This is a genomic window from Ruegeria sp. CDSA221 (assembly GCF_059611825.1).
Window position 1 is genome coordinate 343,835 of sequence record NZ_JBXWPK010000001.1, and the last position, 57,671, is coordinate 401,505.

The window sequence follows — 57,671 nt, forward strand, 5'->3', positions numbered from 1 at the left end:
GACAAGCGGAGCAACCGTCGTGGCAAAAGTCAGGGCCGGAGTGATAACTTCGCTGCCCTTTGGCAAGTCCAGAATCTCGACCGCGAGGTAGTTCGCCGATGACCCCGAGTTCACCATGATGCCGTGGCGTTTGGAAAACAAAGCAGCCACTTTTTCCTGCATCTCGCGCACTTTGGGGCCCATCTGGGTGGACGTTTTCAGAACTTCGACAACCGCGTCGATCTCTTCCTGGCCATGCACGGTTTGACCGTAATTCACTCGCATTATTCTTTTCTCCTCAATAACCCGCTATTGCGCGGCGACCGGAGCCCGGTCGAAATCCCGTGAAGACATCAGGTCACTGTAGAACCCGATCTGATTGTTTGTGATCCCACCCATCTCCGAACCGGCGGCATGGGCCTTGTACCAGTCTACTGTCAGGCGAACGGCTTCGGGCAATGTCAGTTGCGGACGCCAACCCAATCCCGTTTGCGCCTTAGTGCTGTCCAGTCGAAGAATACCTGCCTCATGCGGCGCGGCAGATGTCTGTTCAGCAGACGCCATCGAAAACTGTGGAGCTCCATCGCCCCAGGCATCCTGCATCAAGGTTGCCAACTGCCGGACATCCACCGTCCCCGACACATCAGGGCCAAAATTCCAGGCGCCAGCAAAGCTTTGCCCATCCCGATACATTCGCGCGGCCAAGGCCAGATAGCCCGACAGCGGTTCAAGAACATGCTGCCAGGGGCGCACGCTGAGCGGGCTGCGGATAACCACCGGTTCGCCCGCCTCGGATGCGCGGATCACGTCGGGGATAAGCCGATCTTCGCCCCAGTCGCCCCCTCCGAACACATTCCCGGCCCGGACTGTTGCAAGTTGCGGCCCATCCGCTGATGAAAAGAAGGAATGACCATAAGATTGCGCCACAAGCTCGGTACAGCCCTTCGAGGCGCTATATGGGTCCCTGCCGCCCATCGGATCGTTTTCACGATAACCCCAGGTCCATTCCTTGTTGTCGTAACATTTGTCACTGGTGACAACGACCACCGCCTTCAGTGAGCGCATCCCCAAAGCGGCATCCAGAACATGGGCCGTTCCAGATACATTGGTCGCAAAGGTTTCGGCAGGATCCCTATAGGACCGGCGCACCAAAGGCTGTGCAGCCATGTGGAACACGATTTCAGTGTCCACCCCTGACAGTGTATCCAGCACCGCCTGACGATTGCGGATATCCGCAATCCGACTGTCGGTCAGCCCGTCAACAGAACAGGCATCAAAGAATGAATGCCCCTGTTCGGGAGGCAATGACAAGCCTGTCACCTCTGCCCCCAGACGCCTCAGCCATGCACAAATCCACCCGCCCTTGAATCCGGTATGCCCGGTCACAAGAACACGGCGGCCGGCAAAAACGCCATCAAACTGAGAATTGACCTGCCCGCTCACGGTTCACCTCATATCGCCAGAGCTGGGTAGCTCTTGCCCGAACCTTCGTTGAAATTAAGCCAGGGCGGCGTTTCACCTTCGCACAGACCGTCCAGGGTATTCCTGTCGCGCAGGGTATCCATCGGGTGCCAAAACCCATCATGGCGATAGGCCATCAACTCGCCGTCGCGGGCCATCTGGGTCAGCGGGGTCTGTTCCAGCGGCTCATTGTCATCAACCATATAGTCCAAGACGCCCGGCTCGAAGACGAAGAAGCCGCCATTGATCCAGGTTTCGCGATTGCGGACCTTTTCGGTGAAGGCGTCAACCCTGTCGCCCTTGAGCTCGATGTTACCAAACCGCGCCGGGGGCTGAACCGCAGTTACGGTCGCCAGTTTGCCGTGTGATTTGTGGAAATCAATCAGTGCATTGATGTCGATATTTCCCACGCCGTCCGAATAGGTGCACATGAACGGCTCATCAGGAGTCAGCCAATCCTTGAGCCGACGGATACGACCACTGGTCATGGTATGCGCACCGGTGTCGACCACTGACACATTCCACCCGCCCGGAGCAGAAGGGACCAGTTGCAATTCCCCAGTGTCCAACGATACCGATATATTGTTGGCGATCAGGTGATAATTGGCAAAGAACTGCTTCAGCAGCAATGCTTTGTACCCGGCAGCCACAACAAAATCACGATGTCCGAAATGGCTGTAGATATCCATCACGCGTGCGATGATCGGACGCCCGCCCACTTCAACCATGGGCTTGGGAATGGAAACCGTTTCTTCGGCCAGACGCGAGCCTAGTCCACCAGCCAGAAGTACCGTTTTCATTGTCTATCCTTCCTTTATTCGATCAATAGAATTGATGGTCATGTGAATGGGCCCGCCCAGGAAAAATATAGGCAGGTTGAGTCGCGCAGGCACTGGTCATTGTTCAGCCCCTGCAGCTTTCAAGTATACCACACCTTGGCCGTAGCGGTTGTTCAGACCTGATAATTCGACTGGGCGGTAGTTGTTTGCCCGCGCATAGCTCAACAATGGGGCTTCCAGAACGGAATCGTATCCAAGCAGGAAAGCCGAAGGCGGGTTATCTGCAAACAGAGCCGGTAAGTCTTCGGCGCCTGCCATCACGTATTTGCCGGCAAGTTCCGGATCCGTGAAGGGTGCAATTCGGTAAGCGAATGGCCCGGTTGCAAATTCTGGATAAACGCTCAGGCCCGCCTCAAGCGGATAGATCGGCAGCAAAGTCGCGACCGGACCATCAGGCAGTGCACTGCCTGCCACCGCATCCCGCAGGACAGCGCCGGAACCGGCAAAACGGGCCGAGGTGAACTTCGAAGGCTCTGTCAGCGAGACCAGGCCCATCCCGATACGCGGGAGTCCCAGGATGACCATCAAGACAATACCTGCCGCAAGCACAGGCACTGCCTCGTGCCGCCGTGGCGGGTCAAGCCGACGGAACAGAACCGCGAGCAGCAGAGGCAGACAGACCAGAGGCTGGATATAATATTGCGGAAAACCGGGCGTTGGGACAAAAGCCATCGAGGCAGTCAAGATAATGATCGCCAGAACAACACCACCATGCCGCAGTTGCGAGGGCTGCATTTCGTCGACACGCGCACCACCACGCAGGATAATCCAAAGCACGGACAGAATGGCCATAACCATCACCAGGCCCACTCCGGCCACCCATGCCGAATGGGCCAGCATCAACTTGCCCGACAATCTCAGGGCCAGCCCCGGTTCTGTTGCGGCGTTGGCCTCCCAATAGGCGACATGTGGTCCGGTGTGAAACCCCAAGACATGCGCCAGAAAGACGCCCGGATCAGCGAGCAGGAAGGCAAACAGGGGCAAGGCCCCGATCAGCCCTCCGATCAGCAGCGGCAGGACCACGGCTTTCAGTCGTCGTGCCATCGAAACATCCGCAGGCAACAAGAATGCGGCAAGAGCAATCGGCGGAATAAACAGTACCGCACTGACCTTCATCCCCGCCGCAATAGACAATGCGACGCCCGATAGGACCAGCGTCAAAAATCGCGGCGCGGGCTTTGACGTCTCGATCAAAAACAGGCCAAGCCCGATGACCGCAAATGGCAGTGGCAACAGATTGTTGGTTGCGGCCATACCGGCACCGGTCAGAAACAGCTCGCATGTCACAATGCCGATAATTGAAAAGACTGCGAGAACCGGTGATCCCGACAAGCGCAGCGTTACCCAGCCAGTTGCCGCGATCAATCCAAGCCAGGCCAGAAACAGGCCGATCCGAGCGGACCCCAACAGGCCGAACTCATCGAACAGAATGCCGGACCCAAGGTAATACCACGCCGAATAAGGGACGTGATTGTAGAAGAAGTCCGAATAAAGCTCCCACTCTCCGAGCAAACGCGCCGGAGGGACGAACATCAGCTCATCCCGGCGCAGATCATAGGTCATCAGGCGGCCGAACAAACCGGCAATCAGCAACACAAGCCCCAGACCAGCGGTCACGATCCCAAGCATAGCACCCATGCGCGTACTTGACGGGGTGGTGCCCTTAAAGCTTGATATTCTCGCATCGCTCATCTCAGCCCCTCCGATCCATCGCCTGACCCCGGCCAAGCGCACGCGAAATCATGAGGTAAGACAATATGACAACGGGCCCCAATGCGACCGCCTGTGCCAGATAGGGATCAAGCCCAACCTGCATCAAACCGCGCAAAAGCAGCGCATTCACAAAATACAGCACGACATAAGACATCGCATATAGCGGGAAACGGCGGTATCCCTGCACGCCAAAGACAAACCGGGCGTGGATACAAAAATTCCAGATCACACCCAAAATAAACTGAAGCAGAAGCGCAAGCTGTGGATGCATGCCCGCAAAAATCAAAAGGGCAAACACGCTGTAGCCAAACGCAGTGTTGATCAGGCCGGCCCAGAGAAACCGTACCACCTGCGCACGTTCTTCTGACGGCGCAAAAGCCGAGCGTATATTAAGCCTCGCCATCAAATGTTGGCCCTTTCGGCGGAAATATTAAACACAGAAACCAAATTCGGCAAAATAGCCGACACCAGAAAAAACAATGCTAAATCAGCTGCCAGCGGGCAGCAGTTCCGGGTTTTCTCCTTCAGACTGACTGACCGCATTTGCTGCGTTTGTGCCAGCGCTTTTGAAAATGGGCTTGGATGAAAATTCCGAGATTGGAACCGGACGCAGGCCATTTGCACCATACCCAGGCACGAGCTCTTTCAGCAGGCGCTTGGCTGCCAGTTCGTCACCTTCTGCCGCAGCCTGTTCCAGTTTCCGGATCATGGCGCGCAGGCGGGCAACAGGAATGCCCTCGGGCCGTGCGGACCCGACGCCCGGAATGCCACATTCGTGGCGCTTCTCAGACGCATCAAACAATTCCTCAAACAGCTTTTCGCCTGGACGAATACCAATGAATTCGATGTCGATATCCTCATAAGGCTTTAGCCCGGCGAGGCGGATCATCCGTTCGGCCAAATCCACGATCTTGACCGGCCGACCCATATCCAGAACGAAAATCTCTCCGTGGCTGCTTTCCATTTTCAACCCGCTGGCGGCCGCAACCAGAGTCAGTTGCACGGCCTCACGGATGGTCATGAAGTACCGCTCCATCCGGGGATCAGTCACGGTCAGCGGACCACCGTTCGAGATTTGACGTTGAAACAGCGGGATCAGCGAGCCCGACGACCCCAGAACATTGCCAAACCGTACCGAGAAGAACCGGGTTTCTTCCTCGGTTCCGTTGGTTACACGGTCCTGCGCCTGAACGTAGAACTCAGCAACGCGCTTGGTTGCACCCATCACATTGGTGGTGTTTACAGCCTTGTCGGTGGAAACCTGCACCATCGCGATAGCACCATAGTTCCGGGCCGCATCCGCGACGTTACGGGTTCCGATCACATTGGTCAAAACGCCCTCGCAGGGATTCATCTCAACCATCGGAACATGCTTCAGGGCTGCGGCATTGAATACCAGCTCGGGGCGATGACGTTCAAAGATGTCATTCACACGCGACGCATTGCGAATGCTTGCGATATACATCCGCCGGGGAACATCTGGAAAGTTCTGCGACAAATCCATGTCGATGGAATAGGCGTTGAACTCGCAATGGTCGATCATCACCAGTTCCGCCGGATCGAAAGAGGCTATCTGACGTGCCAGTTCGCTACCGATCGAACCACCGGCACCGGTCACCAATACGCGGCGCCCACGGAACATCTCGCGCAACATCGAGCGTTCGACAGCTTTTTGTGGCCGCTCGAGAATTTCTTCCGGGTTGATAATACAACCGTTGGCCGCATCCTGGCCTTCTTCCCCAAGACCCGGCACGCGTGAGACAGCGATACCGTTGGATTCACACCAGCTGGTCAGCTTGCGGATGCCGTCACTTTCAAAATGCGTGATCGGTTCGGTCAGGAACAAGCGTCTGGGCAAATGATCCCAGGCTTTAAGCCGCTCGACCACGCGATCGGCATCCAGAAGAGATCCGATAATCTGAACATCGTGGAAATACAGCCCCATGGTATTGCGCGCATCGTCAATAATGCCCACCGGCTGATACTTGGAATGCGTATTCCGCAAAGACCTGACAAACAGATCACAACTTGCACCCGTGCCAACCAAAAGCACCGGAACCTTGTCCTGATGTTCGGCCATCAACCGCGCATTCTGGCGATTCAGCTCACGGCTACGGGCAACTACACGCAGGGCACTGAGCAGAAGGATCATCAAGCCAAGCTGAATAATGAAGGCCGCGAAGGGTACAGCCTTGGTCACTTCGAAAACTGCACTGGCAGCCATGAGGCACAGGACCAACATTGTCGATCCCCGCAGGATCAGACGAATGTCTCGCAATGACGTCGAGCGTGTGTGGCGCCGGTACATGCCCGCAAGCGGGAAAACCGCTAGTCCAATCAGGCTGGACAAGAGCATCAGCGGGAACATGGCTGGCGCCATCTGTTGCGCTACCGTTCCACCATTCGCAAGATTGATTGCCACTACGGCTGAGAAAGACGAAGCAACAATGTCTCCAAAGACTAATCGATGATTGGCACGCAACTCACTAACAATCTGCGTTTGCCAGCAATGAAAACCCGAAACCATTTACCTCACCCCTTTATCTCATCACCGGCTCAATTCCGGTCGAGAATTACTCGTACATCGTTACCCAACAGGGTCCTGCAGCATCAAAACATTGCCACAGCTCCCAACTGATCACTCACAGACCGCTTTCAGCTGTCCTATATAAACCAAAGGCTCGCGATCAGATGATCAACCGAAAGCCTTGTACCCGTATCTTTGTTTTGCCCCCTTCACTTGAGCTTGTCTCAATCGCCCAAGTTGAACACACTCACTTCACTCGTTAATAATAATAATTCGCGCAAGTAACAAAATTGTTCCTCTGGTTCGCCGGTTAGCGCAATTTCTTCAATCTCCTTCAACGCTAACATACGTTTCCGCGCCCTCAAAAGTAATTTCTTCACACTTCATTAACGAATTGCAGCGTTTTCTGAAGTACTCTTTGACTGATATTTTGCTGAGGGTTGCAGAATTTCCTCCCTGTTTCGGCTGACTTGAGCGCCGATTGACCTAGCGTAAACAAGAGAAATGCTAATCTCACGGGGAAAATTACAGTCATTTTCTCAATCCGATGAAATCTTCGGGGGCCGCTGTCCGGGTCTCAATATTGCCCAATCGATCCACAATAAGCCCCTATCGGGGCATTGTGAACCAAGACGCAACAAAGATGACAACTCCTTTCGGCCAATCCTCTAATGAGTCGCAGGCCGGTTTTCCTGACAAAGGCTTTGTGAACTTGGCGCATGCTTGGAAAAATTTCCGCATAGTCAGGGTGCCGGTCAGCTCTGCCGCTTGAATCGAGAATCGATTTGGGATCAACTCAGCCCAGACTTCGTATCAGTGCGCCGGAACTTGGATCCGGCCAACAGGATGATCCGGAGAGATGTTGGTTCTTGGTTTGATATTCGTAGTTTTCAGCTACAGTTCTTGGGTTTGAATATGAACAGATTTCTCGAAATACTGTGTTGCCTGATCGCGGGCACGATCGCGCTGCCCTTTTTTCTGGCGGGTTGTGTGATTGTGCTGTTTTCGGTCGGGCGACCTTTGTTTTTTGGCCAACGGCGGGCAGGCTGCAACGGGCGCGTCTTTCGCATCTGGAAGCTGAGAACAATGTCCGACACACGCGATCAAAGCGGGGCTTTGCTGCCAGATTCGGAACGTCAGACAAAAACCACCAAGCTTCTGCGCCGCGTAAGGCTGGATGAGATGCCCCAGCTTGTGATCATCTTGCGCGGAGATATGGCCCTTGTTGGCCCCCGTCCCCTGCTTCCCGAAACCATCGAAGAGTTTGGAGACAATGGGCGGGTGCGCTGCACGGTTCGGCCCGGTCTGACAGGGTGGGCTCAGGTCAGCGGCAATACCGCGCTTTCAAATGACGAGAAGCTAAAGCTGGATCTATGGTATGTCGCGCACCGGTCACTGTCGCTTGATCTGAAGATATTGTTCGAAACCATTATGGTAGCCTTGGCCGGAGAGCATAAACGCCCTGACCGAATTCAGGCCGCAGACAACTGGCTGGACAGCCGAAAGGAGACACCTGCATGAAGACGGTATTTGTGGGGGCGGTCGAAGGATCGCATGTCGCCTTATCCGCCATATGTGCCCGAGGGTTTGTACCGGATTTGGTGGTGACACTACCGCCGGACTTGTCCCACCGGCACTCTGATTTTGCAGATCTCAAACCCACTGCAGATCGGTATGATATTCCTGTCCACTATACGGCCAAAAGTGACTCGGCCGGAACAATCAAAACCATTCAAGCCGTAAAACCTGATCTGATACTGGTCATCGGGTGGTCTCAGATATGCGGGCCGGAATTTCGAGCCCAGGCAAAGATCGGATGCGTCGGGTTTCACCCATCCGCCCTGCCCCGTCTGCGCGGACGCGGTGTGATCCCCTGGACTGTCATATTGGGCGAAACCGATGTAGGCGCGTCATTGTTCTGGCTTGGCGAAGGGGCCGATGACGGCCCGATTGCGGCGCAAGCTCGATATGCGGTCGATCCCGACACGGTAACAGCGCGCGAGCTGTATGACCGGGCGCTTCAGGCCCTGACGCAGCTGCTGCCTCAGCTTCTGACGCAAATCTCTGAAGGCGATATCCCGGCGGCTCCGCAGCCAGAAACCGGGATCAGCCTTTGCGCGCGGCGGCGGCCCGAGGACGGGCTGATCGACTGGACCAGACCCGCGGCAGAGATTAACCGGTTGATACGCGCAGCCGGACCGCCCTATCCCGGCGCTTTCACCTACACTGCCTCCGGTGAGAAGTTGGTCCTGCTGGGTGTACAGAACACCGCCCTGCAGGGCTACTATATCGGCCTGCCTGGTCAGATACAGGCCATCGAAGGAAACCGGTTTACGGTCGCCTGTGGGGATGGGAAATGTCTAGACATCACAAGCTGGACCGGCGCCGATGCGCCGCCCGAACTGCACTCAAAGCTCAGGAATTCCGAATGACAACGCTGACACCTTTTGACGGACAGGACGGACCGGTACTTGTGGTTGCTCCGCACCCGGATGATGAAGTCCTTGGGGCTGGCGGCACCATCGCACGACTGGCAGATGCAGGTCGCGCAGTCCATATTGCGATTGTCACAACGGGTCGGTCGCCCCGGTTCAGCACGGAACAGATCGCCAATGTACAGGCCGAAGCCAGGGCCGCACATGAGCATCTTGGTGTGACGCATACGCATTGGTTGGATTTCCCTGCCGCTGAACTGGCTGAGCACCCCCATGGTGACCTGAACGCAGGTCTGGGAACACTGATCCGCGATCTCGACCCAAGTGTCATCCTGGCGCCGCATCCCGGCGACATCCATCTGGACCACCAGTTGAGTTTCCTTTCGACTTTGGTGGCAAGCCGACCTTATCAGAACAAATACCCGACGACGATCGCGGCCTATGAGACGCTGTCCGAGACAAATTGGAACGCGCCATATCTGACGCCGCCATTCGTGCCGAACATGTTTGTGGACATTTCGGATACATTGGAGCGTAAACTAGAAGCCTTCCAGTTATTTGCAAGCCAGGTCAAACAGCCCCCGCACGAGCGTTCGGTTCAGAGCTTGAAAGCGTTGGCAACTTTGCGTGGCGCGACGGTTCACCGGGCCGCGGCTGAGGGCTTTGTCTTGGTCAGGTCGGTTATCTGACTGACCTGATCGCAAAATCGCCAAGCTGTGATCAGCGCATCCACGCTTCGGACCATAGTTGGAACATAAAGACCGTCCACAGCTGAGCACCCCAGTTGCGTTTGCCTGATTGGTGCTCGGCCCAGCATTTTTCCAACGCTGCCTTGTCCACAAAACCCTCAAGCCCGTTCCCATCCAGAAGAATGCTGGAAACACGGGACTTTAGGGGCCCGCGCAGCCAAGCGTTGAGTGGGATACCGAACCCGCGCTTTGGCCGGTCGTACAGCGATTGCGGAACCCGCTTTTTCAAAAGCTCCCGCAACGCCACCTTGCCAACCTTCCCGTCGCACCGAAGCGAAGCCGAGGAACGCCAAGCGGCCGTTACAACGCGATAGTCCAACAATGGGGCGCGCATCTCAAGCCCGACCGACATCGACGTGCGGTCAGCTTTCACCAGAATATCATCCGGCAGATAATAAAGTGAATCCAACAACATCATGCTGTCCAACCGGCTCAATCCTGCGGGCAAATCATGCGTTCCGATCTCATTGCCCAGCGGGATGCCGGACTTTCCAAGCATACCGGAGGACCAGATCGAAAACTGGGCCTGATAGCGGCACTGGAACTCTCGCCCCTGCAGAACCGGCGCCAGCTTGGCCAGACGATCCGCGCTCAGATCGTCACGCATGCTGCTTGGGGCGAATGGCTTGAGGACAGGCACCAGAGCGCTCAGCACCGATTGCGGCGTCTGCGACAGCGCCTGAATCGCCAGGTCAGGCATCTTGCCCTTCAGGCGTTCAAAAGCCTGCATCCGAACATAGCGAGCATAGCCACCAAACGACTCGTCACCGCCGTCGCCGGACATGACGACCTTAAGCTGCTGGCGCGCCAGTTGCGAAACCAGCAGGGTTGGTAGTTGCGACGGGTCGGCGAAAGGTTCGTCAAACACCTGCGGCAAGCCTTCGATGGCTTGAAACGCCATTTCCGGCGTCGCCGTCACCTCGTGGTAATCCGTCCCAAGATACTCGGCGATGGCTTTTGCATGGTCGGCTTCGTTGGTGTCTTCGTCCTCAAAGCGTACGGTAAAGCTGGGAACCTTCCTGCTGGATTGCTCTTGCATCATTGCAGTTATCAGCGACGAGTCGACGCCTCCGGACAGAAATGTCCCAACCGGCACATCCGCAACCATCCGTTCGCCCACCGCGCGCAGCAGTTCGGATTCGATTTCAGCTATGGCCGTTTCATCGTCAGGATAGGGGTTTGCGCGCGCCTCGGTGACTACGGCCTCGATATCCCAAAACCGCTCGATCCCTTGCAGAAGCGCATCCAACGAGGCCGGTGGGGTGTCAAGTTTGATCTCGACCATAGAGCCCGCAGGTAGTTTCAGGACATTCGGGTAAATCGTGCGCGGGGCCGGGATGTATCCCAGCCGCAGAAACGAACCCAAGGCGGCGCGATCCACCTCCGGCGCCCCGAAATCAGGATGTGCGCGCAGTGACTTCAATTCGGACCCAAACAGAACGGTTTTCCCGGCCAGGCCCAGATAGAGAGGTTTTTTGCCAATCCGGTCGCGCGCCAATGTCACGCTCTGGGTTTTCCGGTCAAACACGGCAATGGCAAACATCCCGTGGACGCGGTCCAGTGTCTTGCGGATACCCCAAAGCTGCATCGCCGCCAGCAAAACTTCGGTATCGGACGTACCCCTGAAGCTTATGCCCAGATCCTGCAATTCCTGACGCAATTCCAGATAGCCATAGATCTCACCATTGAACACAATGGTGAACCGGCCATCGGCGGAATCCATCGGCTGTACCCCGGTTTCCGAAAGATCAATAATGGCCAGACGCAGATGCCCCAGGGCCACGCCCTGATCTGGGTCCACAAACAACCCGGTTCCATCCGGGCCACGGTGTTCAATCGATTGACACATCTTGCCAAGGACGGATGAGGCCTGAGACCGATCAACGGTGCCAAAGTTGATAAATCCGGTGATGCCACACATCGCTCAGATCCCCTTCTGTTCTGGCTGAGAGGCAATCTTATCGGGATCAAGACTGCCGCTCTCCAAAATGTCCCGATACTGTGCGGCAACGCGGTCAAGCTGGTAAGTGCTGGCCACAATCGCCCGGGCTTTTTCTCTTTTTTCCAGATACTCTGGGGCCGACCAATTTGCGGCATGGACCAAAGCGTCTGCCAGCAATTCCGCGTTGCGGGGCGGTACGATCAATCCGCAGTCGCGAATGATCACCGCCGCATCACCCACATCCGTCGACACAACGGGGTGGCCATAGCTCATCGCTTCGACAATGACATTCGGAAACCCTTCGGTTCGGGATGAAAGCACCAGCGCATCAATCCGTTTGTAGAATGCAGCCATATCATGCAGGTCGCCGCACAGCTCTACATTGTCCGCAGTCAGGTTATTGCGCGCCAGCAATGATTGTACTTCGGAGTTTTCAGGCGACATATTCTCTCCGGCCGCGATGATGCGCAGATCGGGGACTGACCGCAGCGCCAGGGACAGAGCCTGGAAAAGGGTTTCGTGATCCTTCTGTGGATGAAACCGCGCCGCAATCCCGAAAACCCTGGGCGGGTCGCTCCGCACCACAGAGGCTTGAGGCATGATCAGACCGTTCGGAATGACGCAAGACCGCGCAGCAGCAAACCCGTTCTTCGCGTGCTGATCCAATGCGCGTTGCGAATTATAGATGATCCCCGCGCACCTGCCCGACAAACGCCGACACAGGTCCACCGCAATCCGTGTGCTGCGCGTGAATGAGCTGGTATCGTCCAAAGCCTGCCGCACCGTCCAGTAAATTGGCACCTTTCGACCTGATATCCAGCTGGCAATCAGCCCGATGACCATCGCATGGTACATCCAGCACAGAACTGCCTGCGGTTTATACTGACGGATAAGACGCGATATCTGCAATATCGCGCGGGGCATGGACGACAGTGATCTGGCATTCAATCCGATCAGAACGGCGTTTGGATTTGCACATTGGCTTTTGATCCTGTCCGAAACCTCCGTCAGCGACACCACCAATACCCGATCCCCGGATTTGGCAACCAGCCGCGCCAGCATCGCCTGGGCCCCGCCCTGACCGGAAAAATCGGTGATGACATGCATGATCATCGGTTCAACACCCGAAACTGACAAACCGGGCCGGAACCTTTAGACACACGACCTGGATGCGGCGGTGTGAACTGCCTATGCACGCGCCCGATCTCCGATTTCGCGCACAAGTTCGGCCAGGCCGGCGACGTCTTGATGCGACCAGGTCGGATCGACCAGAAATGCCAGGCTGGTTTCTCCAAGCTCTTTCGCCACCGGCAAGGGATCACCCGGGCCGATGCCAAGGCGGGCGAACATCTCTTCTCTGTATATCTCGGAACAACTGCCCGAGAACGCAGGGAAACCCGCCTCTGAAATCTCGGCGATGATGCGATCGCGGCTCCAATCCGAGGCCAGAGCCTCGGGCCTCACAAACGCATAGAACCGGTAATAGGCATGTGTCAGTTCGGCAGGCGGCACGGGAACCCGAAACGCAGCGCAACCGGAAAGAGCCTGCGCCAGAATCTCGGCGTTTTTGGCTCTATGGGCGCGCCACCCGTCCAGTTTCGCCAGCTGAATGCGCCCGATGGCGGCGGACAGCCCGGTCATCCGCAGATTGGTGCCCGGCTGACCACTATGCAGCCATCGAAACCCCGGAGGGTGGCTTTTGTTGAACACCTGATCATAGCTTTTGCCGTGATCCTTATAGCTCCAGACCCTGGACCACAGTTCATCATCATCGGTGATCAGCATGCCGCCTTCACCGCCGGTTGTGATGATTTTATCCTGACAGAAAGAATACGAGCCGCAGGTGCCAAAGGTTCCCACGTGCTGGTCACCGATCATGGCACCATGCGCCTGCGCACAGTCCTCGATCACCCAGAGGTCCCGACTGCGCGCCAGATCCATGAGACCCGCCATATCCGATGGCCACCCGGCCAGATGGACTGCGATAATCCCCACGGTTCTGTCGGTCAGAACCGGTGCAATCGTTTCTGCGGTGATATTCTGGCTCTCGCGATCCACATCTGCAAATACCGGCTTGCCACCGGCCAGAAGGATCGAACTGGCAGACGCGATAAAGCTACGCGGTGTGACGATAACCTCGTCTCCGGGTCGGATGTTCAACGCCAGCAGCGCGGCGTCCAGAGTGACCGTGCCATTTGCCATGGCGATCGCATGCTGCGCGCCGGTATAGGCGCTGTATTCACGTTCGAACTCTTTGACATCGGGGCCGGTCCAGGCATTCACGCAACCGGATCTTAGCACTGCGCTGACAGCATCAATTTCATCTTCTTCGAAGAATGGCCATTTGGGCATCAGCTGTTTCCCTTCAGATAAGCGGCCAGAGGATAGCCGAGGGAAGATGGGCCAAGCCTCTTATTGCTCAAATTTAGACAGCAGGATTTCCGGATCATTTCTTTACCTCACGCCAAACCATCCGAGGAGGTCAGGCAAACTCAACAATTAACAAATTTTTGGCGGCCAGCGCCTGAATTGGAAACAAACTCCGCAGTTTCGGAAATATCTTTTTGTGCCGCGGCAGGCGAAACCTGACCTGAATCGATTGCTTATGCAAGGTTCCAGGTCACTTAACAGCGTGATTTTTCAACAATCAGGCCGCAGACAGTCAGAGGTGAAAAATAGGCAACAATCGGCTTTGGTGACAGCCCCGTTGACAGCTTCGGCGACATGGATCAGCATCGCCTCAACCTTGGTTTTTAAAGTTTGAAATGTTTCTTTGATGAGTGATATTCCCAACACCGCTTCCGGTGCCCAAGTCGTACCTGCCGAACGTAGTTCGACAACTGGCGGACGTCCAAAAGTTCTATTTGTCGGCAATCTTACGACCTCACTGACCAATTTTCGCTATGATCTGTTGAAAGAGCTTGCTGAACGCGCAGACGTACTTGCTTGCGCACCGGAAAATGATGCGACGACCGAAACAGCCCTTGCCGAGATTGGCGTAACATTTCGGCAAATCCCCATGGCGCGCGCGGGGTTAAATCCATTTCAGGATCTGTCCACCCTGTTCACGCTGATCGGGATCTGCCGGGAAATACGGCCCGATATCGTCTTTGCCTATACGATGAAGCCGATCATCTTCAGCGGCCTTGCGGCGCGGTTGACCGGCGTTCGGCGGCGGTTCGCGATGTGTACCGGGTTAGGTTATGTATTTGCGGATGCCGAACTGACCCTGCGCCGAAAAGTGCTAAGAGCGGTGGCGACAGGCCTTTACCGGATCGGATTGAAAGGTGCCGACGAGGTGCTGGTTTACAACTCGGTCGACGCCGAAGAGTTTCGCAGCAGACGGTTGATGGCGAAAAAGGCCGCGCTGTCGATTGTGCCCGGTTCTGGCGTCAACCTCGCCAGATACGCAAAATCCAACCCGCCCACAGATCCGCCTGTTTTCCTGATGATCGCGCGCCTGCTGCGTGACAAGGGCGTGTTCGAATATGCCGAGGCCGCCCGGCAACTTAGGGAACAATTCCCTGATGTTCGTTGTCAGCTTTTGGGTCCGCTGGATGACAATCCGGACTCGGTCAATGCACAGCAGCTCGAAGAATGGGGTCAGCAGGGGCATATCGAGTATCTGGGCGAAACCAACGATGTTCGGCCATTTCTCAAGGAATGTTCGGTCTTCGTATTGCCCACCGTCTATCGTGAGGGCATCCCCCGCGCCATTCTTGAGGCGATGTCGACAGGGCGCGCCGTCATTACGACCGATGCCCCGGGATGCGCCGATGCGGTCAGCGACGGGGAAAACGGGTTTATCGTCCCCAAACGCAATCCAGAGGGGCTGGCGGATGCGATGAGAAAATTCGTTGAAGACCGCAGCCTGATCGAATCCATGGGTCAGGCCGCGCGGGCGCGTGCCGAGCAAGAGTTCGACGTCGCCCGGATCAACACGATCCTGCTGCGGAAAATGGGGCTGATCGACAGCGATACCACCCTGCCCTCGACTGCCACCGACTGATCCGCGCCCATTCTAAGCTGACGTCTAATCCGAGAAACTGCGCCACCCGCGGCTGAGACCCGGATCAATCGCATCAAGCTCGGCGACGTCAGGCCTATAGAAATCGGCCATTTTATGCGCCAATACATCCGGCAATTCAGGATACTCCACCTGCCGCGCCACCGCTTTGCGAATGGCCTTTAACGGCCCCGTATGCCGGATCGGGTCAAGCAACGGTCGAAGCGGCGCCAGAACCCGCCTCAGAGGCAAGGGCACGATTGGCGTATTTTTGTTTTTGACCCGCTCTTCTAGTGGCGGCTCCACGACACCGGAAAAACCGATGTGTTCGGCGACACGGCGTAAGGTTTCTACCGGTTGTGAGATCGTGTTTTCGTAGGCCAGCAACAGAATTTGATCTGTCGGGAACAGATCGTAGAAACGGCGCAGGTGATAGGCATATCTACCATTGTGCAGGAACCTTTCATCACCGGCCTTGTCAGGGTCCAGATACCGATGAATGTCGTCCCCGACAGTGCCCCGGCGATACAACATGCAGTAGTCGGAATAGGCCCTTCGAACCGGATCGCGCATCTGCAGGATCAACCTGACATCGGGATGATCCTGGGCGATCCTTTTGGCGGCCTCTGGATGTGTCAGGTAGGTATTGCACTTTTCACCCACGATGCTCTGGCCCGCATATCCCTCGTATTGATCGCGATACCAGACCGCCCCCCGGTCATAATGATCCGAGAAATAGTGCAGCTCGGGATCCGGCATGAAAATCTGCGGCGTCGCCGTCAAAGAATTCTGCAACCAGGTGGTCGCACATTTCGCAGCACCGAATATCAGGAAATCTATCTTTCGCTCGTTCGCCAGACCCATATTATCCTCTAATCCCTACGATCCGCATCGGGATCACGATACCAATTCGCGGTACACGTCGGACACTTCGGCCACGTGTTTATCCAACCCAAAATTATCCTGCACATATTGGTAGGCCGCTAGTGTAACCTGCTGCCTCAGCTCCTGGTCCTCGATCAGAGAAACGACCGGCTCAACAAAGGCTTCGGGGTCTTCTGGATCCACCAGAAAACCGGTTTTGCCATGATCGATTGCCTCGACATTGCCGCCGTGCCGTGTGGCCACAACAGGCAGTCCAAGGTGCATTGCCTCGATCAAAGTACGTCCAAATGGCTCGTTCAAGGCCGGCACAAGGGTGGCATCCATGGCGACCATGCACTTTTCAACATCCTGCCGAAACCCCATCATATGAATCTGCGCGCCCATCCCCTGTTCTCGGGCCACGTCCATGGAGCCTGTGTCCAACCCGTCATCGGGATTGAGTACTTTGCCAAATAGCAGGCCATGTACCGGCCTGTCCCCAATCTGTTTCTGAATGGCCACAAGGCTTTGGACAAAATGAACCGGCCGTTTTCGCGGTTCCAGATGGCCAAAATATCCTAGAAGAACTGCATTTTCCGGCGCACCGATTTCGTTCAGGATCATCCGACGCGCCGCGTCTGGATCCGGGCGCTGAATGCTCAGGTCGAAGGGGCTGCGGATGACCTGAAACTTTTTGTCAACCGAGCGTATCGGGCGCGAGGGTTTCGAAAAATACGACACGCTTAGGATGCGGTTCGAAAACACCGGCGCGACATAGTTAACGCCTACCGCGCGCGGATCCTGCCTGTGGTGCCAGATATGCTTGATCCCCAACCGTCTGGCCGGAAACACCCAATTCACATGCAATCGGCCCTCATTTGTGTGGACGATATCTGGCTTTTTGTCCCGCAAAAACCGGACGAGCTGGCCGTAGGTCCGGGTCCAGTATTCCGGAAAGCCAACATCTGCATCCGTTTTGTTGTTTGGAGGGCCCATAAGCCTGGGGCCCTGCAAAACATCGACATTCAGACCCAGCGATTGAGCATACTGCCCAACCGACCCAGCTTCGTTGTGGCAAAGGACCAATGGTTCAAACTGATCCCGGTCCAGACAGGACGCAAGTTTGAGCGCGGAAACATGACTGCCGCCCAGATCTGCCCAACCTGCAAAGGGAAATAAAACGCGTATCTTTTTCATTCTGGCCTGCCGCCTTTTTGGCTCAGCGCCGGACATCAGAACCGCGCGCTGAACCATAAATCATTGAACTAAAATCTATTGTGTTTGCGTGACGAAGGTTCGAGAAACCGAAAGCGTATCCCCAGGGGACAAGACAGTGTCACCCGAAATCGCCGTTGCGGCTCCTCCGGCCGCGCGGGTGACCGAGTATTCGATCACGATCTCTTCGACCGCATCAACCTCTTCAACAACGCCAAGCGCTGCCAGCTCGGCCTGCAGGATTTTCGCGGTGCCCAGCCGGGTCTGCAAATCCTCGAGTTCGATCTGCACCAGATTCAGCCGCACCAGCGCATTCGAGCGCGCGGTATCAAGCAACTCCAGCTCATCGCGTTGCGCGCGGTTCAGCTGTTGCCGGGCCAAGCCCAAAGCGATCTCGATATCCACACTTTTGCTTTCCAGATCGTTCAGCGAGTTGGACAGAGATGACACGCGCGAACTGACCGTAAGACCCTTTTTCTGTAGTGCCAGAGCATCATCCAGATCTTTGCGCGTGATCCCGATCTGATTTGCGCGCAATTCCAGCTGCCGTTCGAGGCTATCGATCTGATCTTTGAGGGTTTCCTGTAATTGGATGATGCGTTCACCCTGCCCTTCCCGGGCCTGTTGATCCGCTTGCAGAATCTCCCCCTGCAGACCTTGCGGGGGTTCAATTTTGGCATCACCGCCGTCCGGGGACAGTGTTGACAGATCAGCCAGCAGTCGGCGTTGTTCGGCTTGCAGAGCTTCGATCTGTTCATTGTACAGCTGAACCTCACCCTGAACCCGCAGCCCGGTAAAGTTCGTTCCTACGTCATTTTGCAACGGCAACCGGTATTCCCCGCCCGCAAGCGCCATCGCCTGCTGCGCAGTCAGTTGGGGCCGATAGGGGTACGAGCCTGGAATCTGGACATCCCCCAGAATGTATACGGGCAGATGGCCGATGACTTCGATCGCCAGATGAGGCGGTTCTGCCATCCCCACGCGAGTGCGCATCTGAGTTTCCAGCAGCAGTACCAATTCTTCGGTCGTTCGCCCTTCAGCATGAACCTGACCGGCCAGAGGCACCATCAGCATTCCTCCCGAAGAAAGCGCATATTCACCGGAAACGCCTTGCCAGTTCACAAAAGACGCAACCACCGGATCCCAACGCATCGCACGCAAATTGATCTTGTCCTGCGGTGCCAGAACATATTCCTCGGCCTGAAGCGCACCGATAAAACAAGCCGAAGCCGCAATCACAGAAAGCATCAGTTTTTGCAATAATTTCACGACATTCTCCTAAGTGTATTCGTTGGTCCAAACACCGGCAGGCGCGACACGCTAAGCGCAATGGCTAGGACAAAGGGTACGTTCCAGAACCGGGCATAAAAGGTCGTCGCTCCGGCAAGCAGCACGACATACATCAGCATGGCAACGATGGTCAGTGCCCCGACCGATGGCGAGCGGCCGACAGAAATGGCCATCCAGGCCAAGTATATGCTGGCCAAAATAAAGCCGACCATACCGAGCAGAGAAATCAAGCCACCTTCGGACAGAGTCAGCAAATAGGCCGAATGAACCACGATTCCCTGTTCGCTGGCCAGGCTGTACTGGTTTGCACCCAGCCCGATCAACAAAGTGCCACGGGATACCTCGAAAGCCTCTTGCAGCAGGAATAACCGGTCAGAGAACGTGCCCGCCTGGCTAATGTCACCCGCAAGAACGGCATTCAGCACTCGTTCGCGAAAGACCTCGGGCAAGAAAAGCTCACCAAAGTTCAGGACCACCAAAACCGCAATCAACGTGCCGACGATCAGGGTCACAACATGACGCGGGGACCCGCTGCTGAGGATAATGGCGACAGTCCCCACTATGGTCACGATCAGACCAGAATTCGAACCGGTCAGAATGACTCCGTAAAACAGGATTGGCAGCCCGATCAGCCCCCAGATGCGGCTGCTTTGCTTCTGCAGGATCAGGCTAAGCAGGAAAACGATGGCCATCGCCAGCATAAGCGCGCATTCATTTGCCCGCTCGACCAGCGAAAGCATGCGACCATTGGCGGATACAAACCGGTGTAGCGGGTCTTCCATGAAGTTGATTGCATAGATGCCAAACAGCACAACAATGCCCATACCAATAATAAATGCCTTCATCAGAAGGACGATCTGATCAAAGCTTCGATTGCCGATCAGGACTGGCAGCACGATCAACGAAAAGAAGTACTGAACAAACACTGTCAGCAGCTCGGTCGGATCTCCGTTGATTAACGAACCTATGGTCAGGCCCCCTGTGAAAAACAGGAACGAACTGTACCAGAACCCGCTTGCTGGCCCGAATATCTTAACCGGCAGCTGGCCGGTTGCCAGCATGACAAACCCAGCCAGCACAAAGAAGAAATCCGAAAGGGTGAAATAGACGAAATCCACTCTGAGATAGTTCATCGGCGCCAGGGCTACAGCCGCCATCAGGAAATAGAGAGCTGCCATGTCTACGCTTGGCAAATAGCCGAATCCATTGGTCGGCTTGCCAAAGGAAACTGATTGGGCCGATGCAGGTCTCATGGGCGCACCTGCTCCTTTCCGTGTAATGCAGGGTTCAGCAATGTACGCCGCAAGTGTAACACACACAGCCCTAGCCAGACGGAATTACACAGCACATGCGCCACAGCGGCACCGACCACACCCAAAACAGAAACCATCGGTGCGATGAGGATCAGAAACAAAATGGTGTTCAACAAACCGATCCGAACCAAGGCCCGGTCTTGCCCCAGGCTCAGCAGTGCAGGGTTCAGCAGTATCCCACCAAGATAAATACCTACCGCGATTGCCTGCACGCGCACGACCGGTACTGCGGGGGCATAATCCACGCCAAAAATCGCAGTAACGATCGGTTCCAGCATCAAGATCACTGGAATCAAGACAAGGGCAATTACCCCCCAGAACCCGGCGCTGAGACCCGTTAGCATTTTTTGCAAACGGTCAAATTCATTTCGGGCGGCAAACCGGGTGAACTCCGGATAGATCGCCTGGCTTAGCGGTCGTCCAAGACGCAGTGCAGCTTCGCCGCACCGTTTCGCAATATGGTAATATCCCACCATCGTCGGTGAAATCAGAACACCCAATATGATCACGTCCAGGCGCTGCGTGGTCTGACGCAAGATGACAGAGAGATTGCTGTTCCAAACAAAGCGCAGAAACCCGGAATTTTCACCCAGAGTTTGCTTTATTCCAAGCATCGGACGGCCATAGCCATTCCGCGACATTTCTCGCAGCCCCGCGGCAAAGGCCAGAACGCCGTCTAAAAGGCTGACAGCAACAAATATCGCGACAAAGCCAGGCAGCCCAAACCCCAGTTGCCAGGCAATCACCCCCAGCACCATCCGCACAGACGCTGCGAAAATATCCAGTTTGGCCAACAGATCGAACCGGTCGAAGGACCGCAACAAAGCCAACCCGGTTGGCCTCAGCGAAACCAGAATTCCCAGCGATGCGACCGGCAGCACCCATGCAAGATCCTGATCCAGCCCCAGCCATCCGGCGATGATCGGTGCGAATGCGATCGCAGCGCCGGCGGCCAATACGCCCCCAACCGCGTCAATCAGGACCGACAGCCCGACAAGTCGGCGAAATCGTTCGCGGTCTTCTTCCTCCAGCGCAGTGCTTCCATATCTAATCACCGCCTGCCAGGGCTCAAGATGAAGGAACCGGGAAACGATCCGCGCATAGGCCTCGCCTATTGCCATTACCCCCAAGCCTGCAGCCCCAAGTGCGCGAGCGGCCACCGGCAGAAACACAAGGCCTAGCAAAGCGACTGCTATCTGAGAGGAAAAGATCCATTTCAGATTGCGCAGTAAACGCCGAAGCACAGCAGTCGGGATTGAGGTTGCGCCGGGCTGAGAGGTCATGTCTGATCCACCCGCCCGCCGCACAAACGACCGGCCAATTCCACCCCTTGGCGGCTGCCGGTCATTGGACCACGCCGCAAAAGCGTCGCGGGCGCTGTGCCCTCATATTCGCAAATAAAAACCAATACCCAATCACCAATCTAACAAATCCTACAAGGGTCTGCGAACCGTAATCAGCTGCTTTTCCCAGGCTCATCCGAGTAATGATATGTATAGGCACCATACCCATATTGCCTTTGCTTCCGCATGTTCACACCATTCATGATCGTACCGGAAATCTTGATATTGCTCATCCGCAGCTTTTCGATTGCATCCTTGAGAATTTTTTCGGTGGTCTGCCCCCAGCGCACCACCAGGAACGTACCATCGACAAGCGGCCCAAGTCGGATCGTGTCATCAATGACCAATGTCGGCGGCGTATCGACCAACACAAGATCGTACTGATTGCGCAACATGCGCCCGTATTCGCCAAGCTGCTGCATCAACTGTTTGCGGGATATTTTCGGACGCAGGTTCAGACTGATCGACGAAACCCCCGGTACCCTTTCACCATCGACATAAATCTGGCTGGGTTGCACGGCACCGCTCAGCGCGTCCTCGATCTCGACCGGGGCCGCCCCGGTCAGACCCAGTGTTTTTGAGGCACGGCAACGGTGGTTGTCCATATCCAACAATAGAACGCGCATCCCATCTGTACCCGCCACTAGGGCCAGCGAAACCGCAACCACGGTCTTGCCTTCTCCAGGAACACCAGAGGTAACCATGACGATGCTGCCGTCATCATTTGTGTTAAACCACATGGTCAAAACACTGCGCAGCGCCTCGACATAAGGCGAGCGGCCCTGATCACGGATAAAGCGCAACAACTCCTGCTGACCATCCGTGTCCGAATCCATCACCGTATCCGGCAGGAAACCCAGATTGGTCAGATCGGTTTGCTGTTCGATCTGGTTTTCGTTGACGATCCGCGTGTTGCTGCCCTCCATCAACAGGGCGATCACAAATGCCAGAGAGAACCCGACAATCGCGCTGACTGCGACGGCGACTTTGGTATTCGGCCAGAATGCCGAAGTCGGCGCATGAGCAACCGAAACCTGCTGAACCGCCTGGCCAAGAAACTGTTGCTGGGTTTCGAAGTCATTCAGCTTTTCAATCGTCGTCTGATACCGGATCCGAAGAAGCTCTAGCGCGCGTTCCATCCGCAGCAATGCAATTTCCGAACCGGTCCGGCTGCGCAATGCCTGTTCAACAACGGCAATCTGGTCAGCAATTTTGTTGACCTCTTCGCTGCTGGCTCCGTTGATCTCATGCACATCTTTTTGCGAGTTGAGCCGCGCAAGTTCCGACCGAAGCCTGCCCGGCACGGATTCATCCGCCAGATTTTCTTCAAGAATAAAGGCCGCCATCTGAAGTTCGTCACGGGTCAGTTCGTCACCCAGCTCATTTACGCGGTCCTTAAGAAAAGAAATGGAAGATGAAAGACCCTGCTGCCGCCGCTGCTGCAGGCGAAGGATAAAGGTTTCTGCAACTGTATTGGCAATATCGGCTGCCAGCTGCGGGTCTTCGGCTGTTGAGATGATCTCAATCGCAAGGCTCTCTCCTTGCCGAAGTACGTTATATGTCGACAGTGTATTGTCGATTACACGATTGCGGATAACGGATGTGGATTGCGGATTTGCGGGGTTTTGTGCCCCGGCAAAAGCCTCATTCTCGAACAGGTCCAGCGCTAGGGCGACCTCTGCCGCAAACTCCCGTGACCGCAGGATGTCGATCTCGGTTTCAATCAAAGTGCGGGTCAGCTCGTAGGATTCAAGTTCGACACTGTCGGCGCGGACGCGCATATCCAGAGATGTGAGAACGATTTCGGCGCGGGATTTGTACCTTGGGTCCAGTTGATTGACGACCATAAACGTGCCGACGATCACAGCTGCAGTCACACCAAGGATCAACTTCAGATGACGGTAAATCATCCGCCATATGCCATCCAGACGCTGCTGGCCAAATTGGTTTGCGATATGGTTTTGATCCATTCTCTATCGTCCCTTGTAGCGACCAAGATCACCGTCGCCTGAAATACAAATCTTTGATGCTGCGCCCATGTTCGAACGAATTCTTATCCTAATGATTGGACAGCTTGGCCATTTTTCCGAGTTTTCTTGTCGTTATTTACTCAATGTTTCCACACAAGAGACAATAGGCCGGAATCCCTGCTGTTGCAGAAGCTATAAGGCGGCGTCTTTCAAAGTTTTGCAGACCTGATTCATACGACAAAGTACTTAACCTCCAAAAGTGCGGCGACACCGCAAGCGCGCCAATATTACTAGTTGAACCTGTAAAACGTGTTTCCTGCGACAAAACCGTCCAGCTTTGCCGATCTTGCATAGTGATGCAGATCACTGGTTTTGTTTATGAACCCCGCTCCGCGAAAGTTCAGTGACGTATTGCACAATACACCCGTGCCCGAAGCCGACTTGAATGCGTTCAGCAGGTCGTAAAAGAAAGCATTCTGATCCCGGCGGACTGTTTGGACCCTTGCTGTCCCGTCTACATGCGTGATCGCGGCCAGGTTCTGATTGGTCACCTTCTGCAGATGCAACATATAAGGCGCGGAGTTTTCCCACTCAAAATGCTGGCTGACATCTTCCTCAAGGCAGGATGGGGCCACGGGGCTTGTATCCGGCCGGTTTTTAGCCCTGTTCAGGCGCACGCGGGTTTCGGCCCAGAACGGGGCCGCCAGAATCGAGCGGTTGCCCAATGCGCGCGGACCGATTTCACAGTTCCCTCTGGCCCAACCGATGAGCTCACCGGACATCAACGCGTCCGCGACATCGTTCAGACGCAGCTCGCTGACCCGCATGCCGCTGCTGTCGATTTTATCATCCACAAAGGACTGACCGGAATAAACCGTCCAATCCAGCTTTGCCTGGCCCGTATAGTGGCGCATGGCATCAACCGCAGTTCCTATGGCGCAGCCGGAATCACTGCTGCAAGGTGGTACAAATACATCTCGGAACAAGCCGCAATTCTGCCACTTGGTGTTCCAATCGCAGTTCAATCCACATCCGCCGGCAATCACCAGCGGATAGCCCTCTGTCAGGTTCTGTTCGGCAAAGGCAAGGAACCGTGAAAAAATCGCATCCGAGAGCTTCTGTGCAAGATTACTGAACTGCTGGCTGTGCATTCCGACATTGAAAAACGGGGAATCGGTCAACCGATCCTTGCGTAGAATCTCGGCCAATGGCTGATCTGACAAAAGATAGTCTATCAGCGCATGTTCATCCGCGTCATGTGAACCGGGCTCTGCATAGGCACATGCCGCCATCATCCTCCCGGGGTCTTCACGCCGTTGTTCACGCGAAAGCACGGGATAATCGGGATCAACCAGTGCGCTCAGGAATGAATATCGGGCACCAGGCCCGGTCATCACCCGACCGACATGAGACAGCTTTAGATCTTCATCAATCTTGTAGAAATCGCCAAGCGTGTCTTCCCAAACCAACACATAACAAGGTTCACCTTGACGAAACGGAGACATCCCATAAGCGCCCCAGATATGTGCCCTTTCATGGGTCGATGAGAAATAGTCGATCTCTTTGCCAAAAAACGTCCGTTTCCCCACGGTCTGAGCATCTTCGCCAGTGCCGAAATACCCTGCCCCCGAGGTCGTCACATGTTGTGTTCCGGTCGTTGACCAGCCGCTAAGGGCCAGGATATCAGGCAAGTCCCGGAACCACAGGCCAGAGTCGATAAATGTATCCGGTGTGACTGACGTGTTGCGGGGAAAACTGTCTTTCTCGGATTCATAGGAAAACAGCAGGTTACCGTTTTGGGCATCAATACCCGCAACCGTACCGTCGTGACCCGACTTGAATGACAAAATCTTCATTTCACACCTCTTTACCGCGCTTGTTGCGCGGTCCTGGCAAAACACACCAATTCGTTACTGTTCTATCAAATTGCGTTGGCGCAGCCCCTCTGTAATTGCCCGAGCGGCCAGTTCTGCGCCTGCTTCGTTGAAATGAGAATCCGGCGCATAATACGATGCCGGATCCTCTTGCATTTCGATAACATCCGTTAAGTCTATCACGTCCAGCCCAGCCTGCGCAGCCGCATCTTTCACCAATACTCGCAGCGGGTCGTGGATAAAGGGCTGGGCGACCAGACCCATATAGCGGCTGACCGTCGGCACATACACGATGACGATCTCACCATCCCATTGTGATGTTATCTGCTTTGCCCGGATCAGAACATCCGCAAATACCGGGTTCTCATCGGTCGCTTTGGGATAGTGAATCCCAAGAATCTCGGCCGTTTTCTGCAATGCCAGAAAGTTCCTGAACACCCGTTGCGCCCGCAGGTAGTCGATCCAGGACAACGTCGTCTCAGACCACCATCCAGAAATAATTGGAGCGGATATTTCCGACTGATCCGGATGCTCGATCGGGCCAAAATCTGCAGCCGGGTCGAGTGCTTCGCGCAGCCACGGCTTCTCAAGCTCTCGTTCCAGATTGCGCCAGTCATTGCCCGCAAAGAAAGAAAAGATCGTAAGATCAGGCTGGAACTCTGGCCCGTATCGGCCCAAAACCGCCAGTTGATACAGCGGGCCAATGCCTCTGTGACCGGTGTTAAGCAAGCTCGGCATATCCTGACGCAGCTTATCCGCCAGATGCTCACCCTCTCTCAGGCAGAACCCTTCGGAAAACGAGTCGCCCAGCAGCATCACATTCAAATCGTTTTCAAAGACCGAAGGTGGATTGCGAAACCCCAAACGATCAGGCGTATAGGCCACCGGCTCGCCCAGCACCGAGCACAGCAGCATCTTGTCACCCGGCATGGGCGCCAGATACGCGGATTCGAGCAGCTGTGTATCCAGCGCATCGTTCACATGTTTCATTGTCCGGCCCGGCGGCAAATTTTCCTTGTATTCTTCGACGCTGACGTCATCGCCGACAAACCCGACCAGCCCCAGACGCCCGGGGATTATCTTGATTGTCAGATAGGCCTCGAATGCGAACAGAGCCGCCAACAGGGAAACAGCGCTCACGCCAACTGTCAGCCTGCCTTCGTCTGATAAAAAGACCGCGCATAAGGCCAGCACCAGCCCAATCGCGCCCGGGGCCAGAATGTACCGGATCAGCCGCGCGGTTCCATTGGCAAATTCCGCTGAATTCATCAGCGCGTATGCGACGACCCCAAAGAAATAGAGAGCGGCAACCAGACATAGGATTGACCCGAAACGCGAACTGCGGGTTTTTTCAGTCATTCCATCTGGTCCCTTTCGACCGATATCGACATTTGCCGTCATCAACGGCGAAACCAGGCGAATTCAGTTGAACCGATTTGCGTATCATCGGCAAGCTTTTCTGCGGCGGCCTGAAAAGCGCAGGAAGCAGACGCATCGCCTGACCCTCTAGAATATGAAAAACGCTCAAAAACAACAGGATAAATACACACAGCACACAACACTCGAATACAAAACAAAACCAGATTTTTTTACCACCGTTATGCCCAAAAGCAAATCACCCGCTCTTTCAACGCCTAGTGGGCGCACGGCGCTATCACATTGCGCGCATAATCCGTCCTTGTACGGCCTATTGTTCCCGAATTCAGTACGGCGACATAGTCCTTTCCGTCGCCGGAGGACAATGATTTTGGCGGGTGTATCGTCAGCGGCACAGCAGACGGATGAATATACGGGAAACCCCTAATATCCAGCCAGCAGGGTTTTGTTACAGTTAACGCAACTACACCGGAGAGGCTTCGGCCTCCCCACTCGCTCAAAAAGGGACTGACTTTGGGGGTCGGTCCCTTTTTTTAGTTTTTACGTCAGGTTCAGAACCCTGCCCAAATCAGGACAGGGCACCTGGATTACCCGTCAATGATACCATTGAGTGTCGCGCTCGGGCGCATGACTGCTGCAGTCTTGGTCGGGTTGGTGTGATAGTAACCACCCAGATCTGCCGCTGCCCCTTGTGCGTTGGCCAGTTCGGATAGGATCTGCTGTTCTTTCGCGGCCAACTCTGCAGCAATCGGCGCGAACTCGGCGGCCAGATCAGCATCATCGGATTGCGCGGCCAGCGCCTCGGCCCAATAGCGCGCGAACCAGTAGTGGCTGTCACGGTTATCCGGCTGCCCGACTTTGCGGCTGGGCGACTTGTTGTTGTCCAGAATGCCCTGTGTTGCGGCCTCGGCAGCGGCTCCAAGAACTCCGGCTTTGGCGTTGCCTTTGCTGTCGGCTAGGAAATTCAAAGACTCGCCAAGCGCGCAGAACTCACCCATCGAGTCCCAGCGCAGGTGGTTTTCCTCAACCAACTGCTGCACGTGTTTCGGGGCAGAGCCACCCGCGCCGGTTTCGAACAATCCGCCGCCCTGCATCAGCTTGACGATCGACAGCATCTTGGCCGAGGTGCCCAACTCAAGGATCGGGAACAGGTCGGTCAGATAGTCACGCAGCACGTTGCCGGTGATGGCGATGCTGTCGTTACCGGCGGTGATGGTCTCCAACGACTGGCGGGTCGCCTCACGCGGTGCCAGGATTTGGAACTTGTCCGCCACGCCAGCAGCTTCCAGTGCGGGTTGGACGGATTTGATCAGTTCGGCATCATGGGCACGGTTTGCATCCAGCCAGAAGATCGCCTCGGATCCGGTCAGACGCTGACGGTCCATCGCCAGTTGAATCCAGTTCTCAATCGGAGCCTTCTTCACGGTGCAGGCACGCCAGATGTCGCCCTTTTCAACCGCATGCTCGTGCAGTGTCTCGCCATTTGCCAGAACGATACGAATGGTTCCATTCGCAGGCGCCTGGAATGTTGTCGGGTGGCTGCCGTATTCTTCGGCTTTCTGTGCCATCAGACCCACATTGGCCACAGCTCCGACGGTGGCTGGGTTCAGCGCGCCATTGGCTTTGAAGAATTTGACGGATTCATCATAAATAGACGCATAGCAGCGGTCGGGGATCACACAGTTGGTGTCACCCTTGGACCCGGTTTCGTCCCAACCCTTGCCACCAGCACGGATCACGGCAGGCATCGAGGCGTCGATGATCACATCAGACGGCACGTGCAGGTTGGTGATACCCTTGTCGCTGTCAACCATATACATGGACGGGCGGTCGCCCTTGATCGCGTCAATGGCGGCCATGATATCGGCGTTGCCTGCAACCCGCTCCAGCAGATCGCCCAGACCCGAGTTCGGGTTCACACCCAGCGCATCCAGTTCAGCGCCATAGGCCTCGAATACCGGGGCAAGCCACGCCTTAACCGCATAGCCGAAGATGATCGGGTCGCTGACCTTCATCATTGTGGCCTTCAGGTGAAGCGAGAACATGGTGCCGTCTTTTTTGGTGTCTTCGATGGCCTCGGCCAGGAAAGACGACAGCGCATTGACGGACATGAAGGTCGCATCGGCAACGGTGCCCTCGGCCAGCGGCCAGCCGTCTTTCAGAACCGTAGTACTGCCGTCTTGTCCGACAAATTCGATTTTGGCGTCACCGGCTTGCGCCGCAGTGATGGTGGCCGATTTCTCGTTCGCGTAGAAATCATTGCCGGACATGGACGAGACTTTAGTCTTGCTGTCAGCGGCCCATGTACCCATCGAATGCGGGTTCTTCTGGGCATAATTCTTGACGGCGCGCGCGGCGCGACGGTCGCTGTTACCTTCGCGCAGAACCGGGTTCACAGCCGAACCCTTGATAGCATCATACCGCGTGCGGATCGCTTTTTCTTCGTCAGTCGCAGGTTCTTCGGGATAGCTCGGGATGTCATAACCCTGTGCTTGCAACTCTTCGACGGCGGCCACCAGCTGCGGCACCGAGGCCGAGATGTTGGGCAGCTTGATCACATTGGCATCGGGTGTCTTCACCAACTCACCCAATGCGGCCAGATCATCGGTGATGCGCTGCGCATCTGTCAGCTTTTCGGGGAAGGTCGAAATAATCCGCCCGGCAAGTGAAATATCCTTGGTTCCGACGCTGACACCGGCGGCGGATGCAAACTTTCGAATGATGGGTAGGAATGAGGCGCTGGCCAGCTCGGGCGCTTCGTCTACAATGGTATACAATATGTCGAAGTTCGATTTATCTGCCATATTCTTTTACCTTTTTAAGCCTTTCGGGGCGTGCGATCCAAGAGTTGGGGCCACGTCGATGTGGCGCGTAAGGGACGTAACAAGACTGCCGTCCCGGGATGACTCTGTATTGACAGGGCCTCCCTTAAATGACGTTTGGCTTGGGATCAATCGCCAGAGACCGCGCATTTTGACACGGTTTGCGGAAAATCATCAAAACTGCTTGCCAATGGGCAAAATTCAGACGCCCCAAGTATCGCTGAGCTTATATCCGCCCGGCCAGGGATCGTCCGGGTCAAGCATGTGTTGATGTGTACCGGTAATCCATCCGCGGCCACTGATCTCGGGAATGATCGCGGCACGCCCCCCGATCGTTGTGGCCTCGACGATCTGTCCGGTGAAAGACGAGCCGATGATCGAAACCGCCTGGAAAGTTTGCCCGACTGCCATTTCTCCCTTGGCGGCCATCAAGGCCATGCGGGCAGAAACTGCGGTACCGGTAGGGGACCGATCAACTTTGCCCGGCTGGATCGCCACAGCGGATTTTCCGCGCAGGCCATTTGCGACCCGCTCGGTCGGGCCACAAAAAGCGCAGAATGAAATGTGATTCCAGTCCGGGTTTTCGGGATGCGTAAAACCAATTTGTTCGTTGGCCGCATTGGTGATCGCTACACCCAGCCGCGCAATGTCACGCGCTTCGTCTTGTACAATGTCGAACCCAAGCGCCGCTGCATCGACGACCACGAAACTGTCGCCCCCATAGGCCGTGTCCACGGTCAGGGTACCAAGGCCCGGCACCTCTAGCGGAACGGAGATCCGGTCTGCAAAGCTGGGCAGGTTCTGCACAAATATGCGCTCAGCCTTTCCATTCCGGCATTCGGCGCGCACCGAGACCAGCCCGCCCGGTGCCTCAAGCGTCAGATGTGTAACCGGTTCCTGCATCGGAATGATCCCGCTATCCAGCAGCACGGTGGCCACACAGATCGAGTTTGAACCAGACATGGGCGGTGTGTCTTCGGGCTCCATGATAATGAAGCCTGCATCTGCTTGCGGATGTTTTGGTGGTACCAACAGGTTTACATGATGAAATACACCCCCGCGCGGTTCATTCAGGACAAAGTTGCGCAAGGACTGGTCACGCGCGATGAACGACCGCTGCTCCCATAAGGTATCACCGGGTGGCGGAAGAACACCGCCAACGATGACATCTCCGACCTCGCCTTCGGCATGGGCGGAGATCACGTGGAGAGTTTTGATACTGCGCACGACCCCCTCCCTCAGAACCGGCCAGCAGCAAAAGGGGCTGGCGGAATCGGGGGGGCCTGACGGTCAACCATGGCCCCAACAAGTTCGGCCGTGCCTGCGGATTGGGTCAGCCCAAGATGCCCATGGCCGAACGCATAGAACACGCCAGACGCATTTGGAGAAACACCGATGACCGGGATGCTGTCAGGCATCGACGGTCGGAACCCCATCCATTGCGTGCCTCCTTCGGTCTTGAGGCCGGGTAGAAACTCTTCGGCTTTGTGCAATAACGTGTCGGCTCGTTTGAAATTGGGGGCGAGGTTCAGACCGCCCAACTCGACCGCGCCGCCGATCCTGACGCCATTGTTGATCCGGCTGGCAACGAACCCATGCCGCGAAAAGGACAGGTGCATCCGCAGATCAAATGCACCTTCGGGCAGGGTCGTGTTGTATCCTCGCTCGGTTTCAAGCGGGAACCGGTCACCAAGAGTTCTAGCGATGTGATGAGACCATGCGCCAGCAGCCACGACCACTTTCGCCGCGTCCACGGGCCCTTCCGCCGTTTCAAGGCGCATGCCACTTTGCTGTGGCACCAACGCCTGAATATCGCGCCGCTCGATCCGACCTTGCCGGCTTTGAAAGGTCTGGGCAAGGCGCTCGACCCATTTCTTGGGATCAACGGTATTCAACCAGTTGGGCGTAAATCCCGCATGAGTGAACCGAGGGCTGAGGCCCGGCTGTTTTTCGGCAATCGCCTGAGGGCTTTCCAGCAATTCAAAGTCGATACCATGCTGGCGGCGCACCTCCCAGGCGGGCAGGCTTGCGCGGTATTCGGCCTCGGATTCATAGAGCTGCATCTGACCGTCGCGCTGCATCATCGCCTCGCCGTCAACCGCTGGGATCAACCGTTCAAGCGCGGCGCTGGACACTTTCATGAGGCTGGCCTGAGCGGCCAACAGCTCGGCATAGCGACCGGGCTGGCTCGCGCGCCAGAAACGGTACATCCAGGGCGCAATCTGCAATGCATATGCAGGCGGGATCGACAACGGCCCCAACGGGTCCAGCAGCCACTTCGGTGCCTTTTTCATGATGCCGGGCGTTGCCAGAGGCTCAACCTCGGAAAAAGCAAAGGCCCCGGCATTTCCGGCCGAGGTCTGCGCGGCGACGCCTTCCTTGTCCAGGACCAACACGGCATGACCCCGGCGCTGTAGTTCCAGCGCAATGGTCATGCCAATCACACCAGCTCCGATGACGACGATCTGCTGGGTCATACCTCAATCCCCGAACGGAATGGATCAGCCGCTTCAAAAATCAACCGCGACTCCGCCATGACATAGGCCTGCCCGGTGATCGAGGGGATAACACCGCCATTGGACCCAGCCTGATAGGACAAGCGATAGGTGCTGCCGATCACACTTTGCTGGACGATTTCCTGCCCCGGGGCCAATAGACCCTCAGCGGCCAGACAGGCCAGCCGAGCAGAGCTGCCGGTGCCACAGGGCGACCGGTCGTAATTGTCATCCGGGCACAGAACAAAGTTGCGGCTGTGAATCGCTTGCTCGGGCGATGCGTCCTGAAAGATTACATGATCAATCGGTTCACCCTGCTCGCCCCCAACCCCCTGCGCGATCGAGGCTTTGCGGATAGCAACGGCCCTATCGGTCAGTTCCCGAATATTGGCCGGAATAACGGAAAGCGGGCTTGGATCGACGATAAAGAACCAGTTTCCACCATAGGCCACATCCCCTGCAACCTCACCGAAACCGGGCACATGAAGTGAAATGTCGCTGTGAACGCGGCGGCTTTCGATATTCGTGACCGTGACAGTATTGGCATCGTGCAGTTCGACCGTGACAACTCCGGCTGGCGTTTCGATCCGATGTATTCCAACATCGATCCGACCAAGATGCGCCAGCGTCACGGTCAGGCCAATGGTTCCGTGGCCGCACATTCCCAAAACAGCATCGACATCAAAATAGATCACGCCGGTGACACAGGTTGGATCAACCGGTTCCACCAACAAGGCCGCGACCATGGCCGGTTGTCCGCGCGGTTCAAGCATGACCGAACGATAGAAATCCCTGTATTCGGTGTCCAGCCGCCGGGCGCGTTCAGCCAGAGGGCCAGAGCCCAGATCTGGTGCGCCATCGAGGATGACCCGGGTCGGTTCTCCTCCGGTGTGGCTGTCGATCACATGCATTCTGCGATCACCCCACCTTGTTTCAACCAATCGGCGAACCAAGCCCCAAACAACGCGTATTGCTGTTCGCAATAATTCCGCTGTGCATCTGTCAGGGCATCAGTTTCATTGAAATGCAGGCGGTATTCCTCTTCCCCGTTCAACACCAGAAGATGCTTGTAATACAGCACAAGATCCGGACCCTCATCAAAACTGGACAGCACCTGAATGGCCTCGGTCAGTTCTTGCGCCCGTAACCGGGCTTCGGCATCGCCCCGCGCGGCCTTTTGAGAAAGCGCAGCCAACAGCAACGCCTCACGTGGGAGGGCCGTTCCGATCCCGGTGATCGACCCGGTTGCACCACAGTTGACGAAACCGTGGTAAACCTCGGTGTCCACACCCACCATCAACGTCACATCATCATCCTGACTGGTGATGTTTTCCGCTGCATAGCGCAGATCGTCCTTGCCTCCGAATTCCTTGAACCCAATGAGGTTAGGGTGTTTGGCGCGCAGGGCAAAGAACAGATCAGCCTTTGTTGCGAAACCATAATATGGGCTGTTGTAGATAATTGCCGGCACGTCCGGCGCAGCGGACAGGATTGCCTTGAAATGGTTCTTTTGCGCAGTTGATGAGCTCCCGCGGGACAGAACCCGGGGAATGACCATCAACCCGACAGCGCCGACCTTTTGCGCATGTGCAGCGTGGGCCTCGGCGGATTTGGTGTTGATTGCCCCGGTTCCGACCACAACCGGCAACCCGGCATCCACCAGACGTTCCACCCCTTCCATGCGCTGCGCATCCGTCAAAAGCGGCCAGTCGCCCATGGATCCGCAATAGACAACCGCAGACATGCCTGCGTCGATCATTTGCTTGCCCTTCCGAACAAGTGCGTTGAAATCCGGCTGCCTATCCGCCGAGCAAGGGGTCATGAGCGCGGGCATCGTACCGCTAAATACATTGGTCGACATACGGTGCTATCCTCTAGTTACAGGGGTCCAGATAGGCGTCAGGCGCCCGTTTTCACGCGATAACGGATATTGGATACAAAATCCATATATAATTCGACGCAAAAAGCCCGCGCTGGACCTTTCGTCTGACGCGGGTGTTTTTGACTGTCTAAACGGCGATTATCTCAACCGCAGGCCGGTTTCAGGATCAAACAGCATGGTGCGTTCCGGGCGGATCGAAATACCAATGCGTGTACCCTGCTTACTGCGCTCGTCTTCGCGCTCTTCAACGATCAGCTTGTCGCCATTCGATGTCAGCAAATAGGAATAGCTGACGCCGCCAAGCGCCTCGGTCAGATCAACAGTGCAGGTATCGCCCGACCGATCAACCTGAATATGTTCCGGGCGGATACCCAGCGTGACCCGAGACAGACCCAAAGGAACCGATGCTGGGACGGGCAGAGGCTGAGTGATCGCCGGATGAGTCACCTGACCATCAACGATGTCGCAATCCAAGAAGTTCATGGCAGGCGAGCCAATGAACCCTGCTACAAACTTGTTATCTGGATCCCGATACAGATCCATCGGCGCACCGACCTGTTCGATCCGACCATCGCGCAGCACCACGATCTTATCGGCCATGGTCATCGCCTCGACCTGATCGTGAGTCACATAGATCATGGTCGCGCCAATTTCATTGTGAAGCCGGGCAATTTCCACACGCATCTCAACGCGCAATTCGGCGTCCAGGTTGGACAGAGGTTCATCGAACAGAAACACCTCGGGGCCGCGCACAATCGCACGCCCGATGGCAACGCGTTGGCGCTGACCACCCGACAGAGCCTTGGGTTTGCGCTTCAGGTACTGGTCCAGCTTCAGGATACCCGAGGCTTCCTGAACCTTCCTGTCGATTTCGGCTTTTGCCACGCCGTTCATCCGCAGGCCAAACCCCATATTCTCGGCCACCGTCATATGCGGGTACAGGGCATAGGTCTGGAACACCATCGCCACGCCCCGTTTCGCAGGGTCCTGATGTGTCACCTCGCGCGCGCCGATGTGAATTTGGCCCTCGGTCGTTTCCTCAAGCCCTGCGATCATCCGCAACAAAGTAGATTTTCCACATCCCGATGGGCCGACAAAGACACAGAATTCACCATCCTCGATTTCGAGGTCGATCCCGTGAATCACCTGTGTCTGGCCATACCGCTTAATCGTTTGGTTTAGAGTTACTCCGGTCATGTCGCTTGTATCCTGTCCTTCTGGCCATCGGGGCGTGTTTCAGGGAACCGCCAGGCCTGAGCTTCGGCCGCGATTTGATCGGCCACCCGGCGCACGCGGGGAATCCAAGCCTCGAGCTGGTCGAAATTCATCCGCTCGGTCGAGCCGGTCACCGATATTGCACCCAGCATCCTCCCGCCCGGCGTTCGGATCGGGCAGGCAACACAAATGATCCCCGTCTCGTGTTCTTCATCGTCCAGGGCGTAGCCCCGGCTGTGGATCAGCTCTAGATCGGACCGCAGCGCAGCTTCCGAGGCCAAGGTCTTATCCGTAAACCGGTGAAAGCTTTGCTGTGAGATCACCTTGTTCAGCTCAGCCTCTTCCAGAAAGGCCATCATCGCCTTGCCCACACCCGTACAATAGGCCGGTCCGACCTTGCCCGCCTGTGAATACATCTCAACCGGCTGGGCGGCATTGCGCTTATCGACATACAGAACCTGACCAGAATCGAGCTGCGCCAGATGCACAGTCTCGCCCGTTTCACCGCTGAGCGTATCAAGAAACGGCCTTGCGATCGGCGCCAGTGAGCTTTGCGTCCACGCCGCATGGGCCAGCCGAACCAGCCTCAAACCCGGTGCATAGGTCTGCCTATCCGGGTCATAGGACAACATTCCCTGATTGGTAAGGGATTGCAGAAACCGATACAGCGTTGCTTTGGGAAAGCGGCTGCTTTCCAGCAGTTCCGCAAAGCGAATTGGCCGCTGAAACGCGGCCACCTGATCCAGCACGTCACATGCTTTCCCTATCGTTCCATCACCTGCCACGGGCGCTCTGTCTCCTCCGATTAACCTGCGGCCGCAGCCACGAGGGTCTTGACAAGACTAACCGAGTCGATGTGTAGTTTTCAACATATAAAACTAAGTTCCAATATATGGAACTAAAATGGAAGCTAAGGGAGGAAACCATGCATTCCATCTACAAGCGCACCACGGCCGCGCTGGCCATGAGCGTTGCACTTGCTGTTCCCGCCTCTGCCGAGCTTACCGGCGAATTGCGGATATTCCTGGACACATCGAACCCGGCACCCCGGGCCACGATGGAAGCAATGATCGACAGATTTCAGCAACAGCATCCGGATTTGGCCATCGAGACAACGGTGATCGACCGCGAGGCCTACAAAACCCAGATCCGCAACTTCTTGACTGCGGATACGCCGGATGTCGCCACGTGGTACGCGGCGAATCGGATGAAACCCTATGTCGAGGCTGGCCTGTTCGAAGACGTCTCGGACCTGTGGGCGGAACCTGCGATTGCGGACAATCTGGCCTCAACCAAAGGTGCGATGACGATCGACGGCAAACAATGGGGCGTGCCCTACACCTACTATCAGTGGGGCGTTTATTATCGCAAAGACATCTTTGACGAGCTGGGCCTGACCGAGCCCGCAACCTGGGAAGAAGAGCTGGCGAATTGCCAGAAGATCGTCGATTCCGGTCGCGCCTGCTATACGATCGGCACCAAGTTCCTGTGGACTGCCGGTGGCTGGTTCGACTACCTGAACATGCGCACCAACGGCTATGACTTCCACAACCAGCTGGCCAATGGTGAAATCAGCTGGGAGGATGACCGGGTCAAGCAGACCTTCGCCAACTGGAAACAGCTGATCGATATGGGTGCCTTCATCGACAACCACCAGACCTATAGCTGGCAAGAAGCTCTGCCCTTCATGGTCAACGGTGATGCGGCGGCTTATCTGATGGGCAACTTCGCCGTGGCGCCACTGCGTGAGGCGGGCCTGAGTGATGACCAGCTGGACTTCTACCAGTTTGTTGCCATCAACCCCGATGTCGAACTGGCCGAAGATGCACCGACCGACACGTTCCACATCCCGTCAAACGCGGCAAACAAAGAAGCCGCCCGTGAATTCCTGCGCTTCGTTGTGTCTGCGGATGAACAGACCGAGATCAACAATGGCTCGAATCTCGGCCAGTTGCCGGTCAATGCTCAGTCCTCGGTAGATGCCGACAAGTTCCTGCAGCAGGGCTTTACCATGCTGTCGTCAAACAGCCCGGGCGGAGTCGCCCAGTTCTGGGACCGCGACGCACCGGCAGAAATGGCCAAGGCGTCGATGGAAGGCTTCCAGGAATTCATGGTCAAGCCAGACAATGCGGACAAAATCCTGGCCAAACTCGAACGGGCGCGTCAGCGCATCTACGACAACTGAACCGGTCAGGATTGGCAAAGCCCATCCTGAGCCATGACCTACGTAAGGCGGGTATCAACCCGCCTTACTCCGCCTACCAGAACCGGGGACGCCCATGACCGCCGTCGATACCCACGAACAGGAAAGCTGGTTCCACCGAAACCAACAGCGCATCGCGCCCTGGTTATTTTTGGCCCCGGGCCTGTTGTTCTTTATGGTCTATGTGATCATTCCGGTCTTTCAGTCCTTCAACCTGTCGCTTTACGAATGGGACGGCCTGGGGGCTGCAGAATATGTCGGATTTCGCAATTATGAAGACCTGTACTGGGAATGGTCGGATCGGGACGCCTTTTACATCTCGCTCAAAAACAACCTGATCTGGTTGCTGCTCTATCTGGCGGCGATTCCGGCGGGTCTGTTCATTGCGCTGTTCCTGAACCAGACGGTCTGTGGCATCCGCCTGTATAAATCCCTGTTTTTCTTCCCCTTCGTGATTTCTCAGGTAGTTGTTGGCCTAGTGTTCACATGGTTCTATGACCCCACATTCGGCCTGTTGAACGAATTCCTCGGATTCTTTGGCATGGGCCCGGTGAACGTGCTGGGCGACGAGCGTTTCGTCACCTATGGCATCATCTTTGCTGGCCTCTGGCCACAAACCGCCTATTGCATGATCCTGTACCTGACCGGCCTCAACGCCGTGGACCCCGAACAGATCGAAGCCGGGCGGCTGGACGGTGCCAAGAGCTGGCGGATGTTGTGGCATATCATCCTGCCGCAATTGCGCCCTGCCACCTTCATTGCCTTTGTCGTCACCATCATTGGCGCGCTTCGCAGCTTTGACCTGATCTCAATCATGACACAGGGCGGTCCGTTCGGATCATCGCGCGTGCTGGCCTATTACATGTTCGAGGTCGCCTTGTCCGAATACGGATTCCGCATGGGATATGGCGCAGCTATCGCGGTGATCCTGTTCCTGATCATGCTGTGTTTCATCGGTTATTTCCTGTGGTCAATGTACCGCGAAGAAAGGGGGCACTGAGATGTTTCCCAAGCCAATCGAAAAACAACCTCGTGCAGCGCAGATCACCTATCAGGCGTTGCTGCCGCTGGCCTTGCTTTTGTGGCTCGGGCCGTTGCTGGCCGTCGCCCTGTTCTCGGTCAAACCCGCCGCGGATTTCACCAATGCCAACTACTGGGGGATGCCGTCCAGCTTTGAGGGCGCATTCAACTATGGGCAGGTGTTTTTCAATTCGGATATGCCGCGCTATCTGATGAATTCCTTCCTGATCACCGTTCCCACGGTCATCGGGTGCGTCGCGCTCAGTAGCATGACGGGGTTTGCACTCGGCATCTACAAATTCAAATCGAACCTTTGGATCTTCTTCCTGTTCGTAGCGGGCAATTTCGTGCCTTTCCAAATCCTCATGGTGCCCGTGCGCGACCTGACGCTGGACCTGGGCCTGTACAACACCAAGACCGGGCTGGTCTTGTTTCACATCGCGTTCCAGACCGGGTTTTGCACCCTGTTCATGCGGAATTTCATCCGCGCCCTGCCCTTTGAACTGATCGAGGCGGCGCGGGTCGAAGGGATCAGTGAATGGCGTATCTTCTGGTACGTGGTGCTGCCGCTGATGAAGCCCGCCATTGCGGCGCTCAGTGTGCTGATCTTTACCTTCATCTGGAACGACTATTTCTGGGCAGTAGTGCTGACGCAAGGTGCTGAGAGCCAGCCTGTAACCGCAGGGATCACCAGCTTTAACGCGCAGTTCCGCGCCGCCTATCAGCTGATGAGTGCCGGTTCCATTGTCGCGGCGCTGCCGCCGGTTGCCATGTTCTTCCTGATGCAGAAACATTTTATCGCGGGCCTGACACTCGGTGCCGTAAAATAACATCAAGCTAAAGGTTTGCCTGATGACCAAAATCACTTTTATCGGGGCCGGTTCCACGATCTTCATGCGCAATATCGTGGGCGATGCCCTTTTGACCCCCGCCCTGGCCGACAGCCATTTTGCCTTGATGGATATCGATACACAGCGCCTGGCTGAGAGCGAATCCGTGGCCCGCGCCATGGTGCGCTCGGTCGGCACGGGGGCTACCATAACCACCCATACCGATCGGCGCGCCGCATTGGAGGGGGCGGATTTCGTGATTACCGCCTTTCAGATCGGTGGGTATGACCCCTGTACAGTGACTGATTTCGAGATCCCCAAGCAATATGGCCTGCGTCAAACCATCGCCGATACGCTGGGCGTGGGCGGGATCATGCGCGGGTTACGCACCGTTCCGGTTCTGTGGGACGTGGCGCAGGACATGATGCAGCTCTGCCCCAACGCGACGCTGTTGCAATATGTGAACCCGATGGCGATCAACACCTGGGCTTTGGCCGAACGGTTTCCGACATTGAAACATGTAGGACTGTGCCATTCGGTGCAAAACACGGTCGAGGAACTGGCCCATGATCTGGAGCTGCCCAAGCAGGAGTTTCGCTATAAGGTCGCAGGCGTCAACCATGTGGCTTTCTTCCTCAAGCTCGAACATCAGGGCCGCGATCTCTATCCTGCGCTCCGACAGGGATATGCAGGTGGACAACTGCCGAAACCGCCCCTTTTGATGCCACGCTGCCCCAACAAGGTCCGATACGAAGTGATGGAGCATCTGGGCTATTTCTGCACCGAAAGCTCGGAACATCTGGCTGAATATGTGCCCTGGTTCATCAAAGACGGGCGCGACGATCTGATCGAGCAGTTCTCGATCCCGCTGGATGAATACCCCACCCGCTGCGTCGAGCAGGTCGAGGACTGGAAGGAACAGGCAAAAACCCTGACCGACGGGCGGGCGGTAGAGGTATGTCGCAGCCACGAATTCGCGGCGGATATGATGAACGCCATCATAACCAATACGCCCTACACCGCCTATGGCAATCTGCCCAATACCGGCCAGATCCCGCAACTGCCCTTGGGGGCTGCTGTGGAAACGCCATGCCTGGTGGACAGCAACGGGGTGCAACCCTCGGTCGTGACCGACATCCCACCGCAGCTGATTGCGCTGATGCGCACCCAAATCAACGTGCAGGAGTTGACCGTGCGGGCGCTGACCGACCAGAACCCCGAATACATATACCACGCCGCCATGATGGACCCACACACAGCCGCCGAGCTCGACCTGCGACAGATCCGTAATCTGGTCAGCGATCTTTTGATCGCGCATGCGGATTGGTTGCCAGACTGGTGCAAACCGGCCAAAGCGGCATGACCAAATATTAAAGGGCTGACAATAATGACAAAAAAACGCCGCTCGCAGCATTGGTATGGCAAGCTGGACAAGGATGGTTTCATCCACCGGTCCTGGATGAAGAACCAGGGCTTTCCCGACCATGCCTTTGACGGGCGTCCCATTATCGGCATCTGCAATACATGGTCCGAACTGACGCCGTGCAATTCCGGCCTGCGCGATCTGGCCGAAGGCGTCAAACGCGGCGTGTGGGAGGCTGGCGGCTTCCCGGTCGAATTCCCGGTCATGTCGCTGGGTGAAACCCAAATGAAGCCCACCGCCATGCTGTTTCGCAACCTACTGGCCATGGATGTCGAAGAATCCATCCGCGCCTATGGGATTGACGGCGTGGTTCTGCTGGGTGGCTGTGACAAAACTACGCCGGGGCAACTTATGGGAGCTGCCTCGGTCGATCTGCCCGCCATCGTTGTCAGTTCCGGCCCGATGCTGAACGGCAAGTATCGCGGACAGGATATCGGCTCGGGCACGGATGTATGGAAGTTTTCCGAAGCCGTGCGCGCCGGGGAAATGACCCTGCAAGATTTCATGAATGCTGAATCCGGCATGTCGCGCAGCGCCGGGGTCTGCATGACCATGGGCACCGCCAGCACCATGGCCTCGCTGGTCGAGGCGATGGGCATGTCCCTGCCCACAAACGCCGCCCTGCCCGCCGTCGATGCCCGCCGCATCGCGCTGGCGCATCTGACGGGTAAGCGGATTGTCGAGATGGTGGATGAAGACCTCAAACCCTCGGACATTCTGACCAAAGAAGCCTTTGAAAACGCCATTCTGGCCAATGCTGCCGTGGGCGGCTCTACCAACGCCGTGGTGCATCTGCTGGCTTTGGCCGGTCGTGTAGGCATCGATCTGACACTGAAGGATTTTGAGATCGGGTCGGATATCCCGCTGCTTGTGAACTGTATGCCCTCTGGCCAATACCTGATGGAGGATTTCTGCTATGCAGGTGGCGTGCCTGTGGTTTTAAACGAACTCAAACCCTTCCTACGACCTGCCAAAACGGTTTTGAACAAGGATATTTCGGCCCATTACGAAGGTGCAGAATGTTTCAACCGCGATGTTATCCGTCCCTTCAACGACCCAGTAAAACCTGTCGCAGGCCTGCGTGTGCTGCGCGGTAATCTGGCGCCGAACGGGGCCATTGTGAAACCTTCGGCGGCCACGGACGCACTGTTGGAGACCGAGGCTGTGGCCCATGTCTTCGAAAGCATCGAAGATATGAAGGCCAATATCGACAGAGATGACCTGCCGGTGACGCCCGAGACCATATTGGTGCTGAAAGGCTGTGGACCCAAGGGCTATCCGGGTATGCCCGAGGTCGGCAATATGCCAATCCCGGCCAAGCTGGTGAAAGACGGGGTGCGCGACATGATCCGCATCTCGGACGCGCGGATGTCCGGCACCGCCTTTGGCACGGTCATCCTGCATGTCAGCCCCGAGGCGCAGGCCGGTGGCACGCTGGCGCTGGTCAAAACCGGAGACCGTATCCGTGTATCCGCTAGCAAGGGCGCGCTCGAGTTGCTGGTTGACCAAGTTGAACTGGACGCCCGACGCGCCGCATGGCAACCGGACGCTCCGCATTACACCCGCGGCTATGCCAAGCTTTACATAGACCACGTCCTGCAGGCCGATCAGGGTGCGGACCTGGATTTTCTTGTCGGCAAAGACACCCGCCTTGTGACCAGAGAGAGCCACTGATGGACCAACCCGCCACTTTCCACGACCTGAACGGTGCATCCGTCTTTATCACCGGAGGTGGTTCTGGTGTCGGGGCCGCTTTAACGGACGGATTTCTGGCGCAGGGTGCGCAGGTCGCCTTTATCGGGCGCTCCGACGCCAGTGCCTTTGTTGATGAGATGCGCGCCAAGCACGGGCGCGGGCCGCTGTTTCTGCAAGGCGACATGACAGATACCGACCTGCTGCGCGCCTCAATGGCCAAAGCCGCCGAGACCCATGGCCCCCTTGGTGTGCTGATCAACAATGCCGCCAACGACAAACGCCATTCGCTTGACGAAACCACGCCCAAATTCTGGGATTGGATGATCGAGGTGAATCTGAAGGCGTATTTCTTTGCCTGCCAAGAAGCCGCACGTCAAATGCAGGACAAGGGCGGATCAATCATCAATTTCAGCTCGATCAGCTATATGATGGGTAATTCCGGTTATCCGATCTATACGACATCAAATGCCGGGATCACCGGGATGACCCGGTCGTTGGCGCGCGAGCTTGGCCCGCAGAAAATCCGCGTTAATGCGCTGGCCCCCGGATGGGTTCTGACACAGAAACAGCTGGACATGTGGGCCACGCCAGAAGATCTGGCCGCACATCTGGAACGCCAATGCCTAAAGGACCACCTGACGCCCGAGGATATGATCGCACCGACCCTGTTTCTTGCGTCGGAAGCCAGTCGCGCCATGACCGGGCAATGCATGGCCGTTGATGGCGGTGTTGTAGTAACAGGATGAGAACATGACAATCGAATGGATCGCTGTTGATTGGGGAACAACTCATCTGCGGGCATGGGCAATGCAAGGTGACACCATTCTGGACCAGGCTCAGTCCGCAAGCGGCATGGACCAAATTCCCCGGGATGGGTTTCAAAAAGCACTGCTGGACCTGATCGAGGGCTGGCTTGGCGATACGGTCATGGATGTGGTCGCCTGCGGTATGGTGGGTGCGCGTCAAGGCTGGGTCGAGGCACCATATACCGCTGTACCTTCGGTTCCTGTTCCCGATGCACCTGTCCGCGTTCCGGCAACAGATCCCCGTATCCGCGCCTTTGTCGTACCCGGGCTAAAGCAAACAAGCCCCCCCGATGTCATGCGCGGAGAAGAGACACAGATCGCCGGTTTTCTGGCCCACCGGCCAAACTGGGACGGCATCATTTGCCTGCCCGGAACGCATACCAAATGGGTACAGGTCAGCGCGGATGAGGTCGTCAGCTTCCGCACATTCATGACAGGCGAAATCTTCGGATTGCTCAGCAATCAATCCGTCCTGAAACATACGGTCAGCGAAGGCTGGGACGACGCGGCTTTTGCCGAGGCTGTGGCGGATACCCTGTCCCGACCGGAACAACTTGCCGCGCGCCTTTTCGGCCTGCGGGCCGCTGATCTGCTGCAGGGTCAGGACTCCGGTGTCGCACGTGCGTGTCTGTCGGGATATCTGATCGGAGCGGAACTGGCCGCGTCCCGTCCCTATTGGTTGGGCCAGCAGATTGCCATTATCGGGGACCAAAGCCTCTCGGAAATCTATGCCATCGCGCTGAAACAGCAGGGTGCATTTGTTGAAATAGCCGACAGCACGCAATCTACATTGGCAGGTCTTTTGCAGGCCCGAAATCTGACGAGGCAAACCGCATGAGCCGTCCTATCATTGCAATTCTGCGCGGTCTGCAACCCTCCGAGGCCGCCGAAGTCGGGCATGCCCTGATCGACGCGGGCATAGACCGGATCGAGGTGCCCCTGAACTCACCCGATCCGTTGACCAGCATCGGCATTCTGGCGGAAAGTTTCGGCGATCGCGCATTGATCGGCGCCGGAACCGTCCTGACCATCGAACAGGTCGATGCGGTGGCCGGGGTCGGCGGCAAGCTGATCGTCTCGCCAAATTTCGACGCTGAGGTGATACAGCAGACTATCAAACTGGGCATACAAAGCTGGCCAGGCGTCTATACCCCGACCGAGGCCTTTGGCGCGCTCAGCGCAGGGGCAACCGGGCTCAAACTGTTTCCGGGCGTGATGGCGGGGCCTTCGGGCCTGGCCGCAATACGCCCGATCCTGCCCAAGGACGCGCTTGTCTTTGCTGTGGGTGGGGCGGGCCCTGAAAACTTTGCCGATTGGCTCAAGGCCGGGGCGGACGGGTTCGGGATCGGCTCGGCCCTGTATAAACCGGGAATGGCCGTTGCCGACATTGCAGAGCGCGCGCGAAAGATCGTCTTGGCCTATGACAAGGCCACCCAATGAGTGTCGTGTTTGACGACCGTCCCTGCGATCTGGGCGAAGGGCCTTTGTGGCACCCGGAACGGGCGCAGCTATTCTGGTTCGACATCACCGGCAACCGCCTGATGACCCAGAAGGACGGGCAGCAGCAAAGCTGGCAGTTCCCGGAAAATGTTTCAGCAGCAGGCTGGGTGGATAGGGACACGCTGTTGATGGCTTCCGAGACCGGGCTGTGGCGCTTTGAACTGAAAACCGGTGAGCGCAGCTTGGTCACCCATCTTGAGGCGGACGATACGGTCACCCGTTCCAACGATGGCCGCGCTGATCCCTGGGGCGGTTTCTGGATCGGCACCATGGGCAAGAACGCCGAACCCGGCGCTGGGTCCATCTATCGGTTTTGGCACGGCGAGGTGCGGCGGCTGGTGCCGGATGTCACAATCTCGAACGCCATCTGCTTTGCGCCCGATCGCTCTTGCGCCTATTTCGCCGACACGGTCACCAAACAGGTCATGCGCTGGGAATTGGACCCCGAAACCGGGTGGCCAGAAGGCCAAAGCACCGTGTTCCTCGACCTTACCAAAGACCAGCTGAACCCTGATGGCGCGGTCGTCGATACGAGCGGAAATATCTGGATCGCCCAATGGGGCGCCAACCGCGTGGCTGCTTACGCGCCCGAGGGTCGGTTCCTGAAAGCAGTCGGTTTTGACGCGGCCCATGCCTCGTGCCCGGCTTTTGGCGGGCCAGACCTGACAACGCTGTTCTGCACCACCGCTCGCCAAGGGCTGGATGCGGCACAGATTGAAACCCAACCTACCAACGGAATGACCTTTGCCGCGCCCGACGCAGGCAAAGGTCAGGCAGAGCACAGAGTCATCCTATGAACCCCAAACTTGGCGTTTGCTATTACCCCGAACATTGGCCAGAGGCGATGTGGGCGGACGATGCAGCACGTATGGTCGAAACCGGCCTGACATGGGTGCGGATAGGCGAGTTCGGCTGGAGCCGGATGGAGCCCACGTCGGACGATCTGCACTTCGACTGGCTGGATCGCGCAATCGAAACCTTAGGTTCTGCCGGGTTGAAAGTGGTGCTGGGCACGCCAACAGCGACGCCGCCACGCTGGATGCTGGACAAACACCCGGACATGCTTGCCGTGGATGCGCAGGGTCAGCCGCGCAAGTTCGGCTCTCGCAGACATTATTGCTTTAACCACACCGGGTATATCGAAGAATGCGTTCGGATCGCATGTGTCATGGGCGAACGCTATGGGCGCAACCCACATGTCGCAGCATGGCAGATCGACAATGAATATGGCTGCCACGACACCACTGTCAGCTATAGCCAACCCGCCCTACACGCCTTTCAAAACTGGCTGGAAGGTCAATACAGCACGATTGAAACCCTGAATGCAGCGTGGGGAAATGTGTTCTGGTCAATGGAATATGACAGGTTTGATCAGATCGACCTGCCGAACCTGACAGTGACAGAACCCAACCCGGCCCATGTTCTGGCCTTCCGGCGGTTCAGTGCAGATCAGGTGGTGGCCTTCAACAGGGCACAGGTCGAAGTGCTGCGGCCCCTGACCGATGCGCCTTTGCTGCACAATTACATGGGGCGTGTGCTGGATTTCGACCACTTCGCAGTGGGTGCCGATTTGGATATCGCCACATGGGACAGCTATCCGATCGGGTTTCTATCTGACCGGCTTGAGGCGGATAAGGCGCATAAGTCGGCCTTTCTGCAGCAAGGCGATCCTGACATGCAGGCCTTTCATCACGATCTGTATCGCGCTGTGGGGCGCGGGCGTTGGTGGGTGATGGAACAGCAACCCGGCCCGGTGAACTGGGCCCCTTACAACCCTGCACCTCTGCCCGGCATGGTGCGCCTGTGGTCGCTTGAGGCCGTGGCGCATGGGGCCGAGGTGGTCAGCTATTTCCGCTGGCGACAGGCGCCCTTTGCGCAAGAACAGATGCATGCAGGACTGCTGACGCCGGACAACCGCTCTGCCCCGGCTTTGGCCGAGGCACGCCAAACCGCCGATGATCTGGCCGGGCTGGGAGCAATCACACAGGCCAGAGCGGATGTCGCGATCCTGTTCGACTATGCCTCGGATTGGGCCTGGGCGACGCAACCTCAAGGGGCTGGGTTCGACTATTTCAAACTGGTCTTTTCAACCTACCAAGCCCTGCGCCGGGCTGGATTGTCAGTGGATTTCCTGCCTGCGGATAACATCCCAAAGGCGGGATATAAGGTGATCCTTGCACCGGGTCTGGCGACCATCGGACCCGATCTGGAACAACGCCTGACCAATGGTTGTGATCTGGCTGTTCTGGGCCCGCGCTCTGGCGCCATCACGCAGGACTTTCAGATACCCGCAACTGGTCGCCCCGGGCTGACTGCACTGGATTGCACTGTCGATCTTGTGGAAACCCTGCCCCCTCAGGTGACCCGGGAAGTTGATGGTGGCGGCGCAGCCCGTCACTGGGTCGACCGCCTGTCAGGAAAGGCCCCGGACCTTTTGACATTTCGAGACGGAACACCTGCCCTGAAAGGGACCGACCACATGTGGTATCTGGCCGGGTTCCCGGATGACACGTTATGGGATCGCGTGATCAGCATGGCCGCTGCTCTGACAGGCATTGCCTTGCATCCGGTGCCTCAGGGTTTGCGGCGGCGCCAGACCGCCGGGCATACATTCCTGATCAACTACAATTCGGCGCCGGTTGAATGGAACGGCCGGATGATCGAAGCCTGTGATGTGTTCATTCAGGAAAATGACACGCCCGCCGAGGGGTAACCCCGGCGGGCGCAAACTGCGAGGCGCTTAGTTCGCCTGCAAACTGTTGGGATCAAAGGCACCGCCATTGCCCGAAGGCGTTTCAGTACCAGAATCCTCTTCTTCGTCACCCAGAGTATTCGGCGCAAACACATTGCCGAAACCGCTGTTATTCGAGGGTTTCGGGGCCGATTCCTGCGCACCCTCTCCCTCTTGCTCAGCCGCTTCCGCCTCGCGCTTTTTGCGCTGTTCTTCGCGCTGCTTGCGCAGCTCTTGAATACGCAGATCAGCTTCAAGGCGCTTTTGCTCTTTGACATCTGCGACACACTGAGCCGGATTGTAGGCGGTTGCGGTTCCGACCACAGTGATCGTGGCAACCGCAAAGACAACCAGCAGAACCGCAGCAAGGTTCCCGGCAAAGAAGCTGGGAAGCTTGATCTTGCCCGCCAGTTCCTCGACCGTGGCGTTCTTGCGTGCAGCAGCCACCAGTTCCTGTCGCTTCAGCTTGGCCTCGTTCAGCAGGGCAAAGAACACCGTCAGCGCCACGATGATGAAGGCCAGCGCCGAGATCGAGGGCGTGATGCCATAGCGCACCTTCTGCGCCAGTTCGATGGTCAGCGTCGGGTATTCACCAAAGGTGAAGGTGGTGGTGTTGTAGTTCTCAAACGAGGCCAAGAACGCCAGCACTGCCGCGCTGGCAATCGCCGGACGCATGAACGGAAGCATGATCTTGCGGAACGCCTGAGCATGGGTTGCACCCAGATCCAGCGCGGCCTCGGTCAGCGCCATATCATAGCGCTGCAACCGTGCCACCAGCACCAGCATGCAATAGCTGGCGATAAAGGTGGATTGGCCGATCACCGTCAGGAATATCCCGTTTGACAGGAAACTGTCGGCACCCAAGCCCAACATCCGGTTGATCCGGTCCCAGAACACCAGTGTCGAGATACCCAGAACAACGCCCGGGATCAGGATCGGCGCGATGATGACCGTATAGTAGGTCGCGCGCAGTTTTGGCCAGATCTGCGTCAGCATCAGCGCGCCCGCAAGACCCATCGCCACCGATAGAACCACCGTTCCGGCGCCGATGATCAGTGAGTTCTTGATGCCGTTCAGGATACGTTGGTCCTGAAACAATTCGCCAAACCACTGGAAGGTCAGACACTCCCACGGTGTCATCCTTGGGAATTCGGACGAGTTGAAGGCCGTGACCGACATGATCACCAGCGGACCCAGAAGGTACAGGAAGAACAGCACCAGGTAGACCCAAATGCTTACACGGAGGAAGGACAAATTCATTTCCCTATATCCCCCATATTCACCTTGAACAGGCGCATAACGGCCAGCACGAACAAGATACAGGTCACCAGCAGAACGATGGCGTAGGCGGCACCCTGCGGCCAGTCATTGTTGTCGTTGAACTGCTGATAGATCAGCTGCGTGAACCACAGGGAGGACGGCCCGCCCAGAATTTGCGGCGCGGCCAGCGCACCCGCGGACAGCATGAACACCATAGTACAGCCCGAACTGATCCCTGGCTTGGCATAGGGAATGACCACGCGCCAATGGATACGCCACCAGGGGGCTCCCAAATCTCGCGCCGCCTCGATCTGGTTTTTATCCAGACTTTCTATGACGTTATACATCGGGAAGATCATCAGCAAGATATAAGCATAGCCCAGCCCGGCATAGAGCGCGATGTCATTGCGGATGAAATCAAACGGCATATCCCAGACCCCCAGCCCAGTGAACAGCGTGTTCAGTACACCGGTTTCGCCAAAGATGATCCGCAGGGCAAAGGCGCGCAGGATCTCATTGATCCAGTAGGGGATGATCAGCATGATCGCAAAGATGCGGATGTGACTGCCCTTGGACTGACCCAGATAATAGGCGATCGGATAGCACAGGATCAGGTTGAAAATCGTAACGCATACCGCGGCCAGAAGGGTGCGGAAAAACACCCTCAGATCGACGGCGTTATAGTCCTGGCTGCCGCCTTCCGGGCCATAGATCAGGTATTTGTAGTTCTCCAGCGTATAGACATCCTTTGGCCCCCCGATCTCGGGCGGGGGCAGGTTTGGCCGGAATGAGAAATCCAGCATCGACAGCTGCGGCAGGATGATCAGGCCGATGGTCCAGAACAGGACCAAACCCAGTATCATCAATCCCATGCCGGTGCCGTTGCGGTTGAAGAATTCTTTCAGAAAATGGGGCATATTTTTATCCCCTTATTCCGCGGCCAGCTCACCCGCTGGAACCAGAACCGCATTATGGGTCTGATATTCCAACGTGATGGTCTGCCCGGTATGGTCATCGAAAGATTGGCCTAGATTGGGCAGCGATACCTTAATTTCCTTGCCGCCATCGCCTTCGGTGAAAATATTGAAGGCGTTACCTTCGAATTCTTCATGGTTCACGCGGGCGGTTACAAAATGGTCGCCCACTGCACCGTCCGGGGCAATCGCCAGCGCCTCGGGGCGAATGAACATCATCGCGTCATCGCCTTCTTTCAGCTTGCCCTGATTTACAGTGGAAATCCGTGCGACCAGATCGCCGGATCGGTTGGTTGCAATCAGCGCCTCATCTCCCATGACTTGCTTGATCTTGCCGCGGAAAACGTTGTTTTCGCCAACGAACGACGCCGCAAAAGCCGTGTTGGGGTCATTGTAAATTGTCTTGCCATCGGCAATCTGGTCGATCACTCCAGCACGCATTACGGCGATATTGTCCGACATGGTCAGCGCTTCGCCCTGGTCGTGGGTGATATAGATAAAGGTGATACCGACACGCTTCTGAATCTCGCGCAGCTCGGTGCGCATATGCTGGCGCAACTTCAGGTCCAGCGCCGAAAGCGGTTCGTCCAGCAGCAGTACATCGGGTTCGGCACATAGGGCGCGGGCAATCGCCACGCGCTGACGCTGACCACCCGAAAGTTCGCTGGGCAGCTTGTCACCCTGTCCCGGCAGCGCGATCATGTCCAACAGCTCATCGGCCCGCTTGCGGCGCTCGGCCGCGCTGGCGCCTTTGATCTCCATCGAGAAAGTGATGTTTTCCCAGACTTTCATCAGGGGGAACAGCGCGAGGTTCTGAAAGATCAGGGCAGTCGGGCGCTTGTTGGGCCCGATGCCGCGCATGTCATTACCACCGATCAGAACCTTACCCTCGCTGGGGTCCAGAAACCCCGAAACAGCGCGCAAAATCGTTGTCTTGCCGCAACCGGATGGTCCCAGGAACGAAAAGAAATCGCCCCCGTTTATGTTCACATTTGCGTCCCGCACCGCGACAAAATCGCCGAAACGGATCCACAGGTTTTCAAGATCTACACCGACCCCTGCACTCATTTTTGGTATCTCCGATTGATGCGCTTGGTGGTGCGCACCCAAATGGGTTCCGTCACGCAGTGGCGTGCGGGTTGGGAGCCCCCCGCGTTTGGCGGAGGGCACTTTTTTGAAAAGCTATCAGGCGCTTTTGAACTTGTTGACGAACTCGGTCCGGGTTTCCGCATACCAGGGCGCTTCGGCCGGCCACGGATTGAGGTTGGCCAGCGAGTCGCCCGGATAGGCTTCGGCGAAGTTCTTCTTGTAGGTGTCGCCCGAATATTGGTCGGCACCCAGAACGGGCGAGTTGTACCCGTGGCTGTCGATCGCAACACCGGCCGGTTTGGCCTGGTAGGCAAAGTCGATGAAGGCATAGATCTGGTCGATATTGGCAGCACCTGTTGGAATTGCCATACCATCAACCCAGGCCATCGCCCCCTCAACCGGAGCCTGATAATGCACAGGCTCACCTGCAGATTTAAGTGCCAGCGGCGGGCCATCCCATGTCTGGCCAACAATCACACCTTCGTTCAACAGACCGTTCTTCTGTGTGTCGGCGTCGTTCCAGATCAGCTTGATGCGGTTTTTACGTTCGATGCACCAATCTGCGATCTGACCCCAAACCTTGCGCATGGTATCTTCGTCGCCATAAGCGGCCCAGACGGAACCGGGCTCCATCTCGCCTGCGCGCTCCATGTACAGGCCTGCGCCCAGCATCATCGAGTGCGCGCGGCCCATGGTCTTACCTGCGTTTGCTTCGGACCAGACGTCGCCATAGGACGGCGCGTCACCTTCAGGCAGCCACAGGTCAGTCCGATATGCGATGCCTTCAGTTCCCCAGATATGTGGCAACCAATGCACACCGGAATCGCCAAAGTTCCAGGCATCTGTACCAATCGCTGCCATCGCCGGGTTCACCAGATCAATCGGAACCTTGTTCATGTCGAAAGGCTGCAACAGCTCAAGCGGTTCCCACTGCAAAGACCGGTTATTGGTCGGCGACACGATGTCGAAACCCTGACCCTTGGTGGCCTTCATCTTGTTGATGATTTCTTCGTTCGACCCGATACCGGTATAGTTCACCTTGATTCCGGTCAGAGTCTCGAATTCCTGCAAGAATGCTGGCGGCAGGTAATCGGACCACATCAGAATGTTGATCTCACCCGAGGACGCCAGCGCGCTTTTGCTGTAAAGCGGTGCAGCAAGTGCTGCCGCCCCTGCGCTCTTCAAGATAGTACGTCTGGAAAGGTTTTTCCGTTCGGCCATATTCGATTCTCCCATAGTTGGACATTCAGTCCTATTGTTATGCAATCACAGGCTAGAGGGTTGCTGCAAAGCTGTCAGTCCAAAAGGGACAGTTTGCAGAATTCATAGGTCCAGTTTGCAATCATGTCCGCAAGCTCTGGTTTACTTCCACTTCCAGACTGAGACACCATAGGATGGGATTTCTGAAGTACCAACAATATATTGCCGATTTTCGTCATCCGGCAGAACCTGTGCGGCAGCCCCGAAGTTGAACGCAAAGCCGAGGTCACCCCGCTGTGTAACACGAAGGTCCGGGCCACATTCCCGTATCGGAAGGCCCGCCCATGTCAGCGCTTTAATAAGGATCGCCCGTAGCAACGGTCCGTTTGGGATCATCGCCAGATACATAGCCCGGTCCGATTGCACAATCGCCGGACTGCCAGCCTTGTAAGCACTTACGAAATGCGCGATTACCTGATTTTCGGTCTCGATGACTTCCCGCCAGCCCTTAAAATCAAAGGTTCCGGTGCTCTCGAGGCTTACGGATTCACCCGCCAGATCCGGCAGGGATTCGACGCGTATGACTTTTATCCCTGCAAGATCGGCCAACTCACCGGGAGCGAGATTTTCAGGGGTCCACATGTCCACAGTCTTGCTGCCCGCACGGGCACCGATCAGCAATTTGGCCTGGCTGTGGTGCAATCTCTTTGCCAGATCGGGCGAGATGATCATGTTTTGCGGCAATACGATCAATGAATACCCTGTCAGATCATCATCGGGACCAACGAAATCCAGATCGACCCCCAATGCACGCAGGCCAGCATACCAAACCCGGAAAATCCCAGCATTCGGGAATGCGTCATCTTGCGGCAGGATATCTGCAGCCCAAATGGATTCGTAATCCAACAGAATTGCCACAGCTGCCTTCTGCCGGGTGACTTCCGGCAGGGCAGCACGCTCTTGTGCAACCTGCGCCAGTTCCAGCGCGGCCTGATCCGGGCTGCCATCCGACCGCAGAAGCGCCGTGTGGAATTGTTCCTGCGCGAACTTCGCCTGACGCCATCGGAAGAACATCACTGCCTGTGCACCGTGGGCAAAAGCGGCCCACGTCCAAAGCCTGACCATCCCATCCGCTGGTGAGGGGTTCTTTTCGGCCCAGTCCACCGGGCCGGGCTGTTGTTCCAGAACCCACATTCGGCCCCTGCCCTGGCTGCGATACAAATCGCAGTGAAACCCCTGATAATCCGGCGCGCCTGTTCGCAGGTATCGACGTTTGTCTTCATCAGACAGTGACGATCCCAACAGGTTGCCCAGCGGATAGCTGTCAAAACCGACCACATCCAGATCCGCCGCAACAGCGTGATGGTCGAACTCAAAGCTGCCTGCCATGAAATTATGGGTAATATCGCGGCCCGGCGCAAACCTGCGCAGAATATCCGCCTGAGCGCGATTGAAATCCCGCACCCGGTCCGAAGAATAGCGGGCAAAATCCAGAGCATGGGTCGGGTTCGGGCTGGCCACCAAACTTATGGGCAGTTCGATCTGATCAAAATCGGAATAGAGCGACCCCCAAAAGACTGTCCCCCATGTTCGGTTAAGCGCCTCAATCGTGCCATAGCGGTCTTGCAACCATCTGCGAAAACCGGTGCGAGCGGCGTTGGAATAGCTCAGAACCGTATCGTGATCGTTATATTCATTGTCGATCTGCCAGGCACAAACAAATGGATTTTCGCCATATCGACGGGCATATTCCGTGGTGATTCGACGGGCCTCGGTCAGGTAGATATCGCTGGAAAAACAATAGTGTCGGCGCGACCCGAACCCACGCACCCGGCCATCCGGCCCCACTGGCAGGATCTCAGGGCATTCATCCACTAGCCATTTCGGAGGTGCAGCCGTAGGCGTCGACATCATCACGCGCAAACCGGCATCGCCCAGAATTCCAATCACCTCGTCCAGCCAGCCCCATTCGAACCGGCCTCTTTCCGGCTCGATCAGGCCCCAGGTAAACTCAGCAATCCGAACCCAATCCAATCCCATATCGACCATGCGCTTAGCATCGTCGCGCCACAGCGATTTGTCCCATTGCTCGGGGTAATAGCAAACGCCCAGCTCAAGCCTGCTCATCGGTTTTCCCGTGCGCTGCGGCGTTCGATCCATTTGAGGAAACTAGCGCAACCAAGCGTCACCACGACATAGAGGATCGCCGCTGTGTTGAATGGCGCGAAGGGCAGAAAACTTGAGGCCTGAAACTCGCGCATGCGCTGAGTCATGTCGCGGACCGACAGGATGGACAGCAATGAGGTATCCTTGATCATCGCGATAAATTCATTGCCCAAAGGCGGCGTCACGATGCGCAACGCCTGCGGCAGGATAATAAGCCGGGCAGTTTGCCAGCGGGACAGCCCAAGCGAGCCGCCTGCTTCGATCTGACCTCGTGGGATAGCCTCAATCCCTGATCGGAAAATCTCGGCCATATAGGCCGAATACCCTATGGAAATGGCGATGATGCCGCGAGTCATGTTGGTCATGTCGATGCCGCCACCTGTCGCATCCTTGACCGCACCGGCAAGCGGCAAGCCGATATAGAGGATGATGACCAGCATTGGAATGCCGCGAATGGTATCGACAAAAAACTCGGCCCCTACAGCCAGCGGATGCAGCTTGTGCTGTGCGCCTCCGACCGTCAGTGTCAGAAGCAAAAACCCAAAAACCGCAAAAGTCAGCGCCGGGTTACGAAACTTGTCTGGCAGAAAACTGGATTGCCAGATCACCGGATAGCCCTGCGTATGAACGCCAGCCGGAACAAAAGCACCAGATACGCTGTCGACGGTTGTAATCTGATCCAGCGCAGAGGCGGCATCGGGGGCGCTGCGAATGCGATACTGTTGGCCTTCACCTCCGTCGAACTCTCCGAAGCGGATCAAATCCGCCTGGGCCTGCGGCGTACCCCGAACAATGGCAATTCTTGCTTCAGTACTGCCAACCAGAACAAAGCTCACCTTTGGTTGCATAAAAAAGAACGCCGACACGGCCAATAGTGTCAGGCTGATGGACCCATAGACAACGGTTGTCCGAGCTTTGGGCTTGAAGGACTGCAAACCGACCCAGACCAGACCCATAATGGCCGCAAAGATATAGGCAAAGATCGCTGCACGGAACGTTATCGCGACCCCGGTCGCAAATTGCCAATGCGCCAGAAACATCAGGTAAAACAAAACCAGCCCGGTCAGCAGTTCGAGTCCAATCTGAACATAGGCTTTCATGGATCGTGGGAAACGGGCCGTCAGAGGGATCACCGCGACCACCATCGCAAACCCTACCAGCAGGGCCTGTAGTCTCATTTGCAACTTTGCGACGATCTCGGGGAACAAGACCCAAGGTTGCGAAGATCGGTCAATGAACTCAGACGTGTTTTCGCTGAGCGCATTAAAGAAGACGGATTCCGCAAAGGGCATCAGCACCTGAGGCTGGACAAGTCCAAGAATCGCCAACCCGACCGAGGCCGGGATTGCCAAAACCGCCGCAATCCTCAACCAGTTCGGCGCGATGGTTTGAAACCGGATGCGGCGCGCCGAGAGATAGGCCAATATGGCCACGGCCAGTATCAGAAGAAACCCAACAAAAATGGGCCCCGCATTTTCACCGATCCCCAAAATGGCAACCAATGACCTCAGATATTTCGAGGATGAGGCAAACAGGTAGATGATGAACGGGGCAGCGGCGAGCAAAACAAGATTACTCGGCCGGATCGAGCTTAGGCGGATCATGGCGTCCCTCGGGTTATGCTTGACCCGGCAGGTTTTCCCGCCGGGTCAGAAAGGGTTTCAACGGCTCAATCAGTGCCCCAGTATTTGGCAACCAATGCGTCCATCGTACCGTCAGCCTGAATGGCGGCCAGCCCTTCGTTTATGGCGTCAACGGTTGCGTCACCCTCCTGAAACACAATACCCAGTGGATCAGACTGAAGGCCTGTGATGCCTACAGCCAATTCCCCGGCAAATTCCTGTTCATAGGCCGAGGCCGAGGTTCCATCGATGATCACCCCCTGCACGTCAGCATTCTGCAAGGCCAGGATCGCTGCAGAGAAATTGTCATACAGGCTGACATTCTCGCGTCCGACCAGCTCTTCGGCCAGCTGGGCATTGGTGGTGCCGGTCTGCGCGGCCAGTTTCTGACCGCCTGCTTTGAAGTCATCCAACGTCATGTCGGCATTATCGACCTGCAGCAGGATGGCCTGGCTAACAATGATATAAGGCTCGGAAAAATCCATGTTTTCTTCGCGTTCAGGCGTGATCGAGACGCCCGAGATCACGAGGTCGAACTCTCCTTGCTGAAGCGCGGCGAAAATTCCGTCCCAGGCTGTATTCACGAAATTCGGAACGCAGTTCACCTTTTCGCAGATCGCATTCATCACATCGACGTCAAATCCCACAATCTGACCCGTGGACTCATCGACCGTTTCCATGGGCGGATAGGTGGCATCTGTTCCGATCTTAAGTACGCGCCCTTCAAGATCCGCTGCAAACACAGCAGGCGCGGCAAGCGCGGTCAGGGCGGCGGCGGCAAATAGGTTTCTTAACATCTCCGGTTACTCCTTTGTTGGTTCAGGTGTTTAGCGCCGCTTCTGGCGCGACTGTGTCAGGTTGCCGCTCGATCAAAATGGCCCTGATCTTTTTTTGTGTTTCGGACGGGTCAACCCCGTCCAAAGCCTTGAGCATATACTCACCCAGCAATCGACTGGTTTCCTCAATAGGGACGTAATAGGTGCTGGGCGGAGGGACAAAATAACGGCTAAGTTGCAGATCATCGGTCGAGATCACGGTCAGTTCGCGACCGACCTCAACACCCGCCGCATGGGCAGCAGAAAGCACACCCAGGGTCATGGCTTCGTTCGCGCAGATGATCGCGGTTGGCCTATCGGATAGCCGCATCAAAGCTTCAAAGGCATTATACCCCGTTCGCGCGGTCGTAGGCCCGCTGAAGATCAGGGCCGGGTCAACGGCCAGACCGGACGCTCTGAACGCCTGGGCATAGCCCGTTCGACGTTGCGTCGCATAAACCAGATCATCCGGAGGGTTCACCAGGGCAATCCGGCGATGCCCCAAGGCTAGCAGTCGTTGCGTTGCATCGTGACCTGCTGCCTGACTGTCTATATCGACATATGCATGTGATCTGCCGCTGTCGCTCATACCCATGGTGACAAAGGGGAAACCATTCTGTTGCAGATAGGCAATGCGCGGATCGGCGTGGCGCGTACCCGAGAATATCACCCCGTCTGCCAAACCGTTCTGAACGATTTCCTTCAGCGTCGCCATCGTTCCCTGCAGGCCCGCCACGCTGTGAACGCCAAGTTCATAACGCGACCCTTTCAAAGCCCGTGAAATACCCGCGACAATGCGTGTGAATTCGACGCCTTCCCATTCTTCATCTGAATCAGGCGACACGCTGACCAGAACGCCGATGCGATAGGACTTTTTTGTCCGCAACTTCAGCCCGTCCAGATTGACCCGGTATCCAAGCTGTTCGGCGGCGGACTGAATCTGCTGCCGCGTTTCTTTCTTGACGGTTTCGGCACCACGCAGCGCGTTCGAGACGGTTCCGACAGAAAACCCCGTCTGCTTTGCAA

General features: G+C 56.5%; 46 protein-coding genes (2 of these 46 running past the window's edge). 14 read left to right on the forward strand and 32 right to left on the reverse strand.

Features of this window, described 5'->3' with window-relative positions:
- The 6 genes from AC2FJ5_RS01565 to AC2FJ5_RS01590 form a co-directional block, all read right to left on the reverse strand.
- Window positions 1-264: the beginning of a DegT/DnrJ/EryC1/StrS family aminotransferase gene (locus AC2FJ5_RS01565; protein ID WP_142636227.1), read on the reverse strand. 939 nt of this gene lie to the left of the window's left edge; the window shows 264 of its 1,203 coding nt (coding positions 1-264); it begins with the start codon at window positions 262-264; its stop codon lies off the left edge, out of view.
- A gap of 24 nt (window positions 265-288) precedes the next feature.
- Window positions 289-1,422 carry a CDP-glucose 4,6-dehydratase gene (gene rfbG, locus AC2FJ5_RS01570; protein WP_496792166.1) on the reverse strand — a complete coding sequence of 378 codons (1,134 nt, stop codon included), beginning with the start codon at window positions 1,420-1,422 and terminating at the stop codon, window positions 289-291.
- Between the two features lie 8 nt (window positions 1,423-1,430).
- Window positions 1,431-2,240 carry a glucose-1-phosphate cytidylyltransferase gene (rfbF, locus tag AC2FJ5_RS01575; protein WP_142636222.1) on the reverse strand — a complete coding sequence of 270 codons (810 nt, stop codon included), beginning with the start codon at window positions 2,238-2,240 and terminating at the stop codon, window positions 1,431-1,433.
- Window positions 2,241-2,336: 96 nt separating this feature from the next.
- A complete protein-coding gene (locus AC2FJ5_RS01580; protein WP_281995075.1) occupies window positions 2,337-3,971 on the reverse strand; it encodes a glycosyltransferase family protein in 1,635 nt (544 codons plus the stop codon).
- Window position 3,972: 1 nt separating this feature from the next.
- A complete protein-coding gene (locus AC2FJ5_RS01585) occupies window positions 3,973-4,395 on the reverse strand; it encodes a GtrA family protein (protein WP_142636218.1) in 423 nt (140 codons plus the stop codon).
- A gap of 84 nt (window positions 4,396-4,479) precedes the next feature.
- The gene (locus tag AC2FJ5_RS01590; protein ID WP_185956665.1) at window positions 4,480-6,414 is read right to left on the reverse strand and encodes a polysaccharide biosynthesis protein; all 1,935 of its coding nucleotides are present in this window, start codon (window positions 6,412-6,414) and stop codon (window positions 4,480-4,482) included.
- Between the two features lie 1,020 nt (window positions 6,415-7,434).
- On the opposite strand from AC2FJ5_RS01590, the gene AC2FJ5_RS01595 reads away from it, so the two are divergent.
- The 3 genes from AC2FJ5_RS01595 to AC2FJ5_RS01605 are packed head-to-tail and all read left to right on the forward strand — an operon-like array spanning window position 7,435 to window position 9,643.
- Window positions 7,435-8,040, forward strand: a complete 606-nt coding sequence (locus AC2FJ5_RS01595; protein ID WP_142636214.1) for a sugar transferase — start codon at window positions 7,435-7,437, stop codon at window positions 8,038-8,040.
- Window positions 8,037-8,951 carry a methionyl-tRNA formyltransferase gene (locus AC2FJ5_RS01600; RefSeq protein ID WP_496691640.1) on the forward strand — a complete coding sequence of 305 codons (915 nt, stop codon included), beginning with the start codon at window positions 8,037-8,039 and terminating at the stop codon, window positions 8,949-8,951. The genes AC2FJ5_RS01595 and AC2FJ5_RS01600 overlap by 4 nt, the downstream gene beginning before the upstream one ends.
- A complete protein-coding gene (locus AC2FJ5_RS01605) occupies window positions 8,948-9,643 on the forward strand; it encodes a PIG-L deacetylase family protein (protein WP_496691641.1) in 696 nt (231 codons plus the stop codon). Before AC2FJ5_RS01600 ends, AC2FJ5_RS01605 begins: the two co-directional genes overlap by 4 nt.
- A 31-nt stretch (window positions 9,644-9,674) precedes the next feature.
- On the opposite strand, the gene asnB is transcribed toward AC2FJ5_RS01605, so the two are convergent.
- From asnB to AC2FJ5_RS01620, 3 genes are all read right to left on the reverse strand, one after another.
- Entirely contained in the window at window positions 9,675-11,624 is a 1,950-nt protein-coding gene (gene asnB / locus AC2FJ5_RS01610) for an asparagine synthase (glutamine-hydrolyzing) (RefSeq protein WP_496792167.1), read from the reverse strand.
- Window positions 11,625-11,627: 3 nt separating this feature from the next.
- The gene (locus tag AC2FJ5_RS01615) at window positions 11,628-12,752 is read right to left on the reverse strand and encodes a glycosyltransferase (RefSeq protein WP_496792169.1); all 1,125 of its coding nucleotides are present in this window, start codon (window positions 12,750-12,752) and stop codon (window positions 11,628-11,630) included.
- Between the two features lie 81 nt (window positions 12,753-12,833).
- On the reverse strand, window positions 12,834-13,997 hold the full coding sequence (locus tag AC2FJ5_RS01620; RefSeq protein WP_496705147.1) for a DegT/DnrJ/EryC1/StrS family aminotransferase: 1,164 nt from the start codon (window positions 13,995-13,997) through the stop codon (window positions 12,834-12,836).
- 424 nt (window positions 13,998-14,421) lie between these two features.
- Here AC2FJ5_RS01620 and AC2FJ5_RS01625 point away from each other — a divergent pair, with 424 nt between their 5' ends.
- A complete protein-coding gene (locus AC2FJ5_RS01625) occupies window positions 14,422-15,654 on the forward strand; it encodes a glycosyltransferase family 4 protein (RefSeq protein WP_496792170.1) in 1,233 nt (410 codons plus the stop codon).
- A 24-nt stretch (window positions 15,655-15,678) separates the two neighbouring features.
- Here the strand turns inward: AC2FJ5_RS01625 and AC2FJ5_RS01630 are convergent, their stop codons facing one another.
- The 15 genes from AC2FJ5_RS01630 to AC2FJ5_RS01700 form a co-directional block, all read right to left on the reverse strand.
- Window positions 15,679-16,515, reverse strand: a complete 837-nt coding sequence (locus tag AC2FJ5_RS01630) for a sulfotransferase family protein (RefSeq protein ID WP_271948788.1) — start codon at window positions 16,513-16,515, stop codon at window positions 15,679-15,681.
- Between the two features lie 33 nt (window positions 16,516-16,548).
- On the reverse strand, window positions 16,549-17,712 hold the full coding sequence (locus AC2FJ5_RS01635; RefSeq protein ID WP_496792171.1) for a glycosyltransferase family 4 protein: 1,164 nt from the start codon (window positions 17,710-17,712) through the stop codon (window positions 16,549-16,551).
- 75 nt (window positions 17,713-17,787) lie between these two features.
- Window positions 17,788-18,999, reverse strand: a complete 1,212-nt coding sequence (locus AC2FJ5_RS01640; RefSeq protein WP_496792173.1) for a polysaccharide biosynthesis/export family protein — start codon at window positions 18,997-18,999, stop codon at window positions 17,788-17,790.
- Complete coding sequence (locus AC2FJ5_RS01645) at window positions 18,996-20,273, reverse strand: O-antigen ligase family protein (protein WP_496792175.1); 1,278 nt, start codon at window positions 20,271-20,273, stop codon at window positions 18,996-18,998. Before AC2FJ5_RS01645 ends, AC2FJ5_RS01640 begins: the two co-directional genes overlap by 4 nt.
- Window positions 20,270-21,616 carry a lipopolysaccharide biosynthesis protein gene (locus AC2FJ5_RS01650; RefSeq protein ID WP_496792177.1) on the reverse strand — a complete coding sequence of 449 codons (1,347 nt, stop codon included), beginning with the start codon at window positions 21,614-21,616 and terminating at the stop codon, window positions 20,270-20,272. Before AC2FJ5_RS01650 ends, AC2FJ5_RS01645 begins: the two co-directional genes overlap by 4 nt.
- A gap of 173 nt (window positions 21,617-21,789) precedes the next feature.
- On the reverse strand, window positions 21,790-23,646 hold the full coding sequence (locus AC2FJ5_RS01655) for a GumC family protein (RefSeq protein ID WP_271948779.1): 1,857 nt from the start codon (window positions 23,644-23,646) through the stop codon (window positions 21,790-21,792).
- 290 nt (window positions 23,647-23,936) lie between these two features.
- Complete coding sequence (locus AC2FJ5_RS01660; protein WP_496691355.1) at window positions 23,937-25,502, reverse strand: carbamoyltransferase C-terminal domain-containing protein; 1,566 nt, start codon at window positions 25,500-25,502, stop codon at window positions 23,937-23,939.
- 54 nt (window positions 25,503-25,556) lie between these two features.
- Complete coding sequence (locus AC2FJ5_RS01665; protein WP_496792179.1) at window positions 25,557-26,879, reverse strand: alginate O-acetyltransferase AlgX-related protein; 1,323 nt, start codon at window positions 26,877-26,879, stop codon at window positions 25,557-25,559.
- A gap of 605 nt (window positions 26,880-27,484) precedes the next feature.
- Window positions 27,485-29,701, reverse strand: coding sequence for an NADP-dependent isocitrate dehydrogenase (locus AC2FJ5_RS01670; protein WP_496792181.1), 2,217 nt, complete (start codon window positions 29,699-29,701; stop codon window positions 27,485-27,487).
- Window positions 29,702-29,920: 219 nt separating this feature from the next.
- On the reverse strand, window positions 29,921-30,946 hold the full coding sequence (locus tag AC2FJ5_RS01675) for a trans-3-hydroxy-L-proline dehydratase (RefSeq protein ID WP_496709032.1): 1,026 nt from the start codon (window positions 30,944-30,946) through the stop codon (window positions 29,921-29,923).
- An 11-nt stretch (window positions 30,947-30,957) separates the two neighbouring features.
- Complete coding sequence (locus tag AC2FJ5_RS01680) at window positions 30,958-32,196, reverse strand: NAD(P)/FAD-dependent oxidoreductase (protein ID WP_496691359.1); 1,239 nt, start codon at window positions 32,194-32,196, stop codon at window positions 30,958-30,960.
- Window positions 32,193-33,125, reverse strand: coding sequence for a 4-hydroxyproline epimerase (locus AC2FJ5_RS01685; protein WP_281995061.1), 933 nt, complete (start codon window positions 33,123-33,125; stop codon window positions 32,193-32,195). Before AC2FJ5_RS01685 ends, AC2FJ5_RS01680 begins: the two co-directional genes overlap by 4 nt.
- A complete protein-coding gene (locus AC2FJ5_RS01690; protein ID WP_496792183.1) occupies window positions 33,116-34,075 on the reverse strand; it encodes a dihydrodipicolinate synthase family protein in 960 nt (319 codons plus the stop codon). Before AC2FJ5_RS01690 ends, AC2FJ5_RS01685 begins: the two co-directional genes overlap by 10 nt.
- Window positions 34,076-34,234: 159 nt before the next feature.
- On the reverse strand, window positions 34,235-35,293 hold the full coding sequence (locus tag AC2FJ5_RS01695; RefSeq protein WP_271948765.1) for an ABC transporter ATP-binding protein: 1,059 nt from the start codon (window positions 35,291-35,293) through the stop codon (window positions 34,235-34,237).
- The gene (locus tag AC2FJ5_RS01700) at window positions 35,290-36,096 is read right to left on the reverse strand and encodes an IclR family transcriptional regulator (RefSeq protein ID WP_496792185.1); all 807 of its coding nucleotides are present in this window, start codon (window positions 36,094-36,096) and stop codon (window positions 35,290-35,292) included. The genes AC2FJ5_RS01695 and AC2FJ5_RS01700 overlap by 4 nt, the downstream gene beginning before the upstream one ends.
- Window positions 36,097-36,236: 140 nt before the next feature.
- Between AC2FJ5_RS01700 and AC2FJ5_RS01705 the strand changes: the two genes are divergently transcribed.
- The 10 genes from AC2FJ5_RS01705 to AC2FJ5_RS01750 all read left to right on the forward strand — a co-directional run bounded on the left by AC2FJ5_RS01705 (window position 36,237) and on the right by AC2FJ5_RS01750 (window position 47,501).
- The gene (locus AC2FJ5_RS01705) at window positions 36,237-37,496 is read left to right on the forward strand and encodes an ABC transporter substrate-binding protein (protein ID WP_142636170.1); all 1,260 of its coding nucleotides are present in this window, start codon (window positions 36,237-36,239) and stop codon (window positions 37,494-37,496) included.
- Between the two features lie 94 nt (window positions 37,497-37,590).
- Window positions 37,591-38,514: a carbohydrate ABC transporter permease gene (locus tag AC2FJ5_RS01710; RefSeq protein ID WP_496792187.1), complete on the forward strand. Its 924-nt coding sequence runs from the start codon at window positions 37,591-37,593 to the stop codon at window positions 38,512-38,514.
- A 1-nt stretch (window position 38,515) separates the two neighbouring features.
- On the forward strand, window positions 38,516-39,364 hold the full coding sequence (locus tag AC2FJ5_RS01715; RefSeq protein WP_142636166.1) for a carbohydrate ABC transporter permease: 849 nt from the start codon (window positions 38,516-38,518) through the stop codon (window positions 39,362-39,364).
- A 22-nt stretch (window positions 39,365-39,386) separates the two neighbouring features.
- Window positions 39,387-40,727, forward strand: coding sequence for an alpha-glucosidase/alpha-galactosidase (locus tag AC2FJ5_RS01720; protein ID WP_496792189.1), 1,341 nt, complete (start codon window positions 39,387-39,389; stop codon window positions 40,725-40,727).
- A 24-nt stretch (window positions 40,728-40,751) separates the two neighbouring features.
- A complete protein-coding gene (locus tag AC2FJ5_RS01725) occupies window positions 40,752-42,461 on the forward strand; it encodes an IlvD/Edd family dehydratase (protein WP_496792191.1) in 1,710 nt (569 codons plus the stop codon).
- Window positions 42,461-43,228, forward strand: a complete 768-nt coding sequence (locus AC2FJ5_RS01730; RefSeq protein WP_496792193.1) for an SDR family NAD(P)-dependent oxidoreductase — start codon at window positions 42,461-42,463, stop codon at window positions 43,226-43,228. Before AC2FJ5_RS01725 ends, AC2FJ5_RS01730 begins: the two co-directional genes overlap by 1 nt.
- A 4-nt stretch (window positions 43,229-43,232) precedes the next feature.
- Entirely contained in the window at window positions 43,233-44,126 is an 894-nt protein-coding gene (locus AC2FJ5_RS01735; RefSeq protein ID WP_496792195.1) for a 2-dehydro-3-deoxygalactonokinase, read from the forward strand.
- Window positions 44,123-44,728: a 2-dehydro-3-deoxy-6-phosphogalactonate aldolase gene (locus tag AC2FJ5_RS01740; protein WP_496792197.1), complete on the forward strand. Its 606-nt coding sequence runs from the start codon at window positions 44,123-44,125 to the stop codon at window positions 44,726-44,728. Before AC2FJ5_RS01735 ends, AC2FJ5_RS01740 begins: the two co-directional genes overlap by 4 nt.
- The gene (locus AC2FJ5_RS01745) at window positions 44,725-45,585 is read left to right on the forward strand and encodes an SMP-30/gluconolactonase/LRE family protein (protein WP_496792199.1); all 861 of its coding nucleotides are present in this window, start codon (window positions 44,725-44,727) and stop codon (window positions 45,583-45,585) included. Before AC2FJ5_RS01740 ends, AC2FJ5_RS01745 begins: the two co-directional genes overlap by 4 nt.
- Window positions 45,582-47,501 carry a beta-galactosidase gene (locus AC2FJ5_RS01750; RefSeq protein ID WP_496792201.1) on the forward strand — a complete coding sequence of 640 codons (1,920 nt, stop codon included), beginning with the start codon at window positions 45,582-45,584 and terminating at the stop codon, window positions 47,499-47,501. Before AC2FJ5_RS01745 ends, AC2FJ5_RS01750 begins: the two co-directional genes overlap by 4 nt.
- A gap of 27 nt (window positions 47,502-47,528) precedes the next feature.
- Here AC2FJ5_RS01750 and AC2FJ5_RS01755 read toward each other — a convergent pair whose 3' ends face one another.
- The 8 genes from AC2FJ5_RS01755 to AC2FJ5_RS01790 form a co-directional block, all read right to left on the reverse strand.
- Window positions 47,529-48,779 (reverse strand): ABC transporter permease, encoded by a 1,251-nt coding sequence (locus AC2FJ5_RS01755; protein ID WP_142636150.1) that lies wholly within the window; start codon window positions 48,777-48,779, stop codon window positions 47,529-47,531.
- Window positions 48,776-49,696: an ABC transporter permease gene (locus tag AC2FJ5_RS01760; protein ID WP_142636148.1), complete on the reverse strand. Its 921-nt coding sequence runs from the start codon at window positions 49,694-49,696 to the stop codon at window positions 48,776-48,778. The genes AC2FJ5_RS01755 and AC2FJ5_RS01760 overlap by 4 nt, the downstream gene beginning before the upstream one ends.
- A gap of 12 nt (window positions 49,697-49,708) precedes the next feature.
- Window positions 49,709-50,821, reverse strand: a complete 1,113-nt coding sequence (locus AC2FJ5_RS01765; protein ID WP_142636146.1) for an ABC transporter ATP-binding protein — start codon at window positions 50,819-50,821, stop codon at window positions 49,709-49,711.
- 117 nt (window positions 50,822-50,938) lie between these two features.
- Window positions 50,939-52,078 (reverse strand): extracellular solute-binding protein, encoded by a 1,140-nt coding sequence (locus AC2FJ5_RS01770; RefSeq protein WP_496792203.1) that lies wholly within the window; start codon window positions 52,076-52,078, stop codon window positions 50,939-50,941.
- Between the two features lie 126 nt (window positions 52,079-52,204).
- Window positions 52,205-54,202 carry a beta-galactosidase gene (locus tag AC2FJ5_RS01775; protein WP_496792206.1) on the reverse strand — a complete coding sequence of 666 codons (1,998 nt, stop codon included), beginning with the start codon at window positions 54,200-54,202 and terminating at the stop codon, window positions 52,205-52,207.
- Window positions 54,166-55,812, reverse strand: a complete 1,647-nt coding sequence (locus AC2FJ5_RS01780) for an amino acid ABC transporter permease (protein WP_496792208.1) — start codon at window positions 55,810-55,812, stop codon at window positions 54,166-54,168. The genes AC2FJ5_RS01775 and AC2FJ5_RS01780 overlap by 37 nt, the downstream gene beginning before the upstream one ends.
- 65 nt (window positions 55,813-55,877) lie before the next feature.
- Window positions 55,878-56,627: a basic amino acid ABC transporter substrate-binding protein gene (locus AC2FJ5_RS01785; protein ID WP_142636138.1), complete on the reverse strand. Its 750-nt coding sequence runs from the start codon at window positions 56,625-56,627 to the stop codon at window positions 55,878-55,880.
- A gap of 22 nt (window positions 56,628-56,649) precedes the next feature.
- On the reverse strand, window positions 56,650-57,671 hold the 3' portion of the coding sequence (locus AC2FJ5_RS01790) for a LacI family DNA-binding transcriptional regulator (protein ID WP_496705183.1). 25 nt of this gene lie beyond the right edge of the window; 1,022 of the gene's 1,047 nt are visible here — the last part of the coding sequence; the start codon falls outside the window, past its right edge — the gene reads right to left on this strand; the stop codon is at window positions 56,650-56,652.

What these genes read in the sequence shown, in the direction of transcription:
- rfbF (WP_142636222.1), bottom strand. Translation starts at nt 2,240, where the DNA reads ATGAAAACGGTACTTCTGGCTGGTGGACTAGGCTCGCGTCTGGCCGAA.
- AC2FJ5_RS01580 (WP_281995075.1), bottom strand. Translation starts at nt 3,971, where the DNA reads ATGAGCGATGCGAGAATATCAAGCTTTAAGGGCACCACCCCGTCAAGT.
- AC2FJ5_RS01585 (WP_142636218.1), bottom strand. Translation starts at nt 4,395, where the DNA reads ATGGCGAGGCTTAATATACGCTCGGCTTTTGCGCCGTCAGAAGAACGT.
- AC2FJ5_RS01595 (WP_142636214.1), top strand. Translation starts at nt 7,435, where the DNA reads ATGAACAGATTTCTCGAAATACTGTGTTGCCTGATCGCGGGCACGATC.
- AC2FJ5_RS01600 (WP_496691640.1), top strand. Translation starts at nt 8,037, where the DNA reads ATGAAGACGGTATTTGTGGGGGCGGTCGAAGGATCGCATGTCGCCTTA.
- AC2FJ5_RS01605 (WP_496691641.1), top strand. Translation starts at nt 8,948, where the DNA reads ATGACAACGCTGACACCTTTTGACGGACAGGACGGACCGGTACTTGTG.
- asnB (WP_496792167.1), bottom strand. Translation starts at nt 11,624, where the DNA reads ATGTGTGGCATCACCGGATTTATCAACTTTGGCACCGTTGATCGGTCT.
- AC2FJ5_RS01615 (WP_496792169.1), bottom strand. Translation starts at nt 12,752, where the DNA reads ATGCATGTCATCACCGATTTTTCCGGTCAGGGCGGGGCCCAGGCGATG.
- AC2FJ5_RS01620 (WP_496705147.1), bottom strand. Translation starts at nt 13,997, where the DNA reads ATGCCCAAATGGCCATTCTTCGAAGAAGATGAAATTGATGCTGTCAGC.
- AC2FJ5_RS01625 (WP_496792170.1), top strand. Translation starts at nt 14,422, where the DNA reads ATGAGTGATATTCCCAACACCGCTTCCGGTGCCCAAGTCGTACCTGCC.
- AC2FJ5_RS01630 (WP_271948788.1), bottom strand. Translation starts at nt 16,515, where the DNA reads ATGGGTCTGGCGAACGAGCGAAAGATAGATTTCCTGATATTCGGTGCT.
- AC2FJ5_RS01635 (WP_496792171.1), bottom strand. Translation starts at nt 17,712, where the DNA reads ATGAAAAAGATACGCGTTTTATTTCCCTTTGCAGGTTGGGCAGATCTG.
- AC2FJ5_RS01645 (WP_496792175.1), bottom strand. Translation starts at nt 20,273, where the DNA reads ATGAGACCTGCATCGGCCCAATCAGTTTCCTTTGGCAAGCCGACCAAT.
- AC2FJ5_RS01650 (WP_496792177.1), bottom strand. Translation starts at nt 21,616, where the DNA reads ATGACCTCTCAGCCCGGCGCAACCTCAATCCCGACTGCTGTGCTTCGG.
- AC2FJ5_RS01655 (WP_271948779.1), bottom strand. Translation starts at nt 23,646, where the DNA reads ATGGATCAAAACCATATCGCAAACCAATTTGGCCAGCAGCGTCTGGAT.
- AC2FJ5_RS01660 (WP_496691355.1), bottom strand. Translation starts at nt 25,502, where the DNA reads ATGAAGATTTTGTCATTCAAGTCGGGTCACGACGGTACGGTTGCGGGT.
- AC2FJ5_RS01665 (WP_496792179.1), bottom strand. Translation starts at nt 26,879, where the DNA reads ATGACTGAAAAAACCCGCAGTTCGCGTTTCGGGTCAATCCTATGTCTG.
- AC2FJ5_RS01670 (WP_496792181.1), bottom strand. Translation starts at nt 29,701, where the DNA reads ATGGCAGATAAATCGAACTTCGACATATTGTATACCATTGTAGACGAA.
- AC2FJ5_RS01680 (WP_496691359.1), bottom strand. Translation starts at nt 32,196, where the DNA reads ATGACCCAGCAGATCGTCGTCATCGGAGCTGGTGTGATTGGCATGACC.
- AC2FJ5_RS01685 (WP_281995061.1), bottom strand. Translation starts at nt 33,125, where the DNA reads ATGCATGTGATCGACAGCCACACCGGAGGAGAACCGACCCGGGTCATC.
- AC2FJ5_RS01690 (WP_496792183.1), bottom strand. Translation starts at nt 34,075, where the DNA reads ATGTCGACCAATGTATTTAGCGGTACGATGCCCGCGCTCATGACCCCT.
- AC2FJ5_RS01695 (WP_271948765.1), bottom strand. Translation starts at nt 35,293, where the DNA reads ATGACCGGAGTAACTCTAAACCAAACGATTAAGCGGTATGGCCAGACA.
- AC2FJ5_RS01705 (WP_142636170.1), top strand. Translation starts at nt 36,237, where the DNA reads ATGCATTCCATCTACAAGCGCACCACGGCCGCGCTGGCCATGAGCGTT.
- AC2FJ5_RS01710 (WP_496792187.1), top strand. Translation starts at nt 37,591, where the DNA reads ATGACCGCCGTCGATACCCACGAACAGGAAAGCTGGTTCCACCGAAAC.
- AC2FJ5_RS01715 (WP_142636166.1), top strand. Translation starts at nt 38,516, where the DNA reads ATGTTTCCCAAGCCAATCGAAAAACAACCTCGTGCAGCGCAGATCACC.
- AC2FJ5_RS01720 (WP_496792189.1), top strand. Translation starts at nt 39,387, where the DNA reads ATGACCAAAATCACTTTTATCGGGGCCGGTTCCACGATCTTCATGCGC.
- AC2FJ5_RS01725 (WP_496792191.1), top strand. Translation starts at nt 40,752, where the DNA reads ATGACAAAAAAACGCCGCTCGCAGCATTGGTATGGCAAGCTGGACAAG.
- AC2FJ5_RS01730 (WP_496792193.1), top strand. Translation starts at nt 42,461, where the DNA reads ATGGACCAACCCGCCACTTTCCACGACCTGAACGGTGCATCCGTCTTT.
- AC2FJ5_RS01735 (WP_496792195.1), top strand. Translation starts at nt 43,233, where the DNA reads ATGACAATCGAATGGATCGCTGTTGATTGGGGAACAACTCATCTGCGG.
- AC2FJ5_RS01740 (WP_496792197.1), top strand. Translation starts at nt 44,123, where the DNA reads ATGAGCCGTCCTATCATTGCAATTCTGCGCGGTCTGCAACCCTCCGAG.
- AC2FJ5_RS01745 (WP_496792199.1), top strand. Translation starts at nt 44,725, where the DNA reads ATGAGTGTCGTGTTTGACGACCGTCCCTGCGATCTGGGCGAAGGGCCT.
- AC2FJ5_RS01750 (WP_496792201.1), top strand. Translation starts at nt 45,582, where the DNA reads ATGAACCCCAAACTTGGCGTTTGCTATTACCCCGAACATTGGCCAGAG.
- AC2FJ5_RS01755 (WP_142636150.1), bottom strand. Translation starts at nt 48,779, where the DNA reads ATGAATTTGTCCTTCCTCCGTGTAAGCATTTGGGTCTACCTGGTGCTG.
- AC2FJ5_RS01760 (WP_142636148.1), bottom strand. Translation starts at nt 49,696, where the DNA reads ATGCCCCATTTTCTGAAAGAATTCTTCAACCGCAACGGCACCGGCATG.
- AC2FJ5_RS01765 (WP_142636146.1), bottom strand. Translation starts at nt 50,821, where the DNA reads ATGAGTGCAGGGGTCGGTGTAGATCTTGAAAACCTGTGGATCCGTTTC.
- AC2FJ5_RS01770 (WP_496792203.1), bottom strand. Translation starts at nt 52,078, where the DNA reads ATGGGAGAATCGAATATGGCCGAACGGAAAAACCTTTCCAGACGTACT.
- AC2FJ5_RS01775 (WP_496792206.1), bottom strand. Translation starts at nt 54,202, where the DNA reads ATGGATCGAACGCCGCAGCGCACGGGAAAACCGATGAGCAGGCTTGAG.
- AC2FJ5_RS01780 (WP_496792208.1), bottom strand. Translation starts at nt 55,812, where the DNA reads ATGATCCGCCTAAGCTCGATCCGGCCGAGTAATCTTGTTTTGCTCGCC.
- AC2FJ5_RS01785 (WP_142636138.1), bottom strand. Translation starts at nt 56,627, where the DNA reads ATGTTAAGAAACCTATTTGCCGCCGCCGCCCTGACCGCGCTTGCCGCG.